General features: G+C 57.4%; 48 protein-coding genes. 29 read left to right on the top strand and 19 right to left on the bottom strand.

Going from position 1 to position 55,632, the window contains the following annotated elements; all coding sequences use genetic code 11:
- Positions 1-395: 395 nt before the first annotated feature.
- A complete protein-coding gene (gene rhlB / locus CKW31_RS28245; protein WP_095102251.1) occupies positions 396-1,886 on the top strand; it encodes an ATP-dependent RNA helicase RhlB in 1,491 nt (496 codons plus the stop codon).
- A gap of 132 nt (positions 1,887-2,018) precedes the next feature.
- On the opposite strand, the gene moaE is transcribed toward rhlB, so the two are convergent.
- From moaE to CKW31_RS28220, 5 genes are all read right to left on the bottom strand, one after another.
- Entirely contained in the window at positions 2,019-2,468 is a 450-nt protein-coding gene (gene moaE / locus CKW31_RS28240; RefSeq protein WP_095102249.1) for a molybdopterin synthase catalytic subunit MoaE, read from the bottom strand.
- Positions 2,469-2,470: 2 nt separating this feature from the next.
- Complete coding sequence (locus CKW31_RS28235; protein WP_095102247.1) at positions 2,471-2,716, bottom strand: MoaD/ThiS family protein; 246 nt, start codon at positions 2,714-2,716, stop codon at positions 2,471-2,473.
- On the bottom strand, positions 2,713-3,201 hold the full coding sequence (gene moaC / locus CKW31_RS28230) for a cyclic pyranopterin monophosphate synthase MoaC (protein ID WP_095102245.1): 489 nt from the start codon (positions 3,199-3,201) through the stop codon (positions 2,713-2,715). Before moaC ends, CKW31_RS28235 begins: the two co-directional genes overlap by 4 nt.
- Positions 3,202-3,329: 128 nt before the next feature.
- Positions 3,330-4,724 carry a PhoH family protein gene (locus CKW31_RS28225; protein WP_087268972.1) on the bottom strand — a complete coding sequence of 465 codons (1,395 nt, stop codon included), beginning with the start codon at positions 4,722-4,724 and terminating at the stop codon, positions 3,330-3,332.
- Positions 4,725-5,056: 332 nt separating this feature from the next.
- Complete coding sequence (locus CKW31_RS28220; protein ID WP_095102259.1) at positions 5,057-6,193, bottom strand: polysaccharide deacetylase family protein; 1,137 nt, start codon at positions 6,191-6,193, stop codon at positions 5,057-5,059.
- 332 nt (positions 6,194-6,525) lie between these two features.
- On the opposite strand from CKW31_RS28220, the gene yaaA reads away from it, so the two are divergent.
- From yaaA to CKW31_RS28145, 15 genes are all read left to right on the top strand, one after another.
- The gene (gene yaaA / locus CKW31_RS28215) at positions 6,526-7,305 is read left to right on the top strand and encodes a peroxide stress protein YaaA (RefSeq protein WP_095102243.1); all 780 of its coding nucleotides are present in this window, start codon (positions 6,526-6,528) and stop codon (positions 7,303-7,305) included.
- Positions 7,306-8,238: 933 nt separating this feature from the next.
- Positions 8,239-9,555 carry a nucleotide sugar dehydrogenase gene (locus CKW31_RS28210; protein WP_027898936.1) on the top strand — a complete coding sequence of 439 codons (1,317 nt, stop codon included), beginning with the start codon at positions 8,239-8,241 and terminating at the stop codon, positions 9,553-9,555.
- Between the two features lie 106 nt (positions 9,556-9,661).
- Positions 9,662-11,143: a mannuronan synthase gene (alg8, locus tag CKW31_RS28205; protein WP_095102241.1), complete on the top strand. Its 1,482-nt coding sequence runs from the start codon at positions 9,662-9,664 to the stop codon at positions 11,141-11,143.
- A 42-nt stretch (positions 11,144-11,185) separates the two neighbouring features.
- Positions 11,186-12,355, top strand: a complete 1,170-nt coding sequence (locus tag CKW31_RS28200) for an alginate biosynthesis protein Alg44 (RefSeq protein WP_095102239.1) — start codon at positions 11,186-11,188, stop codon at positions 12,353-12,355.
- A gap of 1 nt (position 12,356) precedes the next feature.
- On the top strand, positions 12,357-13,775 hold the full coding sequence (gene algK, locus CKW31_RS28195; protein ID WP_095102237.1) for an alginate biosynthesis TPR repeat lipoprotein AlgK: 1,419 nt from the start codon (positions 12,357-12,359) through the stop codon (positions 13,773-13,775).
- Entirely contained in the window at positions 13,772-15,259 is a 1,488-nt protein-coding gene (locus CKW31_RS28190) for an alginate export family protein (RefSeq protein ID WP_095102235.1), read from the top strand. The genes algK and CKW31_RS28190 overlap by 4 nt, the downstream gene beginning before the upstream one ends.
- A 26-nt stretch (positions 15,260-15,285) precedes the next feature.
- The gene (algG, locus tag CKW31_RS28185) at positions 15,286-16,908 is read left to right on the top strand and encodes a mannuronan 5-epimerase AlgG (protein WP_095102233.1); all 1,623 of its coding nucleotides are present in this window, start codon (positions 15,286-15,288) and stop codon (positions 16,906-16,908) included.
- Between the two features lie 13 nt (positions 16,909-16,921).
- A complete protein-coding gene (locus tag CKW31_RS28180) occupies positions 16,922-18,361 on the top strand; it encodes an alginate biosynthesis protein AlgX (protein ID WP_095102257.1) in 1,440 nt (479 codons plus the stop codon).
- An 8-nt stretch (positions 18,362-18,369) separates the two neighbouring features.
- A complete protein-coding gene (locus CKW31_RS28175) occupies positions 18,370-19,491 on the top strand; it encodes a mannuronate-specific alginate lyase (RefSeq protein WP_095102231.1) in 1,122 nt (373 codons plus the stop codon).
- 200 nt (positions 19,492-19,691) lie between these two features.
- On the top strand, positions 19,692-21,269 hold the full coding sequence (locus CKW31_RS28170; protein WP_095102229.1) for an MBOAT family protein: 1,578 nt from the start codon (positions 19,692-19,694) through the stop codon (positions 21,267-21,269).
- Positions 21,270-21,278: 9 nt separating this feature from the next.
- Positions 21,279-22,466: an alginate O-acetyltransferase gene (locus tag CKW31_RS28165; RefSeq protein WP_095102227.1), complete on the top strand. Its 1,188-nt coding sequence runs from the start codon at positions 21,279-21,281 to the stop codon at positions 22,464-22,466.
- 13 nt (positions 22,467-22,479) lie between these two features.
- The gene (locus tag CKW31_RS28160; RefSeq protein WP_027898946.1) at positions 22,480-23,148 is read left to right on the top strand and encodes an alginate O-acetyltransferase AlgF; all 669 of its coding nucleotides are present in this window, start codon (positions 22,480-22,482) and stop codon (positions 23,146-23,148) included.
- A gap of 116 nt (positions 23,149-23,264) precedes the next feature.
- On the top strand, positions 23,265-24,716 hold the full coding sequence (locus CKW31_RS28155; RefSeq protein WP_095102225.1) for a mannose-1-phosphate guanylyltransferase/mannose-6-phosphate isomerase: 1,452 nt from the start codon (positions 23,265-23,267) through the stop codon (positions 24,714-24,716).
- A 304-nt stretch (positions 24,717-25,020) separates the two neighbouring features.
- Complete coding sequence (locus tag CKW31_RS28150; RefSeq protein WP_095102223.1) at positions 25,021-25,485, top strand: multidrug transporter; 465 nt, start codon at positions 25,021-25,023, stop codon at positions 25,483-25,485.
- 17 nt (positions 25,486-25,502) lie between these two features.
- A complete protein-coding gene (locus CKW31_RS28145; protein ID WP_095102221.1) occupies positions 25,503-26,315 on the top strand; it encodes an SDR family oxidoreductase in 813 nt (270 codons plus the stop codon).
- Positions 26,316-26,633: 318 nt separating this feature from the next.
- Here CKW31_RS28145 and CKW31_RS28140 read toward each other — a convergent pair whose 3' ends face one another.
- Positions 26,634-26,846 (bottom strand): DUF6124 family protein, encoded by a 213-nt coding sequence (locus tag CKW31_RS28140; protein WP_095102219.1) that lies wholly within the window; start codon positions 26,844-26,846, stop codon positions 26,634-26,636.
- A gap of 622 nt (positions 26,847-27,468) precedes the next feature.
- On the opposite strand from CKW31_RS28140, the gene CKW31_RS28135 reads away from it, so the two are divergent.
- Positions 27,469-29,529, top strand: coding sequence for a hypothetical protein (locus CKW31_RS28135; RefSeq protein WP_095102217.1), 2,061 nt, complete (start codon positions 27,469-27,471; stop codon positions 29,527-29,529).
- A 157-nt stretch (positions 29,530-29,686) separates the two neighbouring features.
- On the opposite strand, the gene CKW31_RS28130 is transcribed toward CKW31_RS28135, so the two are convergent.
- The 4 genes from CKW31_RS28130 to CKW31_RS28115 all read right to left on the bottom strand — a co-directional run bounded on the left by CKW31_RS28130 (position 29,687) and on the right by CKW31_RS28115 (position 34,716).
- Positions 29,687-30,550 carry an HlyD family secretion protein gene (locus tag CKW31_RS28130; protein WP_095102215.1) on the bottom strand — a complete coding sequence of 288 codons (864 nt, stop codon included), beginning with the start codon at positions 30,548-30,550 and terminating at the stop codon, positions 29,687-29,689.
- Between the two features lie 16 nt (positions 30,551-30,566).
- Positions 30,567-30,767: a DUF1656 domain-containing protein gene (locus CKW31_RS28125; protein WP_095102213.1), complete on the bottom strand. Its 201-nt coding sequence runs from the start codon at positions 30,765-30,767 to the stop codon at positions 30,567-30,569.
- Positions 30,757-32,931 carry an FUSC family protein gene (locus tag CKW31_RS28120; RefSeq protein ID WP_371856828.1) on the bottom strand — a complete coding sequence of 725 codons (2,175 nt, stop codon included), beginning with the start codon at positions 32,929-32,931 and terminating at the stop codon, positions 30,757-30,759. Before CKW31_RS28120 ends, CKW31_RS28125 begins: the two co-directional genes overlap by 11 nt.
- A 273-nt stretch (positions 32,932-33,204) precedes the next feature.
- Positions 33,205-34,716: an efflux transporter outer membrane subunit gene (locus tag CKW31_RS28115; RefSeq protein ID WP_095102209.1), complete on the bottom strand. Its 1,512-nt coding sequence runs from the start codon at positions 34,714-34,716 to the stop codon at positions 33,205-33,207.
- Between the two features lie 182 nt (positions 34,717-34,898).
- Here CKW31_RS28115 and CKW31_RS28110 point away from each other — a divergent pair, with 182 nt between their 5' ends.
- Both CKW31_RS28110 and CKW31_RS28105 read left to right on the top strand, forming a co-directional pair.
- Positions 34,899-35,846: a LysR family transcriptional regulator gene (locus CKW31_RS28110; RefSeq protein ID WP_095102207.1), complete on the top strand. Its 948-nt coding sequence runs from the start codon at positions 34,899-34,901 to the stop codon at positions 35,844-35,846.
- A gap of 194 nt (positions 35,847-36,040) precedes the next feature.
- Complete coding sequence (locus CKW31_RS28105) at positions 36,041-37,015, top strand: D-glycerate dehydrogenase (protein ID WP_095102205.1); 975 nt, start codon at positions 36,041-36,043, stop codon at positions 37,013-37,015.
- 100 nt (positions 37,016-37,115) lie between these two features.
- Here the strand turns inward: CKW31_RS28105 and CKW31_RS28100 are convergent, their stop codons facing one another.
- A complete protein-coding gene (locus tag CKW31_RS28100) occupies positions 37,116-38,015 on the bottom strand; it encodes a DMT family transporter (protein WP_095102203.1) in 900 nt (299 codons plus the stop codon).
- Between the two features lie 121 nt (positions 38,016-38,136).
- Here CKW31_RS28100 and CKW31_RS28095 point away from each other — a divergent pair, with 121 nt between their 5' ends.
- Entirely contained in the window at positions 38,137-39,030 is an 894-nt protein-coding gene (locus CKW31_RS28095) for an AraC family transcriptional regulator (protein ID WP_095102201.1), read from the top strand.
- A 103-nt stretch (positions 39,031-39,133) separates the two neighbouring features.
- Here CKW31_RS28095 and CKW31_RS28090 read toward each other — a convergent pair whose 3' ends face one another.
- The 3 genes from CKW31_RS28090 to CKW31_RS28080 are packed head-to-tail and all read right to left on the bottom strand — an operon-like array spanning position 39,134 to position 41,363.
- Positions 39,134-39,466, bottom strand: coding sequence for a DUF3325 domain-containing protein (locus CKW31_RS28090; RefSeq protein WP_095102199.1), 333 nt, complete (start codon positions 39,464-39,466; stop codon positions 39,134-39,136).
- Complete coding sequence (locus CKW31_RS28085) at positions 39,466-41,037, bottom strand: PepSY domain-containing protein (protein ID WP_095102197.1); 1,572 nt, start codon at positions 41,035-41,037, stop codon at positions 39,466-39,468. The genes CKW31_RS28090 and CKW31_RS28085 overlap by 1 nt, the downstream gene beginning before the upstream one ends.
- A complete protein-coding gene (locus CKW31_RS28080; RefSeq protein ID WP_095102255.1) occupies positions 41,034-41,363 on the bottom strand; it encodes a DUF3649 domain-containing protein in 330 nt (109 codons plus the stop codon). The genes CKW31_RS28085 and CKW31_RS28080 overlap by 4 nt, the downstream gene beginning before the upstream one ends.
- Before the next feature lie 223 nt (positions 41,364-41,586).
- Between CKW31_RS28080 and CKW31_RS28075 the strand changes: the two genes are divergently transcribed.
- From CKW31_RS28075 to fecA, 3 genes are all read left to right on the top strand, one after another.
- Positions 41,587-42,090, top strand: a complete 504-nt coding sequence (locus CKW31_RS28075; protein WP_095102195.1) for a sigma-70 family RNA polymerase sigma factor — start codon at positions 41,587-41,589, stop codon at positions 42,088-42,090.
- Entirely contained in the window at positions 42,087-43,064 is a 978-nt protein-coding gene (locus CKW31_RS28070; protein WP_095102193.1) for a FecR domain-containing protein, read from the top strand. The genes CKW31_RS28075 and CKW31_RS28070 overlap by 4 nt, the downstream gene beginning before the upstream one ends.
- A 246-nt stretch (positions 43,065-43,310) precedes the next feature.
- Complete coding sequence (gene fecA / locus CKW31_RS28065; RefSeq protein WP_095102191.1) at positions 43,311-45,665, top strand: TonB-dependent Fe(3+) dicitrate receptor FecA; 2,355 nt, start codon at positions 43,311-43,313, stop codon at positions 45,663-45,665.
- 354 nt (positions 45,666-46,019) lie between these two features.
- On the opposite strand, the gene CKW31_RS28060 is transcribed toward fecA, so the two are convergent.
- The gene (locus tag CKW31_RS28060; RefSeq protein ID WP_095102189.1) at positions 46,020-48,512 is read right to left on the bottom strand and encodes a TonB-dependent siderophore receptor; all 2,493 of its coding nucleotides are present in this window, start codon (positions 48,510-48,512) and stop codon (positions 46,020-46,022) included.
- A 249-nt stretch (positions 48,513-48,761) separates the two neighbouring features.
- On the opposite strand from CKW31_RS28060, the gene CKW31_RS28055 reads away from it, so the two are divergent.
- Positions 48,762-49,190 (top strand): HPF/RaiA family ribosome-associated protein, encoded by a 429-nt coding sequence (locus CKW31_RS28055; protein ID WP_095102187.1) that lies wholly within the window; start codon positions 48,762-48,764, stop codon positions 49,188-49,190.
- A gap of 85 nt (positions 49,191-49,275) precedes the next feature.
- Here the strand turns inward: CKW31_RS28055 and CKW31_RS28050 are convergent, their stop codons facing one another.
- On the bottom strand, positions 49,276-50,238 hold the full coding sequence (locus tag CKW31_RS28050; RefSeq protein ID WP_095102185.1) for a FecR family protein: 963 nt from the start codon (positions 50,236-50,238) through the stop codon (positions 49,276-49,278).
- On the bottom strand, positions 50,235-50,780 hold the full coding sequence (locus CKW31_RS28045) for a sigma-70 family RNA polymerase sigma factor (RefSeq protein WP_095102183.1): 546 nt from the start codon (positions 50,778-50,780) through the stop codon (positions 50,235-50,237). The genes CKW31_RS28050 and CKW31_RS28045 overlap by 4 nt, the downstream gene beginning before the upstream one ends.
- A gap of 165 nt (positions 50,781-50,945) precedes the next feature.
- Between CKW31_RS28045 and CKW31_RS28040 the strand changes: the two genes are divergently transcribed.
- Positions 50,946-51,281 (top strand): DUF3509 domain-containing protein, encoded by a 336-nt coding sequence (locus CKW31_RS28040; RefSeq protein WP_095102181.1) that lies wholly within the window; start codon positions 50,946-50,948, stop codon positions 51,279-51,281.
- 314 nt (positions 51,282-51,595) lie between these two features.
- On the top strand, positions 51,596-51,925 hold the full coding sequence (locus CKW31_RS28035) for a YXWGXW repeat-containing protein (RefSeq protein WP_095102179.1): 330 nt from the start codon (positions 51,596-51,598) through the stop codon (positions 51,923-51,925).
- Positions 51,926-51,986: 61 nt separating this feature from the next.
- Here the strand turns inward: CKW31_RS28035 and CKW31_RS28030 are convergent, their stop codons facing one another.
- Positions 51,987-52,436, bottom strand: a complete 450-nt coding sequence (locus tag CKW31_RS28030) for a phosphate-starvation-inducible protein PsiE (RefSeq protein ID WP_095102177.1) — start codon at positions 52,434-52,436, stop codon at positions 51,987-51,989.
- 356 nt (positions 52,437-52,792) lie between these two features.
- Here CKW31_RS28030 and CKW31_RS28025 point away from each other — a divergent pair, with 356 nt between their 5' ends.
- The 3 genes from CKW31_RS28025 to CKW31_RS28015 all read left to right on the top strand — a co-directional run bounded on the left by CKW31_RS28025 (position 52,793) and on the right by CKW31_RS28015 (position 54,955).
- Positions 52,793-53,047 carry a YebG family protein gene (locus CKW31_RS28025; protein ID WP_095102175.1) on the top strand — a complete coding sequence of 85 codons (255 nt, stop codon included), beginning with the start codon at positions 52,793-52,795 and terminating at the stop codon, positions 53,045-53,047.
- A gap of 443 nt (positions 53,048-53,490) precedes the next feature.
- On the top strand, positions 53,491-54,030 hold the full coding sequence (locus CKW31_RS28020) for a sigma-70 family RNA polymerase sigma factor (RefSeq protein WP_095102253.1): 540 nt from the start codon (positions 53,491-53,493) through the stop codon (positions 54,028-54,030).
- A complete protein-coding gene (locus CKW31_RS28015) occupies positions 54,023-54,955 on the top strand; it encodes a FecR family protein (protein ID WP_095102173.1) in 933 nt (310 codons plus the stop codon). Before CKW31_RS28020 ends, CKW31_RS28015 begins: the two co-directional genes overlap by 8 nt.
- Before the next feature lie 545 nt (positions 54,956-55,500).
- On the opposite strand, the gene CKW31_RS28010 is transcribed toward CKW31_RS28015, so the two are convergent.
- A partial coding sequence (locus CKW31_RS28010) for an IS3 family transposase (RefSeq protein ID WP_141230202.1) occupies positions 55,501-55,632 on the bottom strand: 132 nt, incomplete at its 5' end.

Genomic DNA, 55,632 nt, shown 5'->3' with positions numbered 1-55,632 from the left:
CGGTCCTTATGGCCCTCAAAACACGCATGAAGGCGAACGGGAAGGCCCCGAAGGAAATCATATGTGCGGCCATGCGCAAGCTGTTGCATCTGGTGTACGGAGTGCTCAAGTCGGGGAAACCCTATGACCCTGACATCGCGCTTGCTCGATGAGGGTCAAGACGGTATCTACAGAAAAGCATTCCAAATTAAGTGGTTATATTTTGTTCGATAAGAGCGACTTTATCCGCGAAGAGCCCAGTACTGGCGATACATCTTCTTAGCCGGGAACACCGCTCTCCCGGTCAAAGCCGGTCCCACAAATCCGGGCATATGTAGCCCGTTTGGCATGACACTACGCCGCGCATGATTCTTGCTTTACACTGCTCGGCGTACATTCCTTAACCAACTGACGAGATGACCGTGCTCAAAGCACTTAAAAAGATGTTCGGAAAAAGCGAGGCTGAGCCGCTCGCCGCTGGCCCTGTTACTCCTTCCCCTGCCCCGCAAAGCAAGACTGAAGGCCATTCAAGGGATCGCAGCGCTGCAGCCAAAGCTCCTGCCCAACCCCGTGCAGACGATAAAGAGCCGAGCGCACAGGCTGAAACGGCAGACATTGCCGTCGCCAAACCCAGGCCCGAGCGCCCACGTCGCGAACGTGCGCCCAAGCCGGTGGTCGTTCCCTGGAAGCTGGAAGATTTCGTGGTCGAACCTCAGGAAGGCAAAACCCGCTTCCACGACTTCGCCCTCGCCCCCGAATTGATGCACGCGATTCAAGACCTCGGTTTCCCTTATTGCACGCCGATTCAGGCGCAGGTGCTGGGGTTCACCCTCAAGGGCCAGGACGCCATTGGCCGTGCGCAGACTGGTACCGGTAAAACGGCAGCCTTCCTGATCTCGATCATCTCGCAACTGACCCAGACGCCTCCGCCCAAAGAGCGCTATATGGGCGAACCTCGCGCCTTGATCATCGCCCCGACCCGGGAGCTGGTGGTGCAGATCGCCAAGGACGCTGCCGACCTGACCAAGTACACCGACCTGAACGTCATGACGTTCGTGGGCGGCATGGACTTCGATAAACAGCTCAAACAGCTTGAAGCCCGTCATTGCGACATTCTGGTCGCCACTCCGGGCCGTTTGCTGGACTTCAATCAGCGCGGCGAAGTGCACCTGGACATGGTCGAAGTGATGGTCCTCGACGAAGCCGACCGCATGCTCGACATGGGCTTCATTCCGCAGGTGCGCTCGATCATTCGTCAGACGCCACACAAGGGCGAACGCCAGACTTTGCTGTTCTCCGCGACCTTCACCGAAGATGTGATGAACCTTGCCAAGCAATGGACCACCGAGCCTGCCATCGTTGAAATCGAAGCCGAGAACGTTGCCAGCGAAAACGTTGAGCAGCATATCTATGCAGTGGCCGGTGCCGACAAATACAAGTTGCTCTACAACCTGGTCAACGACAACGGTTGGGAACGCGTGATGGTCTTTGCCAACCGCAAGGACGAAGTACGCCGCATCGAAGAACGTCTGGTGCGTGATGGCGTAAACGCCGCGCAGCTATCAGGCGATGTACCGCAGCACAAACGCATCAAGACCCTGGAAGGCTTCCGCGAAGGCAAGATTCGCGTACTGGTTGCCACTGACGTCGCTGGTCGCGGGATTCATATCGACGGTATCAGCCACGTGATCAACTTCACGCTGCCGGAAGTGCCGGATGACTATGTTCACCGCATTGGCCGTACAGGCCGCGCGGGCGCAGCAGGCGTGTCGATCAGCTTCGCCGGTGAAGACGACTCTTATCAACTGCCTGCGATTGAAGAGAAACTGGGTCGCAAGATCAGCTGCGAAACACCGCCGACCGAGTTGTTGCGGGCAGTAGTGCGCAAGCCAGCGCAAACCATCTGACTTGATGCAATCGACGTGGGACCGGCTTCAGCCGGGAAGAGGCCAGTACAGTCAATGAAGTTGCATGGCTAGAAACACCGCCTTCCCGGCTGAAGCCGGTCCCACGTCAGAGTTGTGTCGATCTGCAGCGCACTATTTCCACCGCCCCGCCGCTGCTTTGTCACTCGCCCGCCCCTCGACCCATTTCGGCCCTTCTGACGTGTTTTCCTTCTTCCAGAACGGCGCACGGGTCTTGAGGTAGTCCATGACGAAATCACAGGCCTCAAATGCTGCCTGACGATGCGCGCTGGCAACCCCGACAAACACAATCGGCTCACCCGGCTCCAGCGTGCCGACACGGTGCAGCACTTCCATCTTGAGCAAAGGCCAGCGTTGTTCAGCCTCAAGCACAATCTTGCCCAAAGCCTTTTCGGTCATGCCGGGATAGTGTTCCAGAAACATCCCCGACACTTCCCGCCCTTCGTTGAAATCCCGCACGTAGCCGACAAAACTGACCACCGCACCGACGCCGACATTAGCGTCATGCAGCGCGTTGACCTCAAAGCCCGGATCGAACGGTTCCGCCTGAACCCGAATAGCCATGTTCAGCCTCCGGTCACGGTGGGGAAGAACGCCACTTCGTCACCGGCCTGCAACGGCTCGTCCAGCTGGCACAGCTCCTGATTGCGAGCGCACATCAGGTTCTGCTCAGCCAATACCTGCCAAACTCCATTACGCTCAAGCAAATGCAGACGCAGCGCATCGATTGTGGCGAACTCGCCGTCGACCTGTTCACCGTCACGCCCCAGAGCTTCCCGGTAACGGGCGAAATACTGGACGCTGATGCTCATGGAGCCTCCGGTGCCGTTTCGTCGGCAATGAAGTGGCCGCTCTTGCCACCAAGCTTTTCCAACAGGCGAACGTTTTCGATGACCATGCCGCGATCAACCGCTTTGCACATGTCATAGATAGTCAACGCTGCGACGCTGGCGGCGGTCAGTGCCTCCATTTCCACACCGGTCTGCCCGGCCAGCTTGCACCGGGCGACAATACGTACGGCGTCTTCACCCTCGGCCGTCAGTTCGACTTTGACGCTGGTCAGCATCAGCGGGTGGCACAGAGGGATCAGATCACTGGTTTTCTTCGCCGCCTGAATCCCGGCAATACGCGCTACGGCAAACACATCCCCCTTGGGATGCCCACCGCTGACGATCATTTGCAGAGTTGAAGGGAGCATACGAACCAGAGCTTCGGCCACCGCCTCACGGAACGTCACGTCTTTGTCAGTGACGTCGACCATATTGGCGCGACCTTGAGAATCGAGATGAGTGAGCACAGCGTTACTCCTGAACAGGAGCGGGGATTGTAGGGAGTAAAAGCCGCAAGCTACAAGCTTCAAGCTACAAGCCCACTCACTCCGGGCTTGCGGCTTGAAGCTTGACGCTTGCGGCTTGGCTCGGCTTGCTACAAATGCGACTCCGCATATTCAGCCAGGATTGAGCGTGGCACGCCTTGCAGCGAGATGTGCACGCCGTTCGGGAAGTCTTTGAAGCGCTCCGTCAGGTAGGTCAGCCCGGAACTGGTGGCGGACAGGTATGGGGTATCGATCTGCGCCAGGTTGCCCAGGCACACCACTTTTGAACCGGCACCGGCACGGGTGATGATGGTTTTCATCTGGTGCGGGGTGAGGTTCTGGCACTCGTCGATCAGGATCAGGCTCTGCTGGAAGCTGCGACCTCGTATGTAATTGAGGGATTTGAACTGCAACGGCACTTTGCTGAGGATGTAATCGACGCTGCCATGGGTGTTTTCGTCATCCATGTGCAAGGCTTCGAGGTTGTCGGTGATGGCGCCAAGCCAAGGCTCCATTTTTTCTGCTTCGGTGCCGGGCAGGAAGCCGATTTCCTGGTCCAGACCCTGCACGCTACGAGTGGCGATAATGCGCCGATAACGCTTGCTGACCATGGTTTGCTCGATGGCAGCGGCCAGCGCCAGAATGGTTTTACCCGACCCGGCAGCGCCGGACAGGTTGACCAGATGGATATCGGGATCAAGCAAGGCAAACAGCGCCAGGCCCTGGTAGATATCACGCGGTTTGAGACCCCAGGCTTCTTGGTGCAGTAACGGTTCCTGATGCATGTCCAGAATCATCAGTTCGTCGGCCTTGACGCCTTTGACCCAGCCGACAAACCCTTGCTCATCAATGATGAACTCGTTGATGTGTACCGACGGCAGCATTTCAGTCATTTGCACCCGGTGCCAGGTACGGCCGTGATCCTGACGGGTGTCGACTTTACTGACCCGGTCCCAGAAGGAGCCGGTTACATTGTGATAACCACGGGACAGCATTGATACGTCGTCGACCAACTGGTCGGTGCTGTAGTCCTCGGCGGCAATTCCGCAGGCACGCGCCTTGAGACGCATGTTGATGTCTTTGGTGACCAGCACAAGACGCAAGTCCTTGTCGCGCGCATGCAGGTCGATCAATTGGTTGATGATGATGTTGTCATTGAGGTGTTCAGGCAGAAGGCTGTTGGGCTCCTCGCGTTTGCTCATCATGATCGACAGGAAGCCCTTGAAGACTCCCGTGCCACGGTCGATGGGTACGCCCTTCTCGACTTCTTCAGGCGTGGCTTCGCCCAGTGTCTTGTCGATCAGGCGGATGGCTTGACGGCATTCGGCAGCAACCGAATGTTTACCGGCTTTGAGCTTGTCCAGCTCTTCCAGCACGGTCATGGGGATGGCGACGCGGTGTTCTTCGAAATTCAGCAGTGCATTTGGATCGTGAATCAGTACGTTGGTATCGAGCACGTAAAGGATTGGCTGGTTAGAAGAAGGGGTGCGTCCGTGATCATCCATACTCGCTCACCTTTGTAAAAGCCAGGCGACGCAGAACCACTCACACTGCGCCACGAAAAGGCCGCCGGGCTCTCTCCTTAAGGCAGGAGAGAAATGCTCAAGATGGAGTCTTGGAGGACGCCACCTGTGTTGCAGGTTTCGGCGGTCTGATAGTGGTAATACCGCAAAACACATGACAGAAAAAAGCACTTTGACAGTTTTTTGAAGTTTATTTCACAGTATGACGAATAGCCCTTGGCGACCTGCCCAAGCCCGTTTACAGTCGGAAGTCCGCTCTACCCGAATCCGTCGGAAAATTCGCCTCATCCCTCCCTGAAAATGAACGCAAGTCCTTATTCTGCGGGCCTGTCAGGGATATTATGGCAATCGTCCCAGATCAACTCGCTCTGCGCGGTGTTTGCCAGTAACAGCGGCACTGCCGACTGCACCCTCGCACTGGCGTCGTGAAACACCACGGTCCCGCGCCGCCACAGCAGCATCAGGTTCACAACCCGGTCTGTAATCTGCTCGGACGTCAGTCGCCCATTGCTGTCCTGCGCATCGATATTCCACAGCGACACTCGCAGATTCTGATCACGGAAGAACTGCCCGCTGTCGGCACGTCGATGGCCGTAGGGAGGACGGAACAACGGGATGAAGTTGTCGGGTAGCAGCTGTTGGGTCAGGCCTTCACTTCGACGCACCGAGTCTTGCCACTCCAGCCACTGACTGTGGGAGCGATATTCCCACCCCTGAATGCCGACGCATTGCAGACGATAAAGCGATTGCAACGCGGTGCCGTTACTGGCGGCGAGGCGTTCCTGCAGGTTTTTACCCAATACAAAGAACGTCGCGTTCATCTTCTGCTGACGCATGAAGTCAGTCAGCCAGTCGGTGCCCCCGTCAGCGCCGGTAGGGCCACCCTCGAAATTCATCTGAAAGGTACGGTCGGCCATCTGATCGCCACTCAACTCATCAGAGTTATAAAGGGCGACTTCACTGCTGGTTTGCGGGAATAACGCCGCCATGTACATCAGTTCGTTGAGATAGCGCTCATGAAAGGCAGCACTTGGCGCAGCCCAGTTGGCGTAGAATGAATCACTGGCGATGGTGAATTCGGCGGCGCGCTGGCGCAGCTGGTCCATGTCCTCAACCAGCACGCAGAACGATGCATCCTGAGGGCAACTCAATTGCGCGCTCTGGTAACCCTCCAGCAAACGATTCCAGAGGCGGTGACGAAGCAGATTGAGTGATGGCACGTTGACGTACCTGAGCCCCAGACGTCTTTTGAGCCCCTCCTCGTCCAGCGCTTCGCTGGCCAGTAACTCGTGGGCAAAGCCGAGAATCTCCGCACGGGATGCCACGTCGAAAAGATCCGGCGACTCCAGCCGCTCAGGCCAGAGGCTGCGGTCAATCGTGGCGACCGGAGGCGGCACCGCCATGGCCTGAACGCTGAACAGACACGCGCACACTGCTAGAAACTTACGCAACACCACTCGCCCCCTGAACATCGAACCCGGATAAGCGCCGCACTATAGCTGATATTGGGTGGCTGATTTGGCAGGAGCTGGCTTGAACCTGTGGGGGATTCGGGATGTATCTGCAAGTCGATATGCGACGTGGGACCGGCTTCAGCCGGGAATACGCCGGTAAAGTCACCAAAAATTGACCGTCAGGATTACCGCTTTCCCGGCTAAAGCCGGTTCCACGTCGTTACATGACATCGTCCATGTGAACCTCTTTGCTCACCCTATCGCCACCATAGCTGGAGTCAGCCAGCAACAGCCCCTAGAATCGCCCGACGATTAAAGGAGACGACCCTATGCTGATGGTGATTTCCCCGGCAAAAACCCTCGATTTCGAAACCCCGCCGACGACCGAACGCTTTACCCAGCCGCAGTATCTGGATCACTCCCAGGAACTGATCGAGATCCTGCGCGAGTTGACGCCCGCGCAGATCGGCGAATTGATGCACCTTTCTGACAAGCTCTCAGGACTCAATGCCGCACGCTTCGGCAGCTGGACGCCAGCGTTCACGCCTGAGAACGCCAAACAGGCCCTGCTGGCGTTCAAAGGCGACGTGTACACCGGCTTGCAAGCCGAAACACTGAGTGAAGCCGAACTCAGCTACGCCCAGGATCACTTGCGCATGTTGTCCGGCCTTTATGGTCTGCTGCGCCCACTGGACCTGATGCAGCCCTACAGGCTGGAGATGGGCACTAAGCTCGCCAATGGCCGTGGTAAGGATCTGTACGCGTTCTGGGGCAATCGGATCAGCGAGTGGTTGAACGAGGCGCTGGCAGAACAAGGCGATGATCTGCTGTTGAACCTGGCGTCCAACGAGTATTTTTCTGCCGTTAAACGTCCAGCACTAAACGCACGCATCATCGACACCGATTTCAAAGACCTGAAAAACGGTCAATACAAGATCATCAGCTTCTACGCCAAGAAGGCGCGGGGCATGATGAGCCGCTTCGTGATATCGGAAAAAATCAACACGCCGGATGCACTTAAAGAGTTCGACGTCGGGGGTTACCGCTTCAGTAAAGAGCAGTCAACGGCGACCCGACTGGTATTCCTGCGCGACACGCCCGAATCGTAGCGCCTCCCTCCGTTGGAGGACCCACTTTGACCGGGCAAGAGGTTGGCGCTTTCGCGGCATTTCCCCTGCCCGAAAGCCTGCTTTTCCGGTCAAAGCCATTCCACAACATTCGTATTAACCCGTTTAAGGCAAGTTTATCCCCGCCACTACGCTATTTATCCTCTAATAACCCCCGTGCAAATTGCACTTTGACAAATTACTGTCGCCAACTAAAAGTCACTTTTTTTTAGTTAGTGTTTTTCTCAAAAAATTAACAATTTTTTTGTGTAGTAGCATTTGGCTTTTCCCCAGTAGTAGCGCCCTCACACTGAACCCGCTAGAAGGCTTATGGAACAAGGCCTGCAGCACAGATGACATCACTGTGAAATCACTCTATCCGGGCTCTCAAAAAGAAAAATTCTCAAAAAGAGGACGAGTGGCCCGGAACTTATCCCGAAATCAAACGCTCCTACATCCCGTAACAATTCTCGCCTTCCTTGTGAGAGATCACTTACAAGGGGTGTAGAAAATGTGGAAGTTGCCGTTCATCACACTGATCCCAGGATCAGCGGCGGTAGGCAGTCGGGAGATTGGCTCACACTTACAAAGTTTTAGTCGTATGGCAAAGCACTGTTCAAGTGCAGAGCGCGACATTGAGGCATGGCAGCCTAAGGCTCTGGTCCGGGCCTGTCAGCATCGAGACAGCGTTAGCACCTAAAGGAGTGGTTTACCACATCCCAGAGCGAGGCCCTGTCGCTGTCTCAGCCAGGTTACTTGCCGTTCAAGACTCAGCAGTATTTGAGATTGCCTTAGTTACTTCTGGCACTCGTCTTTTTTAAATATGCCTGTACTTGTTGTGCGACTTCTTTAAGTCACACTTCCGAGTGCGCGATACCTGCTGGCCAAAATTCAATATCCAGCCAACTTAATGGCGTGTAAATCGAGGAGAGTACGATGCGTATCAGCATCTTTGGTTTGGGTTACGTCGGTGCAGTATGTGCCGGTTGCCTTTCTGCGCGGGGTCATGATGTTGTTGGTGTTGATATCTCCAGCGCCAAGATCGACCTTATCAATAACGGCAAATCGCCAATCGTAGAGCCTGGTCTGGGCGAGCTCCTGGACAAAGGTATCCGCACTGGCAAACTGCGCGGCACCACGGACTTTTCCGAGGCCATTCGCGCCACTGACGTGTCGATGATCTGCGTTGGTACTCCAAGCAAGAAAAACGGCGACCTGGAACTCGATTTCATCGAATCCGTTTGCCGCGAAATCGGCTTCGTACTGCGTGAAAAAGATACCCGTCACACCATCGTTGTACGCAGCACCGTTCTGCCGGGCACTGTTGCCAACGTTGTGATCCCAATCCTCGAAGACTGCTCCGGCAAAAAAGCCGGTGTCGACTTCGGCGTTGCAGTGAACCCTGAGTTCCTGCGCGAAAGCACCGCGATCAAAGACTACGATCACCCGCCAATGACCGTTATCGGCGAGTTCGATAAAGCGTCCGGCGACGTGCTGCAAGCTCTGTACGAAGAACTCGACGCACCGATCATCCGCAAGGACATCGCTGTTGCCGAAATGATCAAGTACACCTGCAACGTGTGGCACGCCACCAAGGTCACCTTCGCCAACGAAATCGGCAACATTGCCAAAGCGTGCGGCGTCGATGGTCGTGAAGTCATGGAAGTGGTTTGCCAGGACAAGCAACTGAACCTGTCCCAGTACTACATGCGTCCAGGCTTCGCTTTCGGCGGTTCTTGCCTGCCAAAAGACGTCCGCGCCCTGACCTACCGTGCTGGCAGCCTGGACGTTGAAGCACCTCTGCTCAACTCGCTGATGCGCAGTAACGTTTCCCAGGTTCAGAACGCTTTCGACATCGTGGCTGCCCACGACACTCGCAAAGTTGCGCTGATGGGTCTGAGCTTCAAGGCCGGTACTGACGACCTGCGTGAAAGCCCGCTGGTAGAGCTGGCTGAAATGCTGATCGGTAAAGGCTTCGACCTGAGCATCTACGACAGCAACGTTGAATACGCTCGTGTTCACGGTGCCAACAAAGAGTACATCGAGTCCAAGATCCCGCACGTTTCGTCCCTGCTGAACTCGGACTTCGACGCAGTGATCGAGCACGCCGACGTGATCATCCTGGGCAACCGTGATGAGCGCTTCCGCGCCCTGGCCGACAAGGCTCCAGCGGGCAAGCAGATTGTGGACCTGGTCGGCTTCATGACCACCACTACTGCCGAAAACGCTAGCGCTGAAGGTATCTGCTGGTAAACCAGCGGCAAGCTACAAGCTTAAAGCGGCAAGCCAAAAGTTCAGGCTGCAACCCCCACTTGGGGCTTGCAGCTTGAAGCTTGCAACTGACCTAGGGATACCAGATATGCACAGGCTTAAGCATGGTCTACTACAGGCCGCAGGTTGGTTGTTCTACCTGAGTTTATTAGGGGCACTCGCAACCGCGTTGCCTACCAGTATCTTCGACTCACAGTCGAAGAACTTTATTTTCCTGATTGGCGCCGTGGGCATCTGGCGCTATTCGATGGGCGCTACGCACTTTGTGCGCGGCATGATCTTTCTCTACATCGTTTACCCGCACTTGCGTCGCAAAGTGCGCAAGCTGGGCAAGTCGGCGGACCCGTCTCACGTGTTCCTGATGGTCACCAGCTTTCGTATTGATGCACTGACCACCGCCCAGGTGTACAGCTCGGTTATTCGCGAAGCCATTGAATGCGGCTTCCCGACCACCGTGGTCTGCTCCCTGGTAGAAATGTCAGACGAGTTGCTGGTCAAAGCGATGTGGGAAAAGGCCAACCCGCCTGCTCACGTCAAACTGGACTTCGTGCGGATTGCCGGTACCGGTAAACGCGACGGTCTGGCTTTCGGCTTCCGCGCAATTTCCCGGCACATGCCGGACGACCGTGCTGTGGTCGCTGTGATCGATGGCGACACCGTGCTGTCTGAAGGCGTGGTCCGCAAAACCGTTCCGTGGTTCCAGCTGTTCGGCAACGTCGGCGGTCTGACCACCAACGAGTTCTGCGAAGTGCGCGGCGGCTACATCATGAGTGAGTGGCACAAACTGCGTTTCGCGCAGCGTCACATCAACATGTGCTCCATGGCCCTGTCCAAGCGCGTACTGACCATGACCGGTCGTATGTCAGTGTTCCGCGCCACAGTCGTGACTGACCCTGAGTTCATCGCCGACGTTGAAAGCGATTCGCTGCATCACTGGCGTCTGGGTACGTTCAAGTTCCTGACCGGTGATGACAAGTCCAGCTGGTTCAGCCTGATGCGTCTTGGCTACGACACGTTTTACGTGCCGGACGCCACGATCAACACCGTTGAGCACCCGCCGGAAAAGAGCTTCTTGAAGGCCAGCCGCAAACTGATGTATCGCTGGTACGGCAACAACCTGCGTCAGAACTCACGTGCACTGGGTCTGGGCGTTCGCCGTCTGGGGATCTTCACCAGCATCGTGCTGTTCGACCAGCGTGTGTCGATGTGGACCTCCATTCTCGGCCTCACCGTTGCGATCATCGCCAGCTTCAAATACGGCGGTGTGTTCATCCTGATGTATCTGCTGTGGATCGGTATCACTCGCTTGATCCTGACCCTGCTGCTGTCCTTGTCAGGGCACAACATCGGGCCGGCCTACCCCGTGATTCTTTATTACAACCAGATCGTCGGCGCACTGATGAAGATCTACGTCTTCTTCCGCCTGGACCGCCAGTCCTGGACGCGCCAAGACACCAAACTCAGCCGCGACATGGCCAGCTTCCAGGGTTGGTTCAACACCTGGTCTTCCCGGACCATGACTTTCTCGGCTGGCACCATCTTCGTCGCAGTGCTGTTGACGATGGTTTAAACCGGGCCAACGGATTAATCGCTTAAGTAGGAAAAATTAGCCATGAACACAGCCGTGAATGCAAACGTCGTACATGAATCCGAAGCCCAGCGCCAACACGCCCGGGTCAAAATCCCGGCCAAGCTGCGCTTGCTCGAAGCCCCGAACGCGCCTCTGGTACAAGTTGAAGACTTGTCCGCTGGCGGCCTGAGCTTCGTCGCGCCTGCACAGCAGCGCCCAACGGCAGGAGAAGTTATCAAAGGGCGTCTGCAGTTCCTGATCGACAACCTTGGCCTGGCCATGGACGTTGAGATGCAGGTGCGCTCCATTGATCCTTCCACCGGCCGCGTAGGTTGCCAGTTCCAGAATCTGGAAGCACAAGACATCGCCACCCTGCGTCACCTGATCACGTCGCACCTGAGCGGCGACATCGTCAGCATGGGTGAAGTGCTCGCTACCCTGCAGCGTGACAACTTCACCAAAGCACGCAAGGTGAAAGGCAGCGGCGACGGCATGAGCGCTCTGGGTCGCCTGCGCGCAGTGACCTTCACCCTCGGCATCTTCATCGTCGGTCTGGCAGCATTCGGCTTTATCTTCAAAACCGTTTACGGCCTGTACTTCGTCAGCCACTCCTCGGCCGGCCTGGTGACCTTGCCAGCCATGGACGTGACCATGCCACGCGAAGGCACCGTGCAGAGCCTGGTGGCGGTCAACACTCCGGTCGCCAAAGGCGCACCAATGGCCTCGTTCAACACCAGCATGCTGGAAATGCTCAAGGGCAGCCTGAACGGTGACGACCTGCAACCCGCAAAAATCGAAGAACTTTACGGCAAGCAAATGGCCGGCACCCTCACCAGCCCATGCGACTGCGTGATCGCCAAACAACTGGTTTCCGATGGTCAGTTCGCTGCCAAAGGCCAGGTGATCTTCCAACTGGTACCGCGTAACACCGCTGCCAATGTTGAAGCCCGCTTTACCTATCGCCAGTTCAACGACGTCAAGCCAGGCACCCGCGTGAACTTCCAGGTGGCCGGTGAAGACAACGTGCGCAGCGGCAAAATCGTCAGCAGCACCAATCTGAGCGAAACCGATCTGGCTACCGATATCCGCGTACAGATCAAGCCTGACGAAGTGCTGGACACTTCCCTGGCTGGCCGTCCGGTTGAAGTCACCAGCGATCGTGGTCCATCGATGAACTGGCTGATCGACAAAGCCATGGCCGCGGGTCTCTAACATGCGTAGCCCATTACAACGATTGTCGAGCCCTACCCTATTGAGCCTGGCTGTTGCCATCGCGTTGACCGGTTGCGCCGGTCTGCCCGATGAACGCCTGGCCAATGAAGCCTTGAAGAACGGCGATACCGCTCTGGCAGAACAAAACTATCGGCAACTGGCGGACCTGGGCTACAGCGATGCACAGGTAGGCCTGGCTGACATCGCAGTGCAAAGCGGTGATCCGCAGCGCATCAAGGAAGCTGAAGCCACTTATCGCGCTGCGGCTGAAACCTCGCCGCGCGCTCAGGCCCGTCTGGGTCGCCTGCTGGCGACCAAACCGGGTGCGACCGAAGCTGAACACCACGAAGCGGAAAGCCTGTTGAAAAAGGCATTCGCCAGTGGCGACACCAGTTCGCTGACGCCGTTGGCCATGCTCTACCTGCAATTCCCGCACAGCTTTCCGAACGTGAATGCCCAGCAGAAAATCAGCGAGTGGCGTGCACAGGGTTATCCGGAAGCCGGTCTGGCCCAAGTGCTGCTGTACCGCACCCAAGGCACTTACGACCAGCACCTGGATGATGTGGAAAACATCTGCAAAAGCGCACTGAGCAAAGTCGACATCTGCTACGTCGAGCTGGTGACGGTCTATCAGAAACGTGGTCAGAACGAACAACGCACCGCCGTGGTCGAGCAACTGAAAAGTGCTTACGCCGTGGGCGGCGTCGGCGCCCAGCGTGTTGACAGCGTAGCCCGTGTGTTGGGTGACGCATCCATCGGTACTCCCGACGAAAAAACTGCTCAGCAATTGCTTGAACAGGTTGCACCGGGTTACCCCGCTTCCTGGGTAACACTGGCCAAACTGCTTTACGACTTCCCCGAACTGGGCGACGTCAACAAGATGATGGAATACCTGGACAACGGTCGCGCTGCGGACCAACCCCGCGCCGAACTGTTGCTGGGTCGCCTGTACTACGAAGGTAAATGGGTACCGGCTGATTCACTCAAAGCCGAAGAGCACATGAAAAAAGCCGCCGCCGGTGGTGAGCTCTCCGCGCATTACTACCTGGGCCAGATTTACCGCCGTGGCTACCTCGGCAAGGTTGAATCGCAAAAAGCACTGGACGAACTGCTGATCGCTGCACGTGGCGGCCAGAACAGCGCGGACTTTGCCATTGCCCAATTGTTCTCCCAGGGCAGAGGCACCATGCCTAACCCGGTCAATGCCTGGGTCTTCAGCCAACTGGCGCTTCAGGCTCCAACGCCGACGCCGGCTGCCACTGATCTCGCGCAGGAAATCAGTACCGCCCTGCCCCCTGAAAAACTCGCCACCGCCCAACGGCTGTTGCAGCAAGAGAAAAACGTCCGGGGCATCACCAGCCAAAACGCGCTGGCCATTCAAGCCCTGAAAGAAGAAGACGGCGAGGACGCACCACTATGAAGTTGAATCCCCTGATGGCCGCTGGCTTGGGTCTTGGCTTTACCCTGCTCTGGGCCACGCCGACACTGGCGGCGCTGACTGAAGAGAAAAACTTTGGTCTGGAAGTTAAAATCAGCGGCCAGGCCGAAGACGACCGCGACCTGGGCACGCGCTCCGGTGGCGATGTGAACGGTATCGGTCTGGACCTGCGTCCTTGGGTCTATGGCGAACGTGGCGACTGGAGCGGTTACGCGATGGGTCAAGTGGTCACTGCCACTGACACCATTCAGACTGACCCTCTTGAGCAAACCGACGCTGAGAGCCAGCAAACTACTCAGGCTCGCGGCAACGCCAGCGAGCGCGAAGTCGACAAGAGCTATCTGGCCTTGCGCGAATTCTGGATTGGTTACAGCGGCTTCACCGCCTACCCCGGCGAGATACTCAAAGTCGGTCGTCAGCGTCTGCGCAACGACGACGGCCAATGGCACGACACCAACATCGAAGCCGTGAACTGGGTCTTTGACACCACCCTGCTCAAAGCCGATGTGGGCGTGGCTCAACGCTTCAGCGAATACCGCACTGACCTGACTGAATTGTCCGCGCAAGACGAAGACCGTAAACACATCTTCGGCGACGTCAGCTACCAGTGGATGCCAGGTCAATGGGCCGGTGTGCGCGCACACCACAGCCAGGACGATGGCAACCTGAAGAAGCCGGGCGAACAAGTCGACGACCTGGACAAGACCTCCAATGGCGACTTGACCTGGCTCGGCCTGCAGGCCAACAGCGATGCCTACAACTATCGCAACATCAACCCGATCAACTACTGGGGCAGCCTGACTTGGCTGTCCGGTGATCGCAGCCAGATCGCTACCACTGCACAGCCAGACGGCACGTACCTGGCAGGTGACAAGACCAACAACAACGTCAATGGCTGGGCCACTGACTTGGGTCTGCGCTTCCGTCTGGACCCGCAATGGCAAGTCGGCGCCGCCTACTCGCGTGCCAGCAAGGAATACGAACAGAACGGTCTGGAATCCAACCGCTCGAACTGGACCGGCACACGCTCGCGCATCCACCGCTTCGGTGAAGCCTTCCAGGGCGAAATGGCCAACGTGGAAAGCGGCTCGCTGTTCGCCTCCTGGCAGATGCAGGATGAATACGACGCTTCTTTGATCTACCACAAATTCCGCCGCACCGATGGCAATGCGCGCATCGGTACCTCGGGCATCAACGCTGTTGGCCAGGATGAAGATCGTCCAGGCGTTCTTTCCTCCCTGCCACTGACTACCGATGGCGAAAAAGACCTGGGTCAGGAAATGGACCTGGTCGTGACCAAATACTTCAAAGGCGGTCTGTTGCCTGCGGCAATCAGCCAGTCGATGGATGAACCTTCAGCGCTCGTCCGTCTGCGTGCCGGTGTCTTCAAACCGGGTGATGCCTATGGCAGCGAAGTCGACAGCTACATGCACCGCGCCATTGTCGACGTCATCTGGCGCTTCTGATGCAACCGCGAAAGGAGTGCGATGAGATGAACAGTCAAGCAAGCAGTCTGCGCAACCGCGCATGGCCACAAGCACTGCTCGAAAGCGCAGTGCTGAGCGGCGCGCTGTTGCTCGCCAGCTCCGCCATGGCCGCCACAGTGCCGGTCAACCCGGTGCCGGCTCCGGTGAACGGCGCGGCAGTGGTCAAGGAATTGCAGGAAGCAAAAACCTACACCATCAGCAGCCCGCCAGTGGAAACACTGCATCTGGAAAAACCTACGCTGCCAGACCTCTCCGGCTACACCGCCGAAGCCGCTGCCAAGAAAATTGTCCGCACCAAAGCGGGCAAGGTTCGGGTTGCCAGAATGATGTCGGAAGTGGGTCTGAAAGAGTTCATCGGTGGCGATAACAAGATGGCCGAATGGGTTGCCCGCCAACAAGGCATCCCACAGGCAATCATCATCGAAGACGGCTATGTGACGGTTCAGGATCTGGCGAAAAAAGTCCCGAAACAGTACCTGAGCGAAGTATCGCCAGGCACTTACGTGGCTCGCCTGCCGATTCTGGTCAAGGCTACCGGCATCTTCGAAGCCAACAAGAAAACCAAGGAGCTGCGCCTGTCACAAGAGAAAGGTGCGTTCCTGGTCGTCGAAGGCAAGTTGTTCATGAGCGACACCCAGATGAATGGCTGGCGCGAAAAGGACAACACACCGTCGACCTTCCGCAAGCCCGATGAATTCCGTCCGTTCCTGCTGTCCTGGGGTGGCTCCGAGGTCTACATCATCAACACCAAAATGGCGAGCCTGGGTTACGACCAGAGCAAGTCTTACGGTGTGAGTATTTCCCAGTACACGCCAAACATGGTCAAAGAGATGAACAAGCCTGATCCGACCGGCTGGATCGTCGGCTCGGAATTCTCGGATATGTGGTACGGCTTCTACTGCTATGAAACCAAAGACTTCGTGGTCAAAGGCAGCACCTACCGCGACAACATCGTTTACGGCATCGACCCGCACGACCGTTCCCACGGTCTGATCATTGCCGAAAACGACGTCTACGGCACCAAGAAAAAGCACGGGATCATTATTTCCCGTGAGGTGAACGACAGCTTCATCTTCAACAACAAGACCCACAACAACAAGTTGTCCGGCATGGTTCTGGACCGTAACAGCGTCAATAACATCGTTGCCTACAACGAGGTTTACCAGAACCACACTGACGGCATCACCCTGTATGAAAGCGGCGACAACCTGCTGTGGGGCAACAAAGTGATCGCCAACCGTCGTCACGGCATACGCGTTCGTAACAGCGTGAACATCCGCCTTTACGAGAACATCGCCATGGCCAACGGTCTGTTGGGTGTCTACGGCCACATCAAGGATCTGAGCGACACCGACCGCGACATCGCGCTCGACCCGTTCGAATCCAAGGTGTCGCTGATTGTTGTCGGCGGCGAGCTGACCGGTAACAACTCGGGCCCACTGTCGATCGATTCGCCACTGAGTATCGAACTCTACCGAGTGGCGATGCTGGCTCCGACCAAGAACAGCGGTATCAGCTTCGCCGGCATTCTGGGCGAACGTCAGGATGAAATCCTTGACCTGCTGGTACGCCAACAGAAAGCCGTGCTGATCGATCCGGTCGAAAGCCAGAAAGAACTTCAGGACTGAGAAGGTAATGTTTATGCATGCACACTTGATCAAATTACTCAGCCTGTCCGGCCTGACCGCAGCACTGATGGCTATCAGCAGCGGCGCACGTGCAGACGAGTTGCAAGCGCCCAACTTCACCGCTGAGCCATGCTGCCAGCTGTGCCCGCAAGCGCATGACGCCAAAAACTACACCACGCGCTACCAGCAGAACTTCACCACGCTGGTGCAGGCGCAAGGTGACTGGCTGTTCCGTACCCAGGAAGACCTGCGTACCGAATTCAACACCACGCCGGAAGGCTATCGTCGCATGCAACAGCTGCACGATGCTTTCAAGAGCAAAGGCGTTGAACTGGTGGTGGTCTATCAGCCGACCCGTGGCCTGGTGGATCGCAACAAACTGTTCCCTGCCGAACGCGACAAGTTCGACTACGAAAAAGCGCTGACCAACTACAAGGCCATGCTGGGTCGCTTCGACAAGATGGGCTACTGGGTTCCGGATCTGTCGCCGTTGACCAACGAACAACAGGCTCATGATTTCTATTTCCGTGGTGACCAGCACTGGACGCCATACGGCGCCCAGCGCACTGCGAAAATCGTTGCCGAAACCGTGAAGAAAATCCCGGGCTACGCCGACATTCCAAAGCGTGAATTCGAAAGCCACGTTTCGGGACGCATGGGCAAGACCGGTACCCTGCACAACATGGCGGCACAACTGTGCGGCAACACCTACGCGATCCAGTACATGGACCAGTTCACCACCGAGCCTAAAGGCGAGGCTGGTGACGGCGACCTGTTCAGTGATTCCGGCAACCCGGAAATCACGCTGGTCGGTACCAGTCACAGCGGCAAGAACTACAACTTCGCCGGCTTCCTGCAAGAGTACATCGGTGCCGACATCCTCAACGTCGCCTTCCCGGGCGGTGGCCTGGAAGGTTCGATGCTGCAGTACCTGGGCAGTGAAGACTTCCAGAAACGTCCACCAAAAATCCTGATCTGGGAATTCTCGCCGTTGTACCGCCTGGACCAGGAGACCATTTACCGCCAGATGATGTCGCTGCTCGATAACGGCTGCGAAGGCAAACCTGCGCTGATGAGTGCAAGCACCACGCTGAAAACCGGCAACAACGAAGTGCTGGTCAACGGCAAGAATGGAATCAAGGACATTCGCAATGGCAGCAATCAGATCGACATCCGTTTTGCCGACACTTCGGTAAAAGTCCTGCAAGCCAGACTCTGGTACATGAACGGTCGTCACGAAGATCTGAAAATCGAAAAACCGGAAACATCCGATACAGACGGGCGCTTCTCCTTCGAACTGCGAACAGATCAGGACTGGGCTGACCAGCAACTGCTCGCACTGGAAATCCAGGGTCCGGAAGCGGGCACTGCACCCCAGAAAGTCGAAGCGAAAGTATGCAAACGCAACGTGTTCCCAGCCACTGCGCAGCGAACCGCGCAAGCCGGGTTATGAGGCTACCTATGCACACTCCGAAACTGATGTTACCTACCCTGCTGTCACTGGCCATCATGGCCGGTGGCGCCGGGGCCGCCAGCGCCGCGAACCTCGTGCCGCCGAAAGGCTACGACGCTCCGATCGAAAAAATGAAAACCGGCGACCACAACTTCAGCTGTGACGCCATTCCAAAGCCTTACACCGACAAGCTGGTGTTCCGCAGCAAATACGAAGGTTCGGACAAGGCGCGTGCGACCCTGAACGAACAGTCCGAAGAAGCATTTCGCAGTGCGACAAAAGACATCACCACCCTTGAGCGTGGCGTCAGCAAAGTCGTGATGCAGTACATGCGCGATGGTCGTCCCGAGCAGCTCGATTGTGCGCTGAACATGATGACGACCTGGGCCAAGGCCGATGCGCTGGAGTCCAAGGACTTCAACCACACCGGCAAGTCGATGCGCAAATGGGCGTTGGGCAGCATGTCCTCCGCTTACCTGCGCTTGAAGTTCTCCGATTCGCATCCGTTGGCCAACCGTCAAGCGGACGCGCAAATCATTGAGGCATGGTTCAGCAAACTGGCTGACCAGGTCGTCAGTGACTGGAGCAACCTGCCGCTGGAAAAAATCAACAACCACTCTTACTGGGCCGCATGGTCGGTGATGGCAACCGCTGTCGCCACCAACCGTCAGGACCTGTTCGACTGGGCGATCAAAGAATTCAAAGTCGCCGCCAATCAGGTCGATTCGGAAGGCTATCTGCCGAACGAGATGAAGCGTCGTCAACGTGCCCTTTCCTATCACAACTACGCCTTGCCGCCACTGGCGATGATCGCCAGCTTTGCGCAGGCAAACGGTGTAGATGTGCGTCCGGAAAACAACGGTGCTTTGAAGCGTCTGGCTGACCGCGTGTTGTCTGGCGTGAAAGACCCGGCAGCTTTCGCTGCTAAAAACGGTGAAAAACAGGACATGACGGACCTCAAGAAGGATCCGAAATTTGCCTGGCTCGAACCGTACTGCTCGCTCTACACCTGCAGCCCTGAAGTGCTTGAAGACAAGCACGAAAAACAACCCTTCAAGACTTTCCGCCTGGGCGGTGACCTGACCAAGGTCTACGACCCTGAGCATGAGAAGGGCGACAAAGGCGGTTGATACACGATTAAAACTGTAGGAGCTGCCGCAGGCTGCGATCGGCTGCGGAGCAGTCGCTGATTTCGGAGTTGCTCGAAGGTCGTACCGACCTTATCGCAGCCTTCGGCAGCTCCTACAGGTAACGCGTTAACCCCCACATCGGTGTGGGGGGTTTGGGGGGGCTTTGGGCCCTTGACTGATGGATAAACGGAGATATCAGGATGGTGTTCTCATCCAACGTGTTCCTGTTCCTGTTCCTGCCGATCTTCCTCGGCTTGTATTACTTGAGCGGGCAACGCTATCGCAATCTGCTGCTGCTGATTGCCAGTTATGTGTTCTATGCCTGGTGGCGTGTGGACTTCCTCGCGCTGTTCATCGGCGTAACGGTGTGGAACTACTGGATCGGCCTGCAGATAGGTGCGGCAGGCGTTCGCACCAAGCCGGCACAACGCTGGCTGTTGCTGGGCGTGGTGGTTGACCTCGGTATCCTGGGCTACTTCAAGTACGCCAACTTCGGCGTCGACAGCATCAACGCAATGATGACGTCGGTCGGTCTGGAACCGTTCATCCTGACCCACGTGTTGCTGCCGATCGGTATCTCGTTCTATGTCTTCGAGTCCATCAGCTACATCATTGACGTGTACCGCGGTGACACCCCGGCCACACGCAACCTGATCGACTTTGCTGCATTTGTTGCGATCTTCCCGCACTTGATTGCAGGCCCTGTGCTGCGTTTCCGTGACCTGGCTGACCAGTTCAACAATCGCACCCACACCCTGGACAAGTTCTCCGAAGGCTGCACGCGCTTCATGCAGGGTTTCATCAAGAAAGTGTTCATCGCCGACACCCTCGCAGTCGTTGCCGATCACTGCTTCGCCCTGCAAAACCCGACCACAGGTGATGCCTGGCTGGGTGCGCTGGCTTACACCGCGCAACTGTATTTCGACTTCTCCGGTTACAGCGACATGGCCATTGGTCTGGGCCTGATGATGGGTTTCCGCTTCATGGAAAACTTCAAACAGCCTTACATCAGCCAGTCGATCACCGAGTTCTGGCGTCGCTGGCACATCAGCCTTTCCACCTGGTTGCGTGACTACCTGTACATCACACTGGGCGGAAACCGTGGTTCCAAGTTCGCGACCTACCGCAACCTGTTCCTGACCATGCTGCTGGGTGGTTTGTGGCACGGCGCCAACATCACTTACGTGATCTGGGGTGCATGGCACGGTATCTGGCTGGCAATCGAGAAAGCCATCGGCCTTAACACCGCTCCACGTACATTCAACGTGATGCGCTGGGCCCTGACCTTCCTGATCGTGGTTACCGGCTGGGTCATCTTCCGCTCCGAAAACCTGCACGTTGCCGGCCGTATGTACGGCGCAATGTTCAGCTTCGGTGACTGGAAACTGTCCGAACTCAACCAGGCCAGCCTCACCGGTCTGCAAGTGGCGACCATGGTCGTGGCTTACGCAACACTGGCGTTCTTCGGTCTGCGTGACTTCTACGCCAACCGTCCTGCCGAAAAAGCTGCCAGCAAGAGCAACCCGGATCTGGGTGTTCAGGCTGACGGCCCTGCCACTGCGCAGCCAGGCATGATCAAAGCCGTACCGGGTGACAAACCAGGAAGCATTCACGAGCCAGGCTACATCGTGGGTACTGAAGCTCAGGTACAGCCTGCTTACTGGGTTGCTGACTGGCCACGTTACGCAATGCGCGCACTGATCCTGCTGCTGTTCATTGCTTCGATTCTCAAACTGTCGGCGCAAAGCTTCTCGCCGTTCCTTTACTTCCAATTCTGAGGACCCGCCATGACCCGTTCATTACGTATCCTCTACATTGGCCTGTTCCTGGCCATCTTGCTGGTACTGGGTGTCTGGTCGCTGCGCAGCTTTGCCAGCTTCTCGACAACCCCGGAAACTACCGTGCTTAACGGTAAATGGACCAAGGCTGCGGAAACTCATTACGACGAAGAGTTTCCGATCAAGCGCCTGGGCACCAACCTCTGGGCAGCGCTGGATTACAAGCTGTTCAACGAAGGCCGTCCAGGCGTCGTACTTGGAAAGGATCAGTGGCTGTTCACTGATGAAGAGTTCGATGCCATCGCTAATGGCGACAAGAACGAAGCGGAAAACCTGGCACTCATCCAGGGCGTACGTGACGAACTGAACGCCAAAGGTACCAAGCTGGTGCTGGCGATTATTCCTGCCAAGACTCGCTTGTACCCAGAGCACATTGGCGACAACAAACCTGCCACGTTGCACACCGACCTTTATCAGCAGTTCCACGAACACGCTGCGCAAGCCGGTTTGCTCGCACCTGATTTGCTGACACCGCTGCAAGGTGCCAAGCAACACGGTCAGGTTTTCCTGCGCACCGATACTCACTGGACGCCAATGGGTGCAGAAGTTGTGGCCAAGCAGTTGGGCACAGTGATCGCACAGCAGACACCATTGAGCGGTGAGCCTGAAAAGTTCGTCACTCAGGCCAAGGAAACAGCGCCGTACAAAGGCGACCTGACCAACTTCCTGCCGCTGGACCCGCTGTTCAGCAATCTATTGCCGCAACCGGATCAACTGCAACAACGCAGCACTGACCCGGTAGCAGCAGAAGCCGAAGGTGATGACGCCTTGTTCGCCGACAGCGATGTTGCTGTTGGTCTGGTGGGCACCAGCTACAGCGCCAACCCGAACTGGAACTTCGTCGGTGCGCTTAAAGAGGCGCTGCACAGTGATGTTGTGAACTACGCGGAAGACGGCCATGGCCCGATCCTGCCGATGCTCAAATACCTGCAAACCGACGCGTTCAAAAACAGCCCGCCGCAAGTATTGATCTGGGAATTTCCGGAACGTTATCTGCCCGTTCACAACGACCTTAAAGACTTTGATCAGCAGTGGATTGCACAGCTAAAAAAAGCTGCTCCTGACGCGATCAAAACGCAACAAAACGTCGTTCAGAACGTCAAACCTTCCGACTCGCCAAACCAGGCCCAAAACTGAGAGGACTACACTTATGAACCTACAGAATTCGAACACTCGCACTGCCAAGAAAAGCCTGCTGAAAACCTGCGCACTGGCTGCCGGTATCAGCCTCTTCACCCTGCAAGCATTCGCCGGTGACTCCGCGCTGTATGGCCCAACCGCACCAAAAGGTTCGACCTTCGTGCGTGTCTACAACGCCAGCAGCTCCGAGATCAGCGCTTCGGTTGGCAACACCAACATGAACGAAGTCGCACCACAGGGCAGCACTGCATTCAGCTTCATGCCACAAGGTGATTACACCGCCAAACTGGGCAGCCAAAGCGTCCCGGTGAAACTGGCAGGCGACCACTATTACACCCTGGTGAACAACGCCAGCGGCAAGCCTCAACTGGTTGAAGAACCACCGTTCAAAAACAAGCAGAAATCCCTGGTTCGCGTACAGAACCTGAGCGACAAGGCACTGACCTTGAAAACTGCTGACGGCAAGACCGAAGTCGTAAAAACCGTTGCTGCCAAAGGCACCGGCGAGCGTGAAATCAACCCGGTAAAAGTCAGCCTGGCGCTGTACGACGGCGACAAGAAAGTGACTGACCTGAAACCGGTTGCCCTGGAGCGTGGCGAAGCTGCCGTGCTTTACATCACTGGTAGCGGCAGTGGCCTGTCTCCAGTGTGGGTAAAACCACCTGTAGCAACGCGCTAATCAAGGATTAGTCAGTCGGCCCACTTATTGATGGGCCGACAGACACGGAACAAAAACAAGACAGAAACGACAGACCGACGTACAGCCCTATTTCGAAATGCTCTTGGAGAAACAACATGATTCCAGTGATCTTGTCAGGCGGTAGCGGTTCACGACTCTGGCCGCTTTCGCGTAAACAATTCCCTAAACAGTTTCTGGCGCTGACCGGGAACCACACCCTCTTCCAGCAAACCCTCGAGCGTTTGAAGTTCGAAGGCATGCAAGCACCGATCGTAGTCTGCAACAAAGATCACCGCTTCATCGTCAACGAGCAGCTCGGCGTGCTGGGCCTCGACACTCAAACCATCATCATGGAACCGTTTGGCCGTAACACTGCGCCAGCCGTTGCCATCACCGCCATGCACCTGCTGAGCGAAGGCAACGACGAGCTGATGCTGGTCATGCCTGCTGACCACGTGATCGAAGATCAGAAAGCTCTGCAACGCGCACTGGCTCTGGCCACTGTTGCGGCCGAGCGTGGCGAGATGGTCCTGTTCGGCGTACCGGCCACCAAGCCGGAAACCGGTTATGGCTACATCAAATCCACTGCTGATGCGCTGCTGCCAGAAGGCGTGAGCCGCGTATCGCACTTCGTCGAAAAGCCTGACGAACAGCGCGCAACCGAGTTCGTTGAAGCCGGTGGTTACTACTGGAACAGCGGCATGTTCCTGTTCCGCGCCAGCCGCTTCCTCGAAGAGCTGAAGAAGCACGATCCGGACATCTACGACACCTGCATGCTGACCCTGGAGCGCAGCAACCACGAAGGCGACACCATCGACATCGACGAAGCCACCTTCGCCTGCTGCCCGGACAACTCCATCGACTACGCCGTGATGGAAAAAACCCAGCGCGCTTGCGTTGTGCCATTGACCGCTGGCTGGAACGACGTTGGCTGCTGGTCCTCGCTGTGGGCTGTGCAACAGAAAGACGCCAACGGCAACGTCACTAAAGGCGACGTGGTTATCCAGGACAGCCGCAACTGCATGATCCACGGCAACGGCAAACTGGTGTCGGTGATCGGTCTGGACAACATCGTTGTCGTCGAAACCAAAGACGCCATGATGATTGCTCACAAGGACAAGGTTCAGGGCGTCAAGCAGATGGTCAACACGCTCAATGAGCAAGGCCGCAGCGAAACCCAGAACCACCTTGAAGTCTATCGTCCGTGGGGTTCTTACGACTCCGTAGACATGGGCGGCCGCTTCCAGGTCAAACGCATCTCGGTAAAACCGGGTGCCAGCCTGTCCCTGCAAATGCACCACCACCGCGCCGAACACTGGATCGTGGTATCGGGCACTGCACAGGTTACCTGTGACGAAAACGTGTTCCTGTTGACCGAAAACCAGTCGACCTACATCCCGATTGCCTCGGTTCACCGCCTGAAAAACCCAGGCAAGATCCCGTTGGAAATCATCGAAGTTCAATCGGGCAGCTACCTGGGTGAAGACGACATCGAACGTTACGAAGACGTTTACGGTCGCTCCGCGCAACTGGAAGCTGGCGTGAAGACGCAAACCATTGCACGTTAATCTGCTGTTTTAACTGCAATCGGCAACGAGCAGTACACCTCAACAACCTTTTGCGTACCCCATCCGCAGTAGGTTGTTGAGGTTTTTTTTGGCCTGCGATTTTGATGGGTATCGAACTGGGTAGGAGCGAATTCATTCGCGAAGAGGCCGGTAAATCCAATACATCTGCGAGGGCTGTCGGAAAGCTTTCGCGAACAAATTCGCTCCTACAGGCGATGCACGTCAGCTCCTGTAGCTCCACCATTAGCAAACCCCGCCCCGCTTTCGGTACGATGCGTGCTCATCTGTTCACGAGGCGCGACTCATGCTGTTTGGCGCACTGCTTATCCTGACCTGGCTGGTATTGTTGCTGCGGTACCCGGCTAAAGCCTTGCCTGTTTCACTCGCGGCGGCCGCTGGCCTGGGGATTGTCGCGATGGTTGTCATCTGGCAAGACAGCCGGGAAACCCGCCGCCTGGAGCACTTGGGCATACGCATGGATTACGCTCCGGACCAATGCCCGGTCGGCAAACCGCTGCTGGTACTGATCGACAACACCAATAAAGTCCCGCTACGCGAACTGCACTGGCGCGTCGCCGCTTATGCGCCGGGCGACACCGTCAACCTTACCGACGATGCCTATGCAGGCCCCCGCTATCATGGCCCTGGCGATTTGCAGGCCGGTAGCCAATGGCAGGATTGTCTGCCGTTGCCGCCCCTGCGCCAAGGCTATCGCCCGCAGACGCTGGAGTTTCGGGCTGAACATTTACAAGGCAGTTTTTCGGACTAATTCAAAGGAACAACTCAATGCCTAACGTCCTCATCACTGGCTGCTCCAGCGGCATTGGCCGCGCCTTGGCGGATGCTTTCAAAGGTGCCGGTTATGAGGTCTGGGCCACAGCGCGCAAACCTGAAGACGTCGCCGCGCTCAATGCTGCGGGTTTCACGGGCGTACAACTGGACGTCAATGACGGTGTGGCATTGCAGCAATTGGCGACCCGGTTTGATGGGCTGGATGTGTTGATCAACAACGCCGGTTATGGCGCCATGGGGCCGCTGCTTGATGGCGGCGTCGAGGCGATGCAGCGCCAGTTTGAAACCAATGTGTTTTCGGTGGTGGGCGTGACGAGGGCGTTTTTCCCGGCACTGCGCAGTCGCAAAGGTCTGGTCGTCAATATAGGCAGCGTATCCGGTATTTTGGTCACGCCATTCGCCGGGGCGTATTGCGCGTCAAAAGCAGCAGTGCATGCGTTGAGCGATGCGTTGCGTCTGGAGCTGGCGCCCTTCTCGATTCAGGTGCTGGAGGTTCAGCCCGGAGCCATCGATACCAGTTTTGCGAAGAATGCCAGTCATGAGGCTGAATTGCTGATCAACGAGCAATCGCCGTGGTGGCCTCTGCGTGAAGGGATTCGAGCGCGGGCGAAAGCTTCGCAAGACAACCCCACCCCCGCCGCCGATTTCGCCCGCGATGTGCTGCGCGCCGTGCAACAAGCCGAACCGCCACGACTCCTGCGCTCGGGCAATGGCTCAAGGGTCTTGCCACTGATGAGCTGGTTGTTGCCCAAAGGGCTGCTGGATAAAAAATTGCGTCAGCGGTTTGGGTTGGACAAGAAGCTCTAATCGATTAAGGCTTGAAATGCAAAGTTCCCACAGGATGTCCAAGCCCTTGGCTCACATCGAACCTGTGGGACCGAATTTATTCGGGAAGGCGGCCCTCCAGACGATACACAGGCTGCAGATGTAACGACCCCTTCACGAATGAATTCGCTCCCACAAGTGTGATCTCAGTACTTGTGCAATGTCGTGGGACCGGCTTTAGCCGGGAAGAGGCCAGTAGAGTCACCAAAAATATGCTGTCAGAGCGACCGCCTTCCCGGCTAAAGCCCGTCCCACGTCAGCTTGCGGGCAAACATCGAATCTCGAACAAAGTTCGCTGCGTTACCTGGACTCAACCCGCGCCAGCGAGCGTTCGAGCTCGCTCTTGGCCATACCGATCAGGTGGACCACCGAAAACGCTAAATCGCGCTTCGGCCCGTTAAGGCTGTCGCCGGTTTCGTAAGCGGTGGCGGCTGCGCAACGCAACAGGTCGCTGACGTGCTGCAGCGATTCTTCGAGGGTGGGTTGTGGTGGATCTGGCGTTACTTTGATCATCTGATTAGGCCTTTAGCTAGGCCACCGAATGATCGCTGCTAAACAAGCAAAGGTGGCGACTTTGATACGGGTTAGCAGACCGGCGACCTAATCCCAAAAACCGGCGCACCCGAAGATGCCCCGCACAAAGCCGCCATAGACGGTACTTGCACCGGAATTGAAGTCAAACAGGCTGCTAAACCCGATCGCTGATACTCAACGACGGACGCAGCCTAGTGCCCGAAATCACCCTGCGCAAGGGGTCAGGATTTTCTCGGAAACTTCACTCAGAAGAAAGGGAAAAGGCCGCAGGAATGGGGTGTAGGACGGGGTTATTTGGTTAGCTGAAGTTACATGAACGACGCTGGTTCATGTGGCATCACTGATGACGTGGGACCGGCTTCAGCCGGGAATAGGCCGGGACAGGCTCCGAATCTTCATCTGCAAAAATACCGCCTTCCCGGCTAAAGCCGGTCCCACGTCAGCCTGCGGAGCGCAGTGCCTCAGGACACTTCTGCATCCCGCGCCTTTACCCCGCGACAACAAAGAAACGTCCTACAACCGCGCCAAGTCCCAACCTCTATATTCCATAGCCTGAGCAGAGCAATGGATGCACTGCCCATGACCTGTCAAGGAATGACGCATGAGCACTACAGCTACAGTCCCCGCCGATATCGACCATCTGGCCAATGAACTGGCCGATCTGATCGACTCGGTTTCTCAACCCAGATTGCTTTCCCCCTTCGCTTTTATCGATGATTTCATTCGCACGGAAGTGAAGCGCTCAACGATGCATGAGCCGCACAAGGCACTGGTCACCAGTAACATGAAGATCAATGTCGAATACACCGACTCTCGTCACAGCGGATTGATCGGCGTCAGCCCTCCCCGCCCCAAGATCGCCACCTTTGAACTCCACCAGATCGTCACCGACTTTTTTCGCCACGACCTGAAAGACGCCACACGACTGCGTATCCGCTGGCCCCCTGCGTTTCCGCCTGAGTTACGCGATCTGTTCGATACGGTGAACCTGCAGGAGCGCTACATCCGCGAGGTCGAGGCGCACTTTAATCGCCCTAACGTCAAAGAACTTTCCCTGCTGCTCACGCGACACGAACTGGATAACATTATCCGTCGATATCTGGAGCACAGAGCCTCAGCCGCGACACTCATAGCACTCGCTAATGATTACTTGAATGGCTGGATCGAACCCTGGCTCGTGCAGTTTGAGGGCACGTCGCGAGTGAAGCTGGAACGGGCGGTATTTCTGCCAACGCCTGAATATTATGAAGACCAGACAGCCCAAGGCTTATTGGTATTCCTGGGCAATGATCCGCAGCAAAGATCGGTCTACGAAATACCGCGTGATTTCGATCAGTTTAGGGCGCTGATCGAAAGACATGCCTCGCTGCGCAATAAGGTGTTGGCGCGTCTCCCGCTTTATCAGCAACTCAAGCCCGGCAATGACGAAGTCAAATATGTCCGCAGGTTCGAGACCAAGTATTACTGGGTCGCTCCCATTACTTTCCATGCAAGCCCTGACATCGCCAACGCGCTGTTTGACCTGAGTTATCAACGCCTGCTGTCTGATATCGATACGCTGGTTTCGACGGATGCCGAGCGGCTTGCTGATTCGGCTCTCGAGTTCAGCGGTTATCTTCTGGCAGGACTGTCGCTGGGCATCACGCTGCCGGTCAGCGTCAGTCTGGTGCCGGTCAGACTGATGGCGGCTTTCCTGCTGAGTATCGCCTCTGCGGCTACCGATGCTGTGAGGGCCGAACTGGAGGATCTGCCCGAAGTGGCGGCTGATTTGTACCGCGCTGCCATCATCGGCGCACTGGCTGAAGTCATTGCCCCTCTGGTGCTGAAGATGGTCGGCAAAGGACTTTCAGTGCTGGCCAGAACTCAACTTGCACAGAGGCTCAAAGTCATCCTGAAAACAAAGAATCTGCCGTCTTCAGCGACGCCTTATCTGATCGATGCCCTGGAGCGTTCGAAACACTCGGCAAAGCTGCGCTCGCTGGAATTGAAACTGAACGCCGACTTTAAAAAAGGCCCACAGGCCACGCAGCTGTGGGTGGAAAAGCACGGGCATTTTTCACAGCAACTCATTGAATCGTATGACATAACGGTTTATCGCGGCTTTGTTTTTCGCGGTGATTCGCGCAACCCCGACATTATTTTCGAGCAGGGCTTCAAGCTGCGAACGCCGGCCGCCGATCTGCAAAAAGACATTCATCAAGCCACCGGCGTTCGCGGCGGATTTGGTGGCGGCCATGACGCCCTGGACCCGGACGGCAGAGGGATCTCGACGTCGGTTTTCTATGACCAGGATCACGTCGGGGCCTATACCTATGGTGGTGCCAAAGGGGGGCACACTTACCTCATCGACGCGCGAAAGCTCGACGGTTATCACCTTTATGCCAATGACTTTGCTGCGCGCTATCCCCAATCACCACGCTTGAACCTGGCTCCGGTCGAGATTAACTACGCAACCGATATTCCGCCCTCGGCGATTGTCGGTGCTTATGACAAAAACGGTGTATTCATTCCCAACCTGGACGGGCTGCGCAAAACAGCGGGCATCAACCAGGCGCGACTGGAGCGAGAGCTGACTAAACGCACGTTCAGCCGCGCGATTCCGAAAACGATGCCTGACGAAACCAGACTGGGCATCGAGGCGACTCTAAAGCTCTTTTCCTAGGCCACCACCGGACTGGCCGTGGGACCGGCTTTAGCCGGGAAGGGGCCCGTTTAAGCACTCCATTTTCATTGTCAGGAATACCGCTTTCCCGGCTAAAGCCGGTCCCACGTCAGTTTGCGGCCAAACATGGAATCTCACAGAAACCCGCCAACAGTGGTTAGCGCTCAACCTCAGGATTCACAATCACCGTACACGTAGTCCCCGCCGACAGCAGCACGTCGGCGGGTACTTCATCCAGATGGATACGCACCGGCACGCGCTGTGCCAGACGCACCCAGTTGAAGGTCGGGTTGACGTCGGCGATCAGTTCGCGACTTTCCGGGTTGTCGCGGTCGTAGATGCCACGGGCGATGCTTTCCACATGGCCTTTGAGCAACTGGCCGCTCATGAGCTGCATGTCCGCGGGATCACCTACGCGGATGTGCGGCAGTTTGGTTTCTTCGAAGAAGCCGTAGACCCAGAATGAGTTCATGTCCACCACGGCCATCTTCGCCTCACCGATGCGTGCGTAGTCACCACGATGCACGTTGAGGTTGGTGACGTAGCCGTCCACAGCGGCCAGCACTCGCGTGCGACGCAGGTTCAGTTCAGCGGCTTCAAGCCCGGCCAGGGCCAATTGGTAATCAGCTTGCGCGGAGGTGGCGATGTTGCTCGCGTCGTCGCGGCTTTCAGTTGAGATCACCAGGTTGTCCATGTCGGCGCGGCGCTTGGCGTTGACCTTGCGCATCTCCCAGGTCGCCTTGCGTGAAGCCACCAGCGCCTGAGCCTGCTTGACGGCCACCTGATAATGCTCGGGATCAATCTGCATCAACAGGTCGCCCTTTTTCACCTGTTGGTTATCACGCACCGGTACTTCTACCACCGTGCCGCTGACGTCGGCAGCAACGTTGATGATGTCCGCGCGAACCCGACCATCGCGGGTCCAGGGCGTGTCCATGTAGTTGACCCACAAGGTGCGGCCGATCCAGATGGCCAAAGCCAGAACCAGTAACGTGGCGATCAGACTGAAGAGCTTTTTCATCAGGGCTACTCGAGAATCAACGGTAAACGGTCAGCGCCATGGCGCCGAAGATGCAGGCAAACAGGCACAGGCGCAGCAACGCCGGGTGCCAGAAAAAGCGGTACAGGTCCAGGCTCGACAGCAGTCGGTCCAGTGCCCAGGCGAGCACAACAGCGATCAGAAAGAGGACGGTCACACTGGGCATGTACAAGCCATGAAAAGCGATTTCACGAGGCATGATTCAGTCCTTGCCGCTGACCTTTGCGCGCATGCGCGGCCAGTGGAGATTGAGGGTCCAGCAGTGAAGAGCGAATGAAGTGCAGGTAGCTCTTCACCCGACGCAGCACCGAGGTATCAAAGTGAGGCGCGAAAGGTTCGTCGCTGTTTTGCACACGATTGATCGCATGATCGACGGCAGCCAAGGCACGCTGCCAGTTGCTGTGATCCGGCTGGATGAACAGGCGGATCAAGGCGCGCCCCATCACCCGGATCGCCACCCGCCAGGATTGCCACGGCGCATAGGCTGGATGAACCGGGAGGATGTCCTGCTCGCGGCGCAGTTCGATGATTGCGTGGCCGATCTCCAGCACCACGAACATCCAGTGCAGCAGCTCGCGTTGCACCAGCGGTTTGCCAGCAGCTAATCCGTAGGCCTGGTGCATGAGGTCGCGGGTCTGGCTTTCGAAACTTGAGCCCAGACGATTCAGCGGCGCGCTGATGGCGAACACCACCTGACGGCGCAAATCGCCTTCCAGTCGTCGCCACATCCAGCGTGCATTGGGCGGCAGGATGATCGCGCCAGCCGCAGCACACAGCAGCATGCCAATCACCATGGCGATGTAGTCATTGATGAAGGTGTATGGGTTGTAGAGGGTCAGGTTGTCGGGCACTGAACCGATGCCGAAAAAGATCAACAATCCCAGGCCATAGCCGGACCACTGCGGCCGCGATCCGAGGAACGCGCCGAGCATGAATACCGGCGCGAGGAACAGGCACAGCAACGGGAAGCCGTCGATGTTCGGGAAGATGAAGAAGGTTTCGATGAATCCCAGCACCGCGCCCAGCAAAGTGCCGCAGGCCATCTGAAACGACATGCGTCGCGGGTTGTGAGTGGTGGATGACAACGCCACGGTGGCCGCTGATACGAGGATCATGGTCGCGCCGCTGGGCCAGGCAGTCGCTACCCAGTACGCACTCATGATCGCCAGAATGAACGTTGCCCGAATGCCCGCCGCCGCGGCTGTCATCCAGCTGGTTTTGGGCAGGAATGCTTCTTCCCACTTTTCCCTGATGTGCTTGTGATCCGCCAGTGAGGCGTGGGTCTGGGCATAGTCGTGCATGTCGCTGACAAGGCGGTAAAGCAACTCGTAAGCGGTGTGAAAATCCAGCAGTTCGGCTTCGCTGGGCTGGAGGTCTTCCAGAGCGGCACGCTCGGCGCGAACCCGCTCGGGCAAGTCCGCCTTGAAGGCTTCCAGTTGCTGAACCAGTTGCGCGGCATCACCAGGGGTCAGAAAGCGATTGGCGAAACCGTCGAGCAATTCGGCTAAAGCAGTGAGGCCAGGTTCGGCAGCGATCACTACGCGGCTGACGCCATCACCTCTTACGCGTTCGAGCAACTGGTGCAAGGCGTTGAAGCGGGTGGTGATGGCCATGAATTCGCTGTTCAGGCGATTGAGCCGACCATTGCGCCTGCGCATGTGCGGGTCTTCAAAAACCGTGACGCTGCGCAGCCCTTCAAGGCCAATGGCTTCGGCGACAAAACGCACGTTGCCGGTTTCGAAAGCATCCCGTGGAGTAGTGCCGCGCAAGCCATCGGCGACGAAGCGGGCGAATATGCCAAAGCGCGAATACAGCGCGTTACGCATCGCCGCGCCGGAGCTTTGCGGCAGGATCGCAGCGGTGACGGCTGTGGAGCACACGATGCCGAGGCTGATTTCCAGCACTCGCCAGACGGCCGCCATGAACGAACTTTCCGGGTGTGCCAATGCAGGCAGGCCAACCATTGCTGCGGTGTAGCCTGCCAGCACAAAACCGTACGCGCGAAAATTGCGGTAGCGGGCTGCGCCTGCCGAACAAAAACCGACCCACAGCGCCAGACTGCCGAGGAACAGTTCGGAGTTCTGCGCGAACAGGGCCATCAGCACAACCATGACCGTGGAACCGGCAAGGGTGCCTAGCAATCGGTAGAAGCTCTTGGCGAACACATGTCCGCTTTGCGGTTGCATGACAATGAACACGGTAATCATCGCCGTGCGCGGCTGAGGCAATTCCAGGCGCAGGGCCAGCCAATAGGTGAGGAAAGCGGCAATCAGCACCTTGAAGATATAGATCCAGGTCACCCCGTCACTGCGCGCCCAGCTGTTGAATTCCCGCCGCCATGGGAGAGCGGTGATGCGGTTCACATAGCTATTCAAGACGTCGCATACCCTGTGGGAGATTCTATATTTGCTTGTCAACTGACGTGGGACCGGCTTTAGCCGGGAAGGCGGCATTTCTGACGATAAAGATGCAGTGAGTTTATTGGCCTCCTCCCGGCTAAAGCCGGTCCCACGTCATCAGTGAGTCCTGTGCGAGGCTTGCCCGCGAAGAATCATGACGCGGCTTGCCTGCTGTACCGAGGCGCCTGCATCGCGGGCAAGCACCGCTCCCACAGAATTGGAGTTGGCTGAAGTTATTCACTGGCCAAACACCGCCAGCGTGGCCGGGGTTTTCGGGGCTTGGGTTTTGTCTTCGGCCGGTGTATCGCTGCCAGCCTCCAGCCCGCCGCCCAGCGCAACCACCAATTCGGCATGGGCCGTCAGGCGGGCGGCCTGGACTTGCTGTTGAATCTGTTGCTGATGAAACAACAGAGTCTGGGCATTGAGCACGTTGAGGTAATCGGTCAGGCCGCGCTGGTAAGCGATCATTGCGATGTCGTAAGTCTTCTGCGCCGCAGCCACCGATTCGCTGGCGAACGCTTGTTGTTTGTCCATGGACTCACGTCGTATCAACTGATCGGAAATGCTCTTGAGCGCGGTTATCAGCGTCTGGTTGTACTGCGCCACCGCGAGGTCATAACCGGCAGAGGCTTCCCCCAGCTGTGAACGCAAACGCCCGCCATCGAAGATCGGCAAGCTCACCGCAGGCCCTGCGCTGTAGTTGAATTTTTTACCCGCCAGAAATTCAAGCATGCCGCCACCCGTAGCCATGTAACCCAGGTTGGCGATCAGGTCCACGTTGGGATAAAAACCGGCATGAGCCACGTCAATGCCTCGGGCCTGGGCAGCCACAGCCCAGCGGCTTGCCACCACGTCAGGACGCTGGCCGAGCAACTGCGCGGGTAAAGCCGAAGGTAATTTCAGGGCAGTCTTGAGCACCAGCGTCGGGCGGTGCAGGCTGGCACCCTCCCCCGGACCTTTGCCCGCCAGCGCTGCCAGTTGGTTGCGGCTCAGTGCAATGGCCTCATCCAGTCCATCGATTTGCCGATGGGTTTCCGGCAATGGCGTCTCAGCCTGACTGACTTCAAAGTGAGTGCCGATTCCGCCCTTCAAACGACGCTGAGCCAGATCAACAATCTGTTGCTGCTGGGCGAGCGTTGCTTCAACGATGTCACGCTGGGCGTAGTTCAGGGACAGCTGGATGTAGGCGCGGACGATGTTGTCCTGCAATTCAAGCTGCGCCTGTCGTGCCTGGGCTGCGCTCATGTGGGCCAGGTCAAGCGCCCGTTCGGTGGCGTTGCTTTCCCGTCCCCAGAAATCCAGTGAGTAGCTCAACCCGAGGGACGCATTGTTGTCCCAGGTGGTGGTATTGGCGAGCGCGCCGGGGCCGTAGAACTGATCAGTCGCCCAGTCATGCCGTTTGAGGGACGCTTCACTGTTGATGTGCAACGACTCGGCCGATTCAGCCATGCCCGCCATGGCTCTGGCCTGACGAACCCTCGCCGCCGCAATGGCCAGACTTGGGGCTCCGGCCGCGGCCAAGTCAATCCAGTGGTTCAGTTGCGGATCGTTGTAGGCGCGCCACCATTGAGCAGCCGGCCAGTGAGCCTCCCGTTCAGCATCGCGAATGGCGGCGTCAGTGGCCAGGCTGTCGACAGGCAAAGCCTTGCCTTGAGGTGCGATCCCGCCGGTCCCGATGCAGCCGCTGATGACTAACGTTAAAGCCCAGACACTGAAGGGCGCGGCCCTTCTGATGATGCGACGCGGCACGAATGCAACTTCCCGACGTAAGGTGAGATGACTCAGGTGGCGCGATTCTAGGGGCGCATCAGAGCGCCGATAAGCCGGGAGAATTGTGAATCTTTGTTACAGAATCGGAGATAATCTTAGGCCAGGCTGACATGGGCCAGTTACTTCGTGTCACAATTTGCCATCTCTCCAGAGAACTGCCCATGGATACCCTGCAAAACATGCGTGCGTTCAGTTGTGTGGCTCAGGCCGGAAGCTTTACGGCAGCTGCCGTTCAGCTCGACACGACTACCGCCAACGTTTCGCGCGCCGTCTCAAACCTCGAAGCTCATTTGCAAACCCGTCTGCTCAACCGCACTACACGCCGAATCGCGCTCACAGAAGCCGGCAAGCGTTATCTGCTGCGCTGCGAACAGATTCTGAGTTACGTGGAGGAAGCAGAAGCCGAAGCCAGCGATGCCCATGCGCGGCCGGCCGGTCAGCTCAAAGTGCATTCGATGTCCAGCGTTGGTCAGCATTACGTGATCGATGCCATTGCCCGCTACCGACGCAATCATCCGGACGTGTCGTTCGATCTGACCATGGCCAATCGCGTGCCGGATCTGCTCGAAGAGGGCTATGACGTGTCCATCGTGCTGGCCAGCGAACTGCCGGACTCGGGTTTTGTTTCGCAACGTTTGGGCATCACCTACAGCATCGCGTGCGCATCGCCGGAGTACGTCAAGAGCTTCGGCATCCCGCTCAAGCCCACTGACCTGCTCAACCATGCCTGCCTGCGACTGGTCAGCCCGGTTTTCCCGCTGGAGAAGTGGCTGTTCGACGGCCCGGAAGGTCAGGAAATGGTCACGATCCATACCTCACCGTTTCTGGTCAATTCGGCAGACGCCATGAAGACGGCAATCAGCAGCGGCATGGGCGTGGGCATTCTGCCGATCTACTCCGCCATCGAAGGCTTGCGCAACGGCACGCTGGTGCGGGTGCTGCCCGAGTACCGCTCGCAGGAGCTGAACCTGTACGCCATCTACCCATCGCGTCAGTACCTTGATGCAAAGATCAAGACGTGGGTGGAATACCTGCGCGGCTCGCTGCCGGAAATCCTTGCTGCGCATGAGGCAGATCTGCATACACATGCGATGCGCTCTATCGCCTGATCCCTGAAATGCATTTCCTGTAGGAGCTGACGAGCAACGCGAGGCTGCGATGGCGATTCATCTGACACACCGCCATCGCTGCCTCGCGGTGCTCGTGAGCTCCTACAGGTCGGTGTTTACGGCTCGACGACGGGAATGTTAGCGTGCTACTCATCTGTAACCCTTTATAAAAAGCGTGCGAGAGTAGCTACCCCATGAAAAAGACCGTACTTGCCTTCAGCCGTGTATCCCCCGAAATGGCCGAACGGCTGGAGCAAGACTTCAACGTGATCGTCCCCGACCCCAAGCTGGGCGACATGAATGCGCAGTTCAATGACGCACTGCCCAAGTGCCACGGCATGATCGGCGCGGGTCGTCAGTTGGGGCGTGAGCAACTGGCAGCCGCAACCCAGCTGGAAGTGGTGTCGAGCATCTCCGTGGGTTACGACAACTATGACGTCAGCTACTTCAACGAGCGCGGCATCATGCTCACCAACACCCCGGACGTGCTGACAGAAAGCACCGCGGACCTGGGCTTTTCCCTGATCATGAGCAGCGCCCGCAGGGTTGCCGAACTGGATGCCTGGACCAAGGCCGGTCAGTGGAAACGCAGCGTCGAGGCTGCACAATTCGGGACAGATGTGTACGGCAAGACACTGGGTATCGTTGGCATGGGCAACATCGGCGCAGCGGTTGCACGCCGTGGTCGTCTGGGTTTCAACATGCCGATCCTGTACAGCGGCAACAGCCGCAAGACCGAGCTGGAACAAGAACTCGGCGCGCAATTTCGAAGCCTGGATCAACTGCTGGCCGAGTCGGACTTTGTCTGCCTGGTGGTGCCGTTGAGCGAGAAGACCAAGCACCTGATCAGCAGCCGTGAACTGGGCTTGATGAAGTCCAGCGCGATCCTGATCAACATCGCCCGCGGTCCCATCGTCGACGAACCTGCGCTGATCGAAGCCTTGCAGAACGGTACCATCCGCGGCGCCGGGCTGGATGTGTATGAGAAGGAGCCACTGAGCGAGTCGCCCCTGTTCAGCCTGAAAAATGCCGTGACCCTGCCGCACATCGGCTCGGCGACCACCGAAACCCGCCAGGCCATGGCAGACCTTGCCTACACCAACCTGCGCGCTGCGTTGTTGGGTGAGAAGCCGAAGAACCTGGTGAATCCGCAGGTGTGGAAAGATTGATGTAGCCCTGTAGGAGCTGCCGAAGGCTGCGATTGCGGTGTACCTGAAAAAACGCTTCGCAGCCTGCGGCAGCTCCTACAGATAATGCATTCCACTTACTTCAAGCCAGCTTCGCCCCCACGGGCACCACCACCTTCGGCTTCCTGAACACCAGCACATTCCCCAGCATGACCAACACCAGCCCCATCAACGCCGAGGCGGTCCATTGGTAGCCTTCGGCAAATGCCGAGATGTTCAGCGCCACCACCGGGAACAGCACCGTGCAGTACGCTGCGCGCTCCGGGCCCATGCGGCCAACCAGTGTCAGGTAGGCGGTGAAACCGATCACCGAGCCCGGAATCACCAGATACAGCAACGAACTGATGTAGCGGGTATTCCATTCAAAACCAAACGGCGTACCGCTGACCAAGCAATACAGACTTAGCATTCCGGCACCGTAAAGCATGCCCCAGGCGTTGGTGGTCAGCGGCCGTAGACCGGCTTTCTGCTGCATGCTGGAAAGCATGTTGCCTGCCGAAAAACACATCGTACCCAGTAAGGCCAGGCCAAGGCCCATCAGTGTCTCACGGCTGGCGCTGTGCCCGGACAGTTCAGGCCAGAACATACATCCCAGACCGATCAGGCCCAGAGCACCGCCAGTCAATACGTTGCGAGCGACTTTCTGCTTGAAGAAAATCCGCGCATTCAGGGCGTTCCACAGGGTCGCAGTGGAAAACACCACCGCAATCAGTCCGCTGGGGATCCACTGACTGGCGGTCAGGAAACACATGAAATTGATGCAGAACAGGCACAGCCCCTGCGCAACGCAGAGCATGTGCCCACGCTGATTGACCTTCTGCAGCTTGCCGCTGATCAGCAGCATCGCGAACAACACCAGTGCCGCGAGGCCAAATCGGTAAACAATGGAGACCGCGATTGCCACTTCACCGAGCTGTAATTTCAGTGCGATCCAGGTGGTGCCCCAGATCAGGACTGTAAGCAAATAAAGCGAAATGTTCATGATGCGGCTCCCGATTTGAGCCATCAGTCTGCGGCGAGCATGAACCGAACATTTGCATAATCTTGCGCATTTGTTTCAGCGGTGGCTGGCAGAGAGTGCTGTAAAGCGTAGGATGCGAGCCATGCCAGCCATCGAATCCATCCAGGTCTTCCAGGCCCTTAACAGTTCACCCCATGCTCAACTTGAGAAGAGCGCGGTGCTGGGCGATGGTTTGGTCGCAGCCTTATGGAACAATCGCCACGATTCGCAGGAATATCACGGGCCCAGTCATCACACGCTGTCGTGCTACATCGACGGCGGCACGGGCACGTTTCGTCGCGACCGTCCGGATCAGAAAGGCAGCCCCGATAAGCTTTGCACCTTGCCCGCCGGGCACGAGTCAGCCTGGGTGATCAATGGCGAGATCCGTCTGGCGCATCTTTACATCAGCCCGGAGCAGTTCGCGCTGGGTTGCATCACCCTGCTAGACCGCGAACCTCGCGAGCTGCAATTGCGCGAGAACACGTTCCACGATGATCCCGAACAGGCCCGGCGATTTCGCCAATTGATCCAGATGAACTGGAGTGAGCCCGGCGAGCGCTTGCTGACCAGCAGCCTGGCCCATGAAATGCTCAGCCGCGCCCTGTTCGATCAGGTGGGCATGCGTGATGGTTTGCGTTTGAAAGGTGGGCTGGCCGCGCATCAACGTCGGCAACTGGTGGAATTCATCGAAACCCATCTCGCTGAACCTCTGAGCCTTGGGCAACTGGCGGGTCTGTGTGCGTTGTCTGAATACCATTTCGCGAGGATGTTCCGCGAAAGCTTCGGCTTGCCACCTCATCAATACCTGCTGGCCCGTCGCCTGAACCATGCCCGGCAATTGCTGCGCACTACTCGCATGGCGTTCGGGGCAATCGCGATCGAGTGCGGCTTTGCCAGCGCCAGCCATTTCAACAATCGCTTCCGGCAGGCAATGGGCGCGACGCCGGGGGAGTATCGGTTGGCGTTTGTCGGGGGGAACTCGACGCCACGGTAGGAGCCAACTTGTTGGCGAGGCGTCAGACCTGTGTATCAGAAATATCGTCTCGCCAACAAGTTGGCTCCTACCGGGAAAATCTGTGCTGCGCCACAGCGCGATATCAAGCCAACAATCGATTAATCAAAATCAGCGGCCCCACCAAAACCCCTGCCCCTGCAAGCACCAACACCAGCCGCGGCCAAAATGGAATCAGGAACACCAAAAGCAAAGCGCTGCCCATCAGCGCCGCGCACCACTGCACCAGCCCCAAACCCAAAGATGTCGACGCCAGCGCCGCCCACAGCGAAAGGCCCAGGCACAGCCAGCCAACGAACTTCAGCACACGACTGCGGCTGCCACTTAGCTTGCCGTGCAGCAACTCACCGTAATGTTTGGTCATGGACAGGCACAGCGCGGTGAAGCCCACATAGCACAGCAAGGTCGCCAGCAACATCAATGCACTTCCCCTTCAAGTCGGCTTGTCGATAAAGGTCGCTCGAGCGCGATGGGCGGCACCGGGCGGAATTTCTTCGCGCCCCAGGCCATGAATAATCCGGTCAACAAAACGGTCAGGTCGAAGCCGATTAACACCCAGTCCTGATTGTGCAGCGAAGCCAGCAGGTAATTGCCACTGGTGACGATGTCCAGTAACGGCAAACCGGCAAACAATATCGCGCCCAGCATCAGTTGTTCACGCCATGCCTGACGACCTTTGCGCAGCAGCGCATGCAACACTGAAAGACCCCAGACGCTGAAAAACAGGTTGATCTCCCAGTCGCTACGTTCAGCCAGTCCCACCGGCAGTAAGCGATTGGCCCAGAAGAATGCAGCCACGGCGATCATCAGCCCCGCCATGCCCGCCACGTTAAGCACTTCCACCAGTCTCAGCTCGAAAGGCAACACACCGGTTTTGGCATGCTTGACCTGCCGCTTGGCCAGCCACATCACCAACCCGGTGCCGATCATGGCCGTTCCGGCAATGCCGAACACGAAGTACAGCCAGCGCAATACAGGCCCGGCGAACTCGCCAAGGTGCAAGCCGTACATGGCACCTGACACCTGTAATGGTAGTGAACGCTGAGTCGGCAATGTCAGCAGCTCGCCGCTCACACCGTTGAACACCACGTTGGCACCCGGATCGTGAATGACGCTGTCGCCAGCCCCGGGCGATACCACCACTGTCGCAGCCGCATCGCCCGGGTTATAGACCACCAGCCGCCCGACTTCCTTATCGGGCCACTGCTGAGCACTCGCGCTGACGATCGGCGCAAGGGGTGCCAGAGGCGCAGGCGTACCGGTTGCCTTGGCCGTGTTGGCGTTAGGGAAAATATCGGCAAAAAACGCCTGGGTGTCTTTGCCATACGAAGCAACGATGCTCGCAGGCATGACCAGCGACATGAAAATCACCAGGCTGCTGTAGGTGATCATCAGGTGAAACGGCAACGCCAGCACACCGATTGCGTTATGCCCGTCCAGCCAGGAGCGCTGCCCTTTTCGCGGCCGAAACGTGAAGAACTCTTTGAAGATTTTCTTGTGAGTGATGATCCCGGTGATCAGCGTGATGAACATCAACATCGCTGCGATGGTCGACAGCCAGCGGCCCCAGGGATAAGGCATTTGCAGCTGGAAGTGAAAACGGTAGAAGAACTCGCCGCCCATGCTGCTGCGCGTATGGATTTCTTCACCGGTCTGCGGGTCGAGGCTCTTGCGGGTAAATGCCCCGCGCTTGCCCTCTTGCGCCGCGGTCTGCCACATCAGGCCGAGTGCAGGCTCACGCTCATCGGGCAGGTCGATAAACCAGCGTGTTGCGTTCGCAGCATTCTGCTGCAAATAAACTTGTGCGCGCTCGACACTGGCCTGGGTGTTCACTGCCCGCGCCGGGATTTCCGGATGGGTCCAGCGGTTAATTTCCGCCTTGAAGTAGGACATAGTCCCGGTCAGGAATATCGCGAACAACAGCCAGCCAAAGACCAGACCTATCCAGGTATGCAGCCACGCCATGGCCTGACGGAAACCTTCCTTCATGACAACCACCGCCCCAGAGCGAAAATAGCCGCGAGAATGGCAGCGGGCAGCAAGATACCCGCCCAGGCGCGCCAGGCCGTCCGACAGGCAAAGCACCAGATCACGGCCAGTAAATAAGCCACAAATGACAGCATCATGCCGGTGACGACGGCATCAGCTCGGGGCATCGGCACCCACTGGGTGATGCACAGGCTGGTCAGCGCCGCGATCAGATAACCGCCGAATAGCGCGGCGACAATTCGAGAAGTGACGGCCAGCCGATAGGCAAGCGACACGTCGGCAGCTTTGGCTTTGCGCAAGGGCTTGTCGGTTTGAGAGGCGTCCATTGTCGCGTCGTTCATCAATGCGCAATCGACAGAAAGAGACGTCGCACAGTGAAACATGGGCGTTGAATCGGCATGGGTACGTCCTGATCGGGAGGCTATCGCACGGGACATTCTTCGTCGTCACGCACGAACAGAACGCAATATTAATGATAAATATTCTCATACGCAAAAGAGTCTGCCAGAATCCGCGCAATTAAATGGTTCATCGCGGACTGCAGCACCCATGCCTATCGCCCAATACGCGCTTAACGAAACTGTCGAAGGCCTGTATCACGCCCATCACAACTGGCTCACGGGCTGGTTGCGGCGTCGGTTGGGCTGTCCGCACAGCGCGGCTGATCTGGCGCAAGACACCTTCGTCAAAGTCCTGCTGGCCCGCGATACGCCGGAGATCATCGAGCCAAGGGCGTTTCTGACCACCATCGCCAAGCGTGTGCTGTTCAACCACTACCGCCGACAGGATCTTGAGCGCGCCTATTACCAGACGCTGGCAGAAATGCCGGAGTGTGTCGCCCCTTCGGAAGAAGAGCGGGCGATCATTCTGGAGACGTTGCTGGAGCTGGACCAATTGCTCGATGGCCTTCCGGTTGCGGTCAAGCAAGCCTTCCTGTTGTCGCAAATTGACGGCCTGAGCCACGGAGAAATTGCCGCGCAACTGGGTATTTCCATCGCCACGGTCAAACGTCATCTGAACAAGGCGCTGTTGCGCTGCTATTTCGCCTTATGAATTCGAACGGCGAATCCCTGAACAAATCAGACATCGCGCCAGCCGTGGCCGAGCAGGCGGTAAGCTGGCTGATCGAAATGCAGAGCGGCACCCTCGCCCCATTGCGCCAGCAAGCCTGGCAGTTATGGCTGAACAGCAATACCGAGCACCAGCGGGCGTGGGCGCATATCCAGCGGGTCAACCAGCGTTTGAGCGGGTTGTCTTCACCGCTGGCGCATGCCGCGATCAACGCGCCAAGGTCCAGCAGCCGACGTCAGGCGCTGAAACTGTTGTTGCTGCTGGGTGCCGGTTCTGCGGCCGGTTGGGGTTTGCGCGATCAACTCTCGTTGCAGCCGTTGCTGGCCGATTATCACAATGGGATTGGCGAGCAGCGCAAGATCGCGCTGGACGATGGCAGCGAAATCCACCTGAATACGGCGAGCGCCATCGACCTGCGCTTTGATGCCCAGCAACGTCTGATCAAGTTGTTGCAAGGCGAGATCATGCTGACGGTGGCTGATGATCCGCGTCCGCTGAATCTGATCACGGCCGAGGGCAACATTCGGCCGATGTCCCCAGCCAGCCGCTTCGATGTGCGCCAGCTCGACGGCAAAACCCAGTTGGCGGTGTTCAGCGGCACGGTACAAATCAACCCGACGACGTTCACCGGTCCCGGCTTGCAGCTGCAAGCCTCGCAGCAGGTCGTGTTCAACCGCAATACGTGGGAACCGCTGCGGGCGCTGGACGCCAACAGCGGCGCGTGGGCGGATGGCATGCTGGTCGCCGCGCACATGCGCCTGCAAGACTTCCTCGCCGAACTGAGCCGCTACCGCCGCGGCCATTTGCAATGTGATGCGAAAGTCGCGGATCTGCTGATTTCGGGAAGTTATCCACTGGCCAATAGCGAGCGGATTCTGGATTTGCTGGAGGTGGCGTTGCCGGTGAAGGTCAGGCGGTTTACCCGGTATTGGGTGAGCGTTGAGGCGCGGGTTTAGCACTTGGCGATCAAAACAACACGCATTTGAAAATGAAATGAGATCCCTGTGGGAGCGGTGCTTGCCCGCGATAAGGCTGGACGCGATCTGAAGTGAATCGCGTCCAGCTTTATCGCGGGCAAGCACCGCTCCCACAGGTAATGCATTCCATTGGCATAATTATTTTCAAAACCGGTGAGCCGTTTTCGGTTCCTCGCGTGACAGACAGGGAAAGCACCTTAATCCTCTCGCCCAAGGACTCCCTGTATGTCAGTTCGCCCCAGCCGTTTGTCTCCCCTGTCCCGCTCGTTGCGGCACATTGTGTTTGGTGCCGGTCTTTCTATGTGCAGCGTGCCGCTGTTGCAGGCGGCTGACGTTGGCAGCAAGGCGTATCACATTGCCCCGAGCGCGCTGGAAACCGCACTGAATCAATTCGGTCGGGAGGCAGGCGTTCTGATTTCCTTTGGCTCGCAAATCACCAGCGGTCTGCAGAGCCGTGGGCTGGAAGGTCAATACACCCCCGAGCAGGGGCTGGCGGCATTGCTCGAAGGCACTGGCCTGCAAGCCAGCCCCGATGGCCAGAATGGCTTCACCCTGCAACCGGTCAGCGCGCAGGCCAATGGCCCGATTGAACTGGGTGCATCCAACGTCGTCGGTGACTGGCTGGGCGAGGCGCAGCAGACTGACGTCTTCGAACATCCAGGTGCCCGGGACGTGATCCGTCGCGAAGAAATCGAGCGCATGGGTGCCAGCAACGCACGTGAAGTGCTTAATCGCATCCCCGGCGTCAACGCCCCGGAAAATAACGGCACCGGCAGCCATGACATGGCGCTGAACTTCGGCATTCGCGGCCTCAACCCGCGTCTTGCATCGCGCTCCACGGTATTGATGGACGGCATCCCGGTGCCCTTCGCACCTTACGGCCAGCCGCAACTGTCCTTCGCGCCGATCAGCATGGGCAACATGGATGCGGTAGACGTGGTTCGCGGCGGTGGCGCGGTGCGTTACGGCCCGCAGAACGTCGGCGGGGTCGTCAACTTCGTGACCCGTGCCATCCCTGACGAACCGACTCTCAAAGGCGGTTTCCAGACCGAAACCAGCCCTTCCTCCAGCCATGACGGCTTCAAGACCACGGGTAATGTATTGGCCGGTGGCACTGCCGACAATGGCCTGGGTGGTGCGATTCTGTACACCGGCGTACGCGGCGGCGACTGGCGCGAACACAGCGACACGCAGATCGACGATCTGATCCTCAAGGGTAAATACCAGATCGACGAAGCCAACAGCGTCAACGCCATGGCTCAGTACTACGAAGGCGAAGCAGAGATGCCAGGTGGCCTCAACGTTGCCGATTACAAAGACGACCCTTACCAGTCGACGCGCTTGAAGGACAAGTTCTGGGGCCGTCGCACCATGGTCAACTTCGGCTATCGCTACGAGGAAGACGCACGGGTTTTCACCGCGAATACGTTCTTCACCAAAACCCTGCGCAGCGGTTATCTGGAACAAGGCAGCTTCGTGTCGCTGTCGCCTCGCGAATACTGGGTCCGCGGTCTGGAAACACGCTTCTCCCAGGGTTTTGCACTGGGTGAAACCTGGCACGAAGTGGGCGTCGGTTACCGTTACATCAACGAAGCCGGGCATGAGCTGCGCTACCGTGAGGACACTGTCGATAATGTCCTGCCGACCACCGGCAGCCGTTTCGACCGCGATACCCGAGGCTCAACAGAAGCCAATGCAATCTACATCGATGACCGTATCGATATCGGCAAGTGGACCATCACGCCGGGTATTCGCTACGAAATGATCGACACCGCGCAGTCCGACAACTTCAACAACCGCAAATACCAGGGCGACTACAAAACTGCCCTGCCCGCGTTGAACGTGCTGTATCACCTGACCGAAAGCTGGAACCTGTACGCCAATACCGAGGGATCGTTCGGCAGCGTGCAATACAGCCAGATGTCCAGCCGCGTCGCGGGAGGTGAAGTCAAACCCGAGAAAGCCCGGACCTGGGAATTGGGTACGCGCTATGACAATGGCAACCTGCGTGCAGAGATCGGCGCATTCCTGATCAACTTCGATAACCAGTACGAAACCAACCAGACTGACAGCAGCGTGATTGCCCGTGGCGAAACCCGTCATCAGGGGATCGAGACCAGCGTCAACTATGCACTGGCTGGACTGAACCCAGCGTTGGCGGGTTTTGATGTGTACGCCACGTATGCTTTCGTTGATGCGACAATTCGTGAAGACGGTCCGAACAAGGGCAACCGCGTGCCCTTCGCGTCGAAGCACAAAGGCACCCTGGGTGTGGCGTATACCGAAGGCCCATGGAAGCTGAATCTGGACAGTTCGTACCAGAGCGACCAATTCGCCGACAACGCCAACACCCAGGCAGAAACCGCCAACGGTGCTGCGGGCAAGATCCCGGGTTACATGCTGTTCAGCACCCGCGCTGCCTACGACTTCGGCCCGCAATTGTCCGATCTGAACGTCGCGGTCGGGGTGAAGAACATCTTCAACCACGAGTACTTCACCCGCTCCTTTGACGACAACAACCGCGGCAAATACGTCGGCGAACCGCGGACGGTGTACGTGCAGACTTCAGTGGCGTTTTGATACACCGCGTCGCCTGCATCGTCGGAATGCCGCCCAGACCAAGCCCGGCTCTCACAGTGATCGCACTCCCCTGTAGGAGCCGAGCTTGCTCGCGATGAACGACAACGCGGTGTAGCTTATGGCTGCGTCTTATGTATCGCGGGCAAGCCTCGCTCTCATCAAACAACATGCAACCCACTGGATTGAAATGCATTTTCTGTAGGAGCTGCCGAAGGCTGCGAAACATTTCTCCTGAAACACCGCGATCGCAGCCTTCGGCAGCTCCTACAGGTCCTATGTTTGCCGCGAGACAGCGTGGTGCCATCGACACCGGGGTGACTCCCACAATGATTGGGTTACGCTCAGTTCCCGGTTTTACCAACGATACGTCGCACTCGCCTGCACAGTACGTTGCGAGCCGTACCAGCACCAACCGTAACCGCTGCAGGACGCGACGTATTCCTTGTTGGCCAGATTGGTAACGTTAAGCGCCAGACGCAGGTTATCCATCGGGTTGTACAGGCTTGGAATATCGTAATGAGCTGATGCGTCGAACAAGGTGTAACCAGGCACTTTCAACGAGTTGGCAGTGTCACCCCAGGTCGAGCCGACATAACGTGTCCCACCGCCAACACCGAAGCCTTTCATTTGTCCATCACGGAAGGTGTAATCAACCCACGCAGAAGCGGTATGACGTGGAATCGCCACCGATGTCTTGCCCTCAGCCGACTCGGACGGGCCATTGGCAATGCCACTTCCTGGCGACACGCTAACGGTGCTGTTGGATTTGGTGGTCCTGTTGTCCAGATACGCGTAAGCCGCGGTGATATCCAGGTTGTCACTCAGGCTCGCCTTGCCTTCCAGCTCGAAACCGCGCGACTGCACCTCACCGGATTGCACCTGACAACGGGCACCGTTACACCGCGGCGCTGGATCCGGGTCCGGAGTCAGCACATTGGTTCTGCGCAGATCGAAGATCGAGGCCGTAATGAAGCTGTTGCTTCCAGGCGGCTGGTACTTGATACCCAATTCGTATTGCGTGCCTTCGGTTGGATCAAACGGTTTGTCACCTAAACCGGTGCCCGATTGCGGCTCGAAGGACTCCGAGTAGCTGATGTAGGGCGCCAGGCCGTTATCGAACAGATAGACCAGCCCCAGCCGTCCGGTGAAGGCTTCTGCCTCGGTCGAACTCTTGGTTTTCACCCCCGTGGCAATGCGTTTCGAACTGTTGGTGCTGTCTGCCCAGTCATAACGACCACCGGCCAGAAACACCCACTTGTCCCACTTCATCTGCTCTTGCAGATACAGCCCTTTTTGCTCGCTGCGCCCGGTCGCATCGGTGACATAAGCTGGCACTGTCACAGGGCTGCCGTAGACCGGATTGAAGATATCCAGGGGTGCAGTCTGGGGAAATCCGGACGCCTTGGTATCCGTACTCGTGTTTTGATAATCGGCACCGAAGAGCACGGTGTGCTGCAACGGCCCGGTGGCGAATTTAGCCTGGACCTGATTATCAATCGTATAAGAATCAATATTCACATCGGTCGCGATGACGCTGCGATCAAGTGTGCGGAAATCGTCCCGCAGCGCGCTGTTGTAAACGCTGCGATAGAGGCCCTCACTGCGCATGTATCGAGTGTTCTGGCGGATCGTCCAGACGTCGTTAAGATGGTGTTCGAACAGGTAACCCAAGGCGTAGTAATTGCGATCGCTTTTCTCGATATCCTTCTCGCCGTCATAAAAATCGACGTCGATGTCACGGCCGGTCGGGCTGCGCAGCACTGAACCAAAAGCGGGAACCGCGCCATACGAAGCCCCCTTCGGATCAGCCTGATAATTGGCCAGCAGCGTCAGCGAAGTATCCTCACTCGGACGCCAGGTAAACGCACCTGCGATGGACTGGCGACGGGTTTCAGTGTGCTCGACCTGCCCGTCGGCGTCGTCGTACAAACCGGAAAGCCGGTAGGAATACACACCCTGATCATCAATCGGGCCACCGAAATCGAAGGTCGTGCGCTTCTTGTTGAAGTTGCCATACGTCAGGCCGATTTCGTGAAACGGTGTTTCGGTCGGCAGCTTGCTGACCATATTCACCACACCGCTGGGGCTGGCCTGGCCGTACAACACTGACGACGGGCCACGCAGGATTTCAACGCGCTCCAGATCGAACGCATCTTTCTGGGGGGAGGCATCGCGGCTGCTCGGCATGCGCAAGCCGTCCAGATAGGTCGCAGGCGAGAACCCCCGAATGCTCAATTGGTCCAGACGCGAGGCGGTCGCCCCGCGCGTCTCTGGCACAACGGCCGCGGTATAGCGCAGGATCTGATTCAGGCTCTGTGCGCCCTGCGCGGTCATCTGATCTTTGGTCACGACCGAAATCGATTGCGGTGTTTCAATCAACGCGGTGTCGGTCTTGGTTCCGGTACGACCGCGGGTTGCCACGTAACCGGCAACCGGCCCCGAGGCCGTCTCGCTGCGCCACGCACCCTGAATATCCGTCGCCCCCAACTCCATGGCCCCCGCCACTGCCTCGGGTGCAGCCTCAATGCGATAACGATTGGCCGACAATGCCGTGGCCCGCAAACCACTGCCTGCCAACAAACGCGCCAGCGCGACGTGGGTATCGAAATCGCCCTGCAAGCCCGGGCTGCGCTTGTCACGAGTCAGGGCAGGATCGAAGGCCAGCGCCAGATTCGCCTGCTCGGCCAGACTGTTGAGTGCCTGGCTCAAATCACCCGCCGGAATCGAAAAATTGCGTATCGCGGCCTGGGCGTTCGGCATGGATTCAGCAGCATTGAGCGGCGTTACAGCGAACGCCATGACGACGGCCAGAGCCAGTGGTTGCAGAGAATGGACAGCGCGTGACATGGACGATCCTTGGCTGGGAAATGAAGTACTCCTAGCCATGACGCACGCGCGAGGAAAATAGACAGTGAATGAGATGGATTAACATTCAAATACTGCACGCCTGTTTTTTTGCCGCGAAATATTTCTTTCACGTCGGGGTTGAATTGTTCCTCGAGAAGCGCCAACACTGTGACTGAGACGGACAAAAATGAACCTCCTGAAAAGGAGCACGTCCGATCTCACAAGAGCAAGCCTTAGAAGGGAACAACTATGCAAATCCAGGTCAATTGCGATAACCACATCGAAAGCAGCATCCGACTGGAGGAGTGGGTACGTACCACTGTTGAAAGCACGCTCGAACGTTACGAAGAGGATCTGACCCGCATCGAAGTCCACATTCGCGATGAGAACGGCGACAAGCCCGGCCCGCACGACATGCGCTGCCAGATGGAAGCCCGACCAAAAGGTCATCAGCCCATCTCCGTAACTCACAAGGCCGACACCCTGGATCAGGCAGTAGATGGTGCCGCAGTTAAACTCGATCATGCCCTTGAGCATCTATTCGGCAAATTGCGTAAAAAACGCGCCGGAGCCCCAATCATTGAAGAGTCAGAGCTTGAAGCGGAAAACCCCGACGCTCTGTTGCAAGAAGAATTTCTGGAGAAGGAGCAGGAAAAAAGCGTCGCCCAACTGGGTTGAGCCACGCATTAACCTGAATCACATTACGACCTCTTGAAAGAAGGGCGGACTTGCACAGCAGGTCCGCCCTTTTTCGTTTCCGGCCCTATTTGGCTGGAGTGATCCTGACGAACAGCGGTGTAAAGTGGTCGACCTTGATCGGCAGATTGTCGGCCAATGTAGCCAGAGCAGCGTCGGTGTCGTCCAGGCGGAAAACCCCGGAGACGCGAATCCCTCGAAGCGCCTGCTCATCAAACTGCAGAACGCCATGCCGCCAGGATTCGAGGGCCTGCAATACCTCAACCAGTGGCCGGTCATCCGCTTTGAGCATCCCGCGCGTCCAGGCAGCCGGATCTTCATTGCCGATGGGTGTAGGCAACTGCACCACGCCATCCTTGAGCGTCGCCCGTTGACCGGTGTTGACCCGAACGTCGGTCGAGCGATCAGCATTGGCGGCAATCGCCGACTCAAGCACGCTGACCTGAACCGAACCATCCTGCTCTTTACGCACCACAAAGCGCGTACCCAGCGCCGTTATGGTGCCTTGACGGGTCTTGACCACGAACGGTCGCTGCGGGTCTTTGGCGACCTGCACCCACATTTCACCGCGATACAACTCGATAACGCGCTGCCGTTCGTCGAATTCAACGTCCACTGCCGAGCCGCTATTGAGCTGCAACTCGCTACCGTCGGTCAGCAAAATCTCACGTTTCTCGCCAGTTTCAGTGCGTTCATCAGCCAGCCAGACCGGCCCCTGATCAACGCTGAACCAGCCGAAAACCAGCACCCCCAACAGGGCGATTGCTTGCACCGGTCGGTGAGAGATTTTCCGTTTGGCCGGAGGAAAAACCTTGCCTAATGCCTTCCTGGCGGGCTCGACGGGCAATTGATCGAAGCTGCCCATCACCGCCTGCATGCGTGTCACCGCCAGCGCATGCCGCGGGTCTGCATGACGCCATGTGTTGAAGGCCTGCCGGTCAGCCGTGCTGGCAGCGTCATCATTCAGCAACGCCAGCCACTGGGCGGCCTGGCCGATCATTGACTCCGAGGGTTCGTGTTCTACATTCATGACAAGTGGCCCGAACCATGCAGAGTCTTATAGCAATGCACCAGCACGCTGGCCATGTACTGCTTGACCATGCTGGCGGACACACCCAACACCTTGGCGATTTCGTTGTAGCTCAAGCCGTCCAGGCGGTTGAGTAAAAACGCCTCCCGGGGTTTGCGAGGCAAGCCTTCCAGCATCCGGGAGATTTTTTCCAGCAGTTGCAAGGCCGCGTGAATCGCCTCAGGGCTGGGGATATTGGCGTCGTCGGCACTCAGCGCCAATGCTTCAAGGTAAGCGTGCTCAATCTTGCGGCGCCGAGCGCCATCGATCAGCAGACGCGTGGCGGTGGTGGTCAGAAATGCACGAGGTTCTTTGAGGTTTTGCGGTTCAGCGAGCGTTAGAACACGGATGAAGGCGTCATGGGCAAGGTCAGCCGCACGTTGCGAACAACCGAGCTTTTTACGCAACCACCCATGTAACCAGGAGTGATGGTCGCTGTAGAGCGCAGTGAATTGCCGGTGACGAAGGATCAGGTCGTCATCGGATGCAGGAATGTCGCGCATGTGGCAATGCTTCTTAAACACGAAAAATTATCATTAACGCGGAAGATGCCACTATTCAGTAACAACGGCAAGCGCAGGAATTTTCCGATCTTTCACTCAACCGTCGAGAACTAAAGGGTCAAACGCCCAGTCAATTTATGCAGTCCCTACTGGCAGGTACCGAAAATGGATAATCCTTTTCAGCAGATTACCGACGTATTTCATCCTGACTATCGGGTGAATCTGAGCATTCAAGGCCTCGACGGCAGCATTATGCTGACGTTATCGAACGAGACAGGTGTGGTTGCCAAACGCTTGATCAGCGCTGCCCAGCGCAACGATCCCAAGCGCTTGAAGCGATTGATCGAAAGCGTGCAGTTCGGCATCGCAATCGAGGAAGGCCACAGCGCCATCAAGATCCTGGCGGCCATGACCGACGGCGACGTGAAACGACTCGCGCCACCACCCTCGAAGCTCGCGAACCTGCTGGCCACCCGCCCTACAGTGGCGGTGGGGATTTGATGCCGATTGAGTGCCTGTCCGTCTGTTTGCGATAAACCATCCCGCTCCCTTTCAGACCCTGCTGCCCTCTCCCGGCAGCAGGATCTGGATTCTGCATGTGCATCGCCACACGCCTGAATAGCCTGTCTCCGCGACTCCCCTCCCAATCGTTCTCAAGCTGATCGCTCCCCCGTCAGGCACTTGTTTGGCCTCGGTGACTGTTCAGGCAAGGTACAGACAAGGGCTGTTACAACATTACTGAGACTTGCTTGTTGGGTGACAGGATCGTCCTGTCGCAGCGTCACCCCATCTGCGGATAACTCCGAGGAGGCAACATGTTCTTGCGTTATGTGGCACTGATTGCACTGGTAGCAGTGGCATCCGGGTGCGTAGAAGAACGAATCGTCCATGAACGAAGCCCGGTGCACCACGAGTATGTCGAGGTCGTGGCGCCACAAGCCCCGCCAGAGCGCATCGTGGAAGTCGAACCAGCACCTCGACCAGGCTACGTCTGGGCGCGCGGTTACTGGCATTGGGATGGAAGCCGTTATGTGCCTGTGCGAGGCCATTGGGAAGCCGAGCGCCCTGGCTATCGCTATGAGCATCCGCACTGGGAACGAGCAGGAGATGGTTGGCATTGGCATGCCGGAGTGTGGCTTGACTGACTGTTGATAAAGCCTGTCCTGCAAGGCCGATAGGCCAGGCAGGACAGGCAATTCAATCCCCTCAGCTTTCCGACTTGTCCTTCACCGACGGAAAGCGCGACGACGCAAACCGAACCACCAGAATCGCAAACGCCAGCAACAGAATCCCACCGCACAAGTAAATGATCCCCAGATCTGGCGGAGCATGATGAGACACGTCGCTGATCAACAACCGGGTCAGAGCCGTGATCGCTACGTAGATCAAGAACCTGATTGGCATGTGGTTGGTCTTGAAATAGATACCCACCATCGCTCCGAGCTCCAGATAGATGAACAGCAGCAGAATGTCATCAACACTGACACTGCCTTTGCCAATCATCTCTATGAAAGCCAGGATTGCCCCGTACGCCGTAATCGCTCCAATCCCGAAAAGTGCCAGGTAATGGAAAGCCTCTACGCACAGATTGCCAAGCGAATCCGCTTGATCGTGAATGTTCTTGCGCAGCTTTTCAGCCCATTTCAGTTCTGACATCTTCAACTCATCCTGTACAAAAATTGAGCAACACTTACCGGTCAACATAATGCCGCTTTGTAGGTGAAGCCTCGTGCTGCGTGATTCTCAAGCAGGAACGAGGCCATTAGCCAGGGTTAAGAGCGCGGCGGGTTGTCGCAAGGCACACGAAGGGAGTAAAAAAGATGCATGTTCGCCACTATTCAAGCCGCGACGATTGGCTTATGCTTACAACTGTATAAACAACCAGTATTCGCCTAGCCAGATCTTGCATCGTTGCAGGTCGGCATTTTGATCTGCAATACAAGCGTTGACCGTTTCACAAGCACAACCGGGGGCGTTCCCCTCCAATACTGCACCTGATTACGAGGCCTCACATGGCTGTTGAAACCCTATATCGCAGTACCCGCGACTTGGAGACTACATTCGTGGATCGTAAACTCGCCGATGCACACGACCAGATGCTCGAACTGGCAGAGTCGTTGACCGAGATTCTGATGAAGAACGTACCGGGTCTGACCGAGAAGCAAGCCGAAGACACCAGTATTTTCATGGCTAAAAACCGCGTCGTGTTCGCCGCTGCGTTCAAGAACAACGCCGGTGCGCTTGCTGAGTTGGGTCAGGAAGGCTGAGTCTTTACAGGCCTGCAGGAACTCACGAACAATGCGAGGCAGCGATAGCGTTTTGCCTGACACGCCGCCATCGCGGGCAAGCGCGCTCCTACAAGTCTCCGTTTGCTGCGCGACAGCGCGGCTGTCTGGACGACGGTGACGCTCTCATCAAACGAAATGCAAATTAATGGATTGAAATGCATTTTCTGTAGGAGCTGGCGAAGGCTGCGAAGCATTTCTCCTGACACACCTCGATCGCAGCCTTCGGCAGCTCCTACAGAGCATTCGTTTGCTGCGAGACAGCGTTTTGCCTGGGACACAAGGTTATCTCCTGCAAAAAGTAGCATCATCCAGATGCACTAACACCAAAGCAATTGAGAAGCAGTCTCATCCGTGATAGCCTCGCCGGCACATTATCTGTGGCTGCCCTAGGCGGCGAACTTTGCTTTTCAGAGCGTTTTGCCGTGCCCGATAAAGCTACAAGACTTAGCCTTTATCTCGCCCACCGTCCCGCGTTGATCAATTACGCCAAAGGGGTTTTGGGTGATAGAGCGAGCGCCGAGGATGTGGTGCAGGACGCCTTTCTGCGCTTCAGCGAGCCGACCAGTTCAGCGCTGGAGCAACCCGCTGCTTATCTCTATCGCATAGTGCGTAATCTGGCGCTCGATGCCATGCGCCGCCAGAACAGCGAAAATCGTCAGCAGCAAAGTCCGCCGCAATGGATGCAGCCCGGTCAGTTGCAATCCCCCGAACAGCAGTTTCTTCAGCAAGCTGACGTCAGCCGTGTAGCCGCGACCTTTGCCGACTTACCTGAACAAACGCGGATTGCCGTCGAGATGCACCGTCTCGGTGGTTATACTCTGCAGCAAATCGCCAGCCACCTGAACATTTCGCTGTCCATGACCCACCGTCTGGTGCGTGACGCCGTGGTTCAGTTGGCCTCCAGTATCGAGGTTGAGCAGCCTGCTCAGGCCGTTCAACGCAAGGAGCGCCCACGTGCATGAGTTGACGCCTTCCAGGGCCAGCCTGGAACAGGCCAGTGACTGGTTACTGGTTCTTCAGGCTGAACCTGCGCGCTTCGAAGAATTCGATCACTGGTTGCACGCCAACCCGGAACACCTCAGCGCTTGGGCCCAGGTCAATCGCGCCTGGTCAGCCATTGAGCAGCCCTCCACCACCGTCCACTGGCCAACCCCCGCCGAAGTCGCACCACTCAACCCTTCGCGCCGCAAGTGGTCGATGCTCGCGGCCGCCTGTGTCTGTGTCATTGCGTTGGGCGCCGCATGGCTGAACAACCCTGACTGGCAGGCTGACTATCACACCGGCACCGGCGAAACGCGCGTCGTGCAGTTGGCAGACGGTAGCCAGATGACGCTCGCTGCGCGTAGCGCCGTGGATGTGGACTACAGCGGCAAAACCCGGCAGATCACCTTGCTGCGTGGCGAAGCGCTGTTCGACGTGGTGCATGACGCCCGCCGCCCTTTTCAGGTCGACGCCAACCAAGTGGTTATTCGGGTGCTCGGGACGTCGTTCGATGTTGCGCGCAGTGAGTCCGGTATAAAGGTCGAAGTGCGCGAAGGCGCCGTCGGGGTCAACGCCAGCGGTACGCCTTACCGTCTTTCTGCGGGCCAACGGCTTTGGCTCGTTGCAAATCAGGGTAGCGTCCAGCAATCCGCGATCGCTCCCGACGAAGTGGCCACCTGGGTCAGCGGCCAGCAGTTTTTCGAAAACGCTACCGTGCAGGAAGTCGTCGAGCAGTTGCGCAACTATCAGCATGGCTGGATCGTCATCAGTGATGATGCCCTGGGGCAGAAGCGAGTGACCGGGCTTTATGATCTGCGCGATACGCAACGGGCGTTGCAGGCTCTGGCTAAGCCGGTTGGCGGAGAGGTGAAGCAGTATTCGCCGCTGCTCACCGTGCTGAAGTAGACCGCTGATTATCCAGATGCATCTGCGTGCTTCATACCTGGCCACGAAAAGTCGTCGAGGGACTGGCTTCAGCCGGGAAGACAGACGATATAGCTCTAACGAATGTACCAGCATCTTCCCGGCTGAAGCCGGTCCCACGACATTGCACAAGTACTGAGATCACCCCTGTGGGAGCGGTGCTTGCCCGCGATTCAGGCGCTGCGGTGTATGAGTCAGAGCGCGTAATCGTTCATCGGAGCAGCTCGGCTCCTACAGGGATGCGGTCTCTGTGGGAGATTCACGTGGGACCGGCTTTAGCCGGGAAAGCGATATCTCTGACGACACATTTTCAGTGACTGTTGCGGCCTCTTCCCGGCTGAAGCCGGTCCCACGACACTGCACAAGTACCGAGATCCCCCTGTGGGAGCGGTGCTTGCCCGCGATTCAGGCGCTGCAGTGTATGAGTCAGAGCGCGTAATCGTTCATCGCGAGCAAGCTCGGCTCCTACAGGGATGCGGTCTTTGTGGGAGATTGATGAACTGACCCCCAAAAGTTAGACGGTCTTGTTAAGCAGCTCGCGACTGGGTCCTGTACGCCACAGGGCTCAGTCCGCCTAGCCTCATTTTGATGCGGTCGTGGTTGTAGTAACTGATGTAATCATCCATCTCGGCCTGCAACTCTTCAACGCTGCTGAAGCT

Source organism: Pseudomonas sp. Irchel 3A5, from assembly GCF_900187575.1.
Lineage (GTDB): Bacteria > Pseudomonadota > Gammaproteobacteria > Pseudomonadales > Pseudomonadaceae > Aquipseudomonas > Aquipseudomonas folii.
This window is presented reverse-complemented; position numbering and strand designations above follow the sequence as displayed.

Bases quoted from the DNA above. Each gene is read 5' to 3' on its own strand.
- rhlB (WP_095102251.1), top strand. From the start codon at position 396: ATGACCGTGCTCAAAGCACTTAAAAAGATGTTCGGAAAAAGCGAGGCT.
- moaE (WP_095102249.1), bottom strand. From the start codon at position 2,468: ATGGCTATTCGGGTTCAGGCGGAACCGTTCGATCCGGGCTTTGAGGTC.
- CKW31_RS28235 (WP_095102247.1), bottom strand. From the start codon at position 2,716: ATGAGCATCAGCGTCCAGTATTTCGCCCGTTACCGGGAAGCTCTGGGG.
- CKW31_RS28225 (WP_087268972.1), bottom strand. From the start codon at position 4,724: ATGGATGATCACGGACGCACCCCTTCTTCTAACCAGCCAATCCTTTAC.
- yaaA (WP_095102243.1), top strand. From the start codon at position 6,526: ATGCTGATGGTGATTTCCCCGGCAAAAACCCTCGATTTCGAAACCCCG.
- CKW31_RS28210 (WP_027898936.1), top strand. From the start codon at position 8,239: ATGCGTATCAGCATCTTTGGTTTGGGTTACGTCGGTGCAGTATGTGCC.
- alg8 (WP_095102241.1), top strand. From the start codon at position 9,662: ATGCACAGGCTTAAGCATGGTCTACTACAGGCCGCAGGTTGGTTGTTC.
- CKW31_RS28200 (WP_095102239.1), top strand. From the start codon at position 11,186: ATGAACACAGCCGTGAATGCAAACGTCGTACATGAATCCGAAGCCCAG.
- algK (WP_095102237.1), top strand. From the start codon at position 12,357: ATGCGTAGCCCATTACAACGATTGTCGAGCCCTACCCTATTGAGCCTG.
- CKW31_RS28190 (WP_095102235.1), top strand. From the start codon at position 13,772: ATGAAGTTGAATCCCCTGATGGCCGCTGGCTTGGGTCTTGGCTTTACC.
- algG (WP_095102233.1), top strand. From the start codon at position 15,286: ATGAACAGTCAAGCAAGCAGTCTGCGCAACCGCGCATGGCCACAAGCA.
- CKW31_RS28180 (WP_095102257.1), top strand. From the start codon at position 16,922: ATGCATGCACACTTGATCAAATTACTCAGCCTGTCCGGCCTGACCGCA.
- CKW31_RS28175 (WP_095102231.1), top strand. From the start codon at position 18,370: ATGCACACTCCGAAACTGATGTTACCTACCCTGCTGTCACTGGCCATC.
- CKW31_RS28170 (WP_095102229.1), top strand. From the start codon at position 19,692: ATGGTGTTCTCATCCAACGTGTTCCTGTTCCTGTTCCTGCCGATCTTC.
- CKW31_RS28165 (WP_095102227.1), top strand. From the start codon at position 21,279: ATGACCCGTTCATTACGTATCCTCTACATTGGCCTGTTCCTGGCCATC.
- CKW31_RS28160 (WP_027898946.1), top strand. From the start codon at position 22,480: ATGAACCTACAGAATTCGAACACTCGCACTGCCAAGAAAAGCCTGCTG.
- CKW31_RS28155 (WP_095102225.1), top strand. From the start codon at position 23,265: ATGATTCCAGTGATCTTGTCAGGCGGTAGCGGTTCACGACTCTGGCCG.
- CKW31_RS28150 (WP_095102223.1), top strand. From the start codon at position 25,021: ATGCTGTTTGGCGCACTGCTTATCCTGACCTGGCTGGTATTGTTGCTG.
- CKW31_RS28145 (WP_095102221.1), top strand. From the start codon at position 25,503: ATGCCTAACGTCCTCATCACTGGCTGCTCCAGCGGCATTGGCCGCGCC.
- CKW31_RS28140 (WP_095102219.1), bottom strand. From the start codon at position 26,846: ATGATCAAAGTAACGCCAGATCCACCACAACCCACCCTCGAAGAATCG.
- CKW31_RS28135 (WP_095102217.1), top strand. From the start codon at position 27,469: ATGAGCACTACAGCTACAGTCCCCGCCGATATCGACCATCTGGCCAAT.
- CKW31_RS28130 (WP_095102215.1), bottom strand. From the start codon at position 30,550: ATGAAAAAGCTCTTCAGTCTGATCGCCACGTTACTGGTTCTGGCTTTG.
- CKW31_RS28125 (WP_095102213.1), bottom strand. From the start codon at position 30,767: ATGCCTCGTGAAATCGCTTTTCATGGCTTGTACATGCCCAGTGTGACC.
- CKW31_RS28110 (WP_095102207.1), top strand. From the start codon at position 34,899: ATGGATACCCTGCAAAACATGCGTGCGTTCAGTTGTGTGGCTCAGGCC.
- CKW31_RS28105 (WP_095102205.1), top strand. From the start codon at position 36,041: ATGAAAAAGACCGTACTTGCCTTCAGCCGTGTATCCCCCGAAATGGCC.
- CKW31_RS28100 (WP_095102203.1), bottom strand. From the start codon at position 38,015: ATGAACATTTCGCTTTATTTGCTTACAGTCCTGATCTGGGGCACCACC.
- CKW31_RS28095 (WP_095102201.1), top strand. From the start codon at position 38,137: ATGCCAGCCATCGAATCCATCCAGGTCTTCCAGGCCCTTAACAGTTCA.
- CKW31_RS28090 (WP_095102199.1), bottom strand. From the start codon at position 39,466: ATGTTGCTGGCGACCTTGCTGTGCTATGTGGGCTTCACCGCGCTGTGC.
- CKW31_RS28085 (WP_095102197.1), bottom strand. From the start codon at position 41,037: ATGAAGGAAGGTTTCCGTCAGGCCATGGCGTGGCTGCATACCTGGATA.
- CKW31_RS28080 (WP_095102255.1), bottom strand. From the start codon at position 41,363: ATGGACGCCTCTCAAACCGACAAGCCCTTGCGCAAAGCCAAAGCTGCC.
- CKW31_RS28075 (WP_095102195.1), top strand. From the start codon at position 41,587: ATGCCTATCGCCCAATACGCGCTTAACGAAACTGTCGAAGGCCTGTAT.
- CKW31_RS28070 (WP_095102193.1), top strand. From the start codon at position 42,087: ATGAATTCGAACGGCGAATCCCTGAACAAATCAGACATCGCGCCAGCC.
- fecA (WP_095102191.1), top strand. From the start codon at position 43,311: ATGTCAGTTCGCCCCAGCCGTTTGTCTCCCCTGTCCCGCTCGTTGCGG.
- CKW31_RS28060 (WP_095102189.1), bottom strand. From the start codon at position 48,512: ATGTCACGCGCTGTCCATTCTCTGCAACCACTGGCTCTGGCCGTCGTC.
- CKW31_RS28055 (WP_095102187.1), top strand. From the start codon at position 48,762: ATGCAAATCCAGGTCAATTGCGATAACCACATCGAAAGCAGCATCCGA.
- CKW31_RS28050 (WP_095102185.1), bottom strand. From the start codon at position 50,238: ATGAATGTAGAACACGAACCCTCGGAGTCAATGATCGGCCAGGCCGCC.
- CKW31_RS28045 (WP_095102183.1), bottom strand. From the start codon at position 50,780: ATGCGCGACATTCCTGCATCCGATGACGACCTGATCCTTCGTCACCGG.
- CKW31_RS28040 (WP_095102181.1), top strand. From the start codon at position 50,946: ATGGATAATCCTTTTCAGCAGATTACCGACGTATTTCATCCTGACTAT.
- CKW31_RS28035 (WP_095102179.1), top strand. From the start codon at position 51,596: ATGTTCTTGCGTTATGTGGCACTGATTGCACTGGTAGCAGTGGCATCC.
- CKW31_RS28030 (WP_095102177.1), bottom strand. From the start codon at position 52,436: ATGTCAGAACTGAAATGGGCTGAAAAGCTGCGCAAGAACATTCACGAT.
- CKW31_RS28025 (WP_095102175.1), top strand. From the start codon at position 52,793: ATGGCTGTTGAAACCCTATATCGCAGTACCCGCGACTTGGAGACTACA.